General features: G+C 40.9%; 46 protein-coding genes and 2 pseudogenes (1 of these 48 running past the window's edge). 21 read left to right on the top strand and 27 right to left on the bottom strand.

Features of this window, described 5'->3' with window-relative positions:
• Positions 1-1,585, bottom strand: the 5' portion of a protein-coding gene (locus tag DP117_RS35960; RefSeq protein WP_248277527.1) for an NACHT domain-containing NTPase. The gene continues 860 nt to the left of window position 1, outside the view; the window shows 1,585 of its 2,445 coding nt (coding positions 1-1,585); the start codon lies at positions 1,583-1,585; the stop codon falls past the left edge of the window.
• A gap of 169 nt (positions 1,586-1,754) precedes the next feature.
• Between DP117_RS35960 and DP117_RS04975 the strand changes: the two genes are divergently transcribed.
• From DP117_RS04975 to DP117_RS04960, 4 genes are all read left to right on the top strand, one after another.
• Complete coding sequence (locus DP117_RS04975; protein WP_169217230.1) at positions 1,755-1,976, top strand: hypothetical protein; 222 nt, start codon at positions 1,755-1,757, stop codon at positions 1,974-1,976.
• 77 nt (positions 1,977-2,053) lie between these two features.
• Positions 2,054-3,151 carry a hybrid sensor histidine kinase/response regulator gene (locus DP117_RS04970; protein ID WP_169217229.1) on the top strand — a complete coding sequence of 366 codons (1,098 nt, stop codon included), beginning with the start codon at positions 2,054-2,056 and terminating at the stop codon, positions 3,149-3,151.
• A gap of 50 nt (positions 3,152-3,201) precedes the next feature.
• Positions 3,202-4,581: an aldehyde dehydrogenase gene (locus DP117_RS04965; protein ID WP_169217228.1), complete on the top strand. Its 1,380-nt coding sequence runs from the start codon at positions 3,202-3,204 to the stop codon at positions 4,579-4,581.
• A gap of 185 nt (positions 4,582-4,766) precedes the next feature.
• Positions 4,767-5,468, top strand: a complete 702-nt coding sequence (locus tag DP117_RS04960) for a hypothetical protein (RefSeq protein WP_169217227.1) — start codon at positions 4,767-4,769, stop codon at positions 5,466-5,468.
• Positions 5,469-5,500: 32 nt separating this feature from the next.
• Here DP117_RS04960 and DP117_RS04955 read toward each other — a convergent pair whose 3' ends face one another.
• A complete protein-coding gene (locus DP117_RS04955; protein ID WP_169217226.1) occupies positions 5,501-6,094 on the bottom strand; it encodes a sulfite oxidase-like oxidoreductase in 594 nt (197 codons plus the stop codon).
• A gap of 163 nt (positions 6,095-6,257) precedes the next feature.
• Complete coding sequence (rpmF, locus tag DP117_RS04950; protein WP_169217225.1) at positions 6,258-6,434, bottom strand: 50S ribosomal protein L32; 177 nt, start codon at positions 6,432-6,434, stop codon at positions 6,258-6,260.
• A gap of 321 nt (positions 6,435-6,755) precedes the next feature.
• On the opposite strand from rpmF, the gene DP117_RS04945 reads away from it, so the two are divergent.
• Complete coding sequence (locus DP117_RS04945; RefSeq protein ID WP_169217224.1) at positions 6,756-8,474, top strand: caspase family protein; 1,719 nt, start codon at positions 6,756-6,758, stop codon at positions 8,472-8,474.
• 149 nt (positions 8,475-8,623) lie between these two features.
• On the opposite strand, the gene DP117_RS04940 is transcribed toward DP117_RS04945, so the two are convergent.
• A complete protein-coding gene (locus DP117_RS04940) occupies positions 8,624-8,998 on the bottom strand; it encodes a Mo-dependent nitrogenase C-terminal domain-containing protein (RefSeq protein ID WP_169217223.1) in 375 nt (124 codons plus the stop codon).
• A 649-nt stretch (positions 8,999-9,647) separates the two neighbouring features.
• Between DP117_RS04940 and DP117_RS04935 the strand changes: the two genes are divergently transcribed.
• The gene (locus DP117_RS04935; protein WP_169217262.1) at positions 9,648-10,844 is read left to right on the top strand and encodes an anion transporter; all 1,197 of its coding nucleotides are present in this window, start codon (positions 9,648-9,650) and stop codon (positions 10,842-10,844) included.
• Positions 10,845-11,102: 258 nt separating this feature from the next.
• On the opposite strand, the gene DP117_RS04930 is transcribed toward DP117_RS04935, so the two are convergent.
• Positions 11,103-11,681, bottom strand: a complete 579-nt coding sequence (locus DP117_RS04930) for a Uma2 family endonuclease (RefSeq protein WP_169217222.1) — start codon at positions 11,679-11,681, stop codon at positions 11,103-11,105.
• Between the two features lie 288 nt (positions 11,682-11,969).
• On the opposite strand from DP117_RS04930, the gene DP117_RS04925 reads away from it, so the two are divergent.
• A complete protein-coding gene (locus DP117_RS04925; protein ID WP_169217221.1) occupies positions 11,970-12,395 on the top strand; it encodes a hypothetical protein in 426 nt (141 codons plus the stop codon).
• 166 nt (positions 12,396-12,561) lie between these two features.
• On the opposite strand, the gene DP117_RS04920 is transcribed toward DP117_RS04925, so the two are convergent.
• The 3 genes from DP117_RS04920 to DP117_RS04910 all read right to left on the bottom strand — a co-directional run bounded on the left by DP117_RS04920 (position 12,562) and on the right by DP117_RS04910 (position 16,804).
• A complete protein-coding gene (locus DP117_RS04920; protein ID WP_169217220.1) occupies positions 12,562-14,334 on the bottom strand; it encodes a ribonuclease J in 1,773 nt (590 codons plus the stop codon).
• A gap of 307 nt (positions 14,335-14,641) precedes the next feature.
• A complete protein-coding gene (gene dapA, locus DP117_RS04915) occupies positions 14,642-15,526 on the bottom strand; it encodes a 4-hydroxy-tetrahydrodipicolinate synthase (protein WP_169217219.1) in 885 nt (294 codons plus the stop codon).
• A 237-nt stretch (positions 15,527-15,763) separates the two neighbouring features.
• Positions 15,764-16,804 (bottom strand): aspartate-semialdehyde dehydrogenase, encoded by a 1,041-nt coding sequence (locus DP117_RS04910; protein ID WP_169217218.1) that lies wholly within the window; start codon positions 16,802-16,804, stop codon positions 15,764-15,766.
• Between the two features lie 920 nt (positions 16,805-17,724).
• Here DP117_RS04910 and tig point away from each other — a divergent pair.
• From tig to DP117_RS04890, 4 genes are all read left to right on the top strand, one after another.
• The gene (gene tig / locus DP117_RS04905; protein WP_169217217.1) at positions 17,725-19,188 is read left to right on the top strand and encodes a trigger factor; all 1,464 of its coding nucleotides are present in this window, start codon (positions 17,725-17,727) and stop codon (positions 19,186-19,188) included.
• A 305-nt stretch (positions 19,189-19,493) separates the two neighbouring features.
• Positions 19,494-20,189 (top strand): ATP-dependent Clp endopeptidase proteolytic subunit ClpP, encoded by a 696-nt coding sequence (gene clpP, locus DP117_RS04900; protein ID WP_169217216.1) that lies wholly within the window; start codon positions 19,494-19,496, stop codon positions 20,187-20,189.
• A gap of 9 nt (positions 20,190-20,198) precedes the next feature.
• Positions 20,199-21,539, top strand: a complete 1,341-nt coding sequence (clpX, locus tag DP117_RS04895; RefSeq protein WP_169217215.1) for an ATP-dependent protease ATP-binding subunit ClpX — start codon at positions 20,199-20,201, stop codon at positions 21,537-21,539.
• 69 nt (positions 21,540-21,608) lie between these two features.
• On the top strand, positions 21,609-22,514 hold the full coding sequence (locus tag DP117_RS04890) for an alpha/beta hydrolase (protein WP_169217214.1): 906 nt from the start codon (positions 21,609-21,611) through the stop codon (positions 22,512-22,514).
• 269 nt (positions 22,515-22,783) lie between these two features.
• Here the strand turns inward: DP117_RS04890 and DP117_RS04885 are convergent, their stop codons facing one another.
• The gene (locus DP117_RS04885; RefSeq protein ID WP_169217213.1) at positions 22,784-26,338 is read right to left on the bottom strand and encodes an AAA-like domain-containing protein; all 3,555 of its coding nucleotides are present in this window, start codon (positions 26,336-26,338) and stop codon (positions 22,784-22,786) included.
• A 297-nt stretch (positions 26,339-26,635) separates the two neighbouring features.
• On the opposite strand from DP117_RS04885, the gene DP117_RS04880 reads away from it, so the two are divergent.
• From DP117_RS04880 to DP117_RS04865, 4 genes are all read left to right on the top strand, one after another.
• Positions 26,636-26,983, top strand: a complete 348-nt coding sequence (locus DP117_RS04880) for a hypothetical protein (protein ID WP_169217212.1) — start codon at positions 26,636-26,638, stop codon at positions 26,981-26,983.
• Between the two features lie 224 nt (positions 26,984-27,207).
• The gene (locus DP117_RS04875) at positions 27,208-27,600 is read left to right on the top strand and encodes a hypothetical protein (RefSeq protein ID WP_169217211.1); all 393 of its coding nucleotides are present in this window, start codon (positions 27,208-27,210) and stop codon (positions 27,598-27,600) included.
• 346 nt (positions 27,601-27,946) lie between these two features.
• Positions 27,947-28,285, top strand: a complete 339-nt coding sequence (locus tag DP117_RS04870) for a hypothetical protein (RefSeq protein WP_169217210.1) — start codon at positions 27,947-27,949, stop codon at positions 28,283-28,285.
• Between the two features lie 81 nt (positions 28,286-28,366).
• Positions 28,367-29,548 carry a serine hydrolase domain-containing protein gene (locus DP117_RS04865; protein ID WP_169217209.1) on the top strand — a complete coding sequence of 394 codons (1,182 nt, stop codon included), beginning with the start codon at positions 28,367-28,369 and terminating at the stop codon, positions 29,546-29,548.
• A 30-nt stretch (positions 29,549-29,578) separates the two neighbouring features.
• On the opposite strand, the gene DP117_RS04860 is transcribed toward DP117_RS04865, so the two are convergent.
• Together DP117_RS04860 and DP117_RS04855 are read right to left on the bottom strand one after the other, a co-directional pair.
• Positions 29,579-30,904, bottom strand: coding sequence for an AAA-like domain-containing protein (locus tag DP117_RS04860; RefSeq protein WP_169217208.1), 1,326 nt, complete (start codon positions 30,902-30,904; stop codon positions 29,579-29,581).
• A gap of 574 nt (positions 30,905-31,478) precedes the next feature.
• Positions 31,479-32,465 carry a GntR family transcriptional regulator gene (locus DP117_RS04855; RefSeq protein WP_169217207.1) on the bottom strand — a complete coding sequence of 329 codons (987 nt, stop codon included), beginning with the start codon at positions 32,463-32,465 and terminating at the stop codon, positions 31,479-31,481.
• 203 nt (positions 32,466-32,668) lie between these two features.
• On the opposite strand from DP117_RS04855, the gene DP117_RS04850 reads away from it, so the two are divergent.
• Entirely contained in the window at positions 32,669-33,406 is a 738-nt protein-coding gene (locus DP117_RS04850; protein ID WP_169217206.1) for a dienelactone hydrolase family protein, read from the top strand.
• Between the two features lie 311 nt (positions 33,407-33,717).
• The gene (locus DP117_RS04845; protein WP_169217205.1) at positions 33,718-34,620 is read left to right on the top strand and encodes a S1 RNA-binding domain-containing protein; all 903 of its coding nucleotides are present in this window, start codon (positions 33,718-33,720) and stop codon (positions 34,618-34,620) included.
• A gap of 154 nt (positions 34,621-34,774) precedes the next feature.
• On the opposite strand, the gene DP117_RS04840 is transcribed toward DP117_RS04845, so the two are convergent.
• The 12 genes and pseudogenes from DP117_RS04840 to DP117_RS04790 form a co-directional block, all read right to left on the bottom strand.
• Positions 34,775-36,205, bottom strand: coding sequence for a serine hydrolase (locus tag DP117_RS04840; RefSeq protein WP_169217204.1), 1,431 nt, complete (start codon positions 36,203-36,205; stop codon positions 34,775-34,777).
• A 325-nt stretch (positions 36,206-36,530) separates the two neighbouring features.
• A complete protein-coding gene (locus tag DP117_RS04835; RefSeq protein ID WP_169217203.1) occupies positions 36,531-37,844 on the bottom strand; it encodes an ABC transporter substrate-binding protein in 1,314 nt (437 codons plus the stop codon).
• A gap of 70 nt (positions 37,845-37,914) precedes the next feature.
• Complete coding sequence (locus tag DP117_RS04830; protein WP_169217202.1) at positions 37,915-38,790, bottom strand: class I SAM-dependent methyltransferase; 876 nt, start codon at positions 38,788-38,790, stop codon at positions 37,915-37,917.
• Positions 38,791-38,954: 164 nt separating this feature from the next.
• Positions 38,955-39,725, bottom strand: a complete 771-nt coding sequence (locus DP117_RS04825) for an FkbM family methyltransferase (RefSeq protein ID WP_169217201.1) — start codon at positions 39,723-39,725, stop codon at positions 38,955-38,957.
• A gap of 235 nt (positions 39,726-39,960) precedes the next feature.
• The gene (locus tag DP117_RS04820) at positions 39,961-40,395 is read right to left on the bottom strand and encodes a hypothetical protein (RefSeq protein ID WP_169217200.1); all 435 of its coding nucleotides are present in this window, start codon (positions 40,393-40,395) and stop codon (positions 39,961-39,963) included.
• A gap of 599 nt (positions 40,396-40,994) precedes the next feature.
• Positions 40,995-42,041, bottom strand: a complete 1,047-nt coding sequence (locus tag DP117_RS04815; protein WP_169217199.1) for a glycosyltransferase family 4 protein — start codon at positions 42,039-42,041, stop codon at positions 40,995-40,997.
• A gap of 8 nt (positions 42,042-42,049) precedes the next feature.
• A complete protein-coding gene (locus DP117_RS04810; protein WP_169217198.1) occupies positions 42,050-42,427 on the bottom strand; it encodes a 6-carboxytetrahydropterin synthase in 378 nt (125 codons plus the stop codon).
• Positions 42,428-42,432: 5 nt separating this feature from the next.
• A complete protein-coding gene (locus DP117_RS04805) occupies positions 42,433-43,440 on the bottom strand; it encodes a zinc-binding alcohol dehydrogenase (protein WP_169217197.1) in 1,008 nt (335 codons plus the stop codon).
• Between the two features lie 99 nt (positions 43,441-43,539).
• Positions 43,540-44,190 (bottom strand): annotated as a pseudogene (locus DP117_RS35955) (RibD family protein); the annotation flags it as partial.
• A 459-nt stretch (positions 44,191-44,649) separates the two neighbouring features.
• Positions 44,650-45,225: pseudogene (gene ribA, locus DP117_RS35950) on the bottom strand (GTP cyclohydrolase II); the annotation flags it as partial.
• A gap of 186 nt (positions 45,226-45,411) precedes the next feature.
• On the bottom strand, positions 45,412-45,729 hold the full coding sequence (locus tag DP117_RS04795) for a hypothetical protein (RefSeq protein WP_169217195.1): 318 nt from the start codon (positions 45,727-45,729) through the stop codon (positions 45,412-45,414).
• Positions 45,730-46,055: 326 nt separating this feature from the next.
• Entirely contained in the window at positions 46,056-48,242 is a 2,187-nt protein-coding gene (locus DP117_RS04790; protein WP_169217194.1) for an ATP-binding domain-containing protein, read from the bottom strand.
• Positions 48,243-48,449: 207 nt separating this feature from the next.
• Between DP117_RS04790 and DP117_RS04785 the strand changes: the two genes are divergently transcribed.
• Positions 48,450-48,803 carry a phenylpyruvate tautomerase MIF-related protein gene (locus DP117_RS04785; RefSeq protein ID WP_169217193.1) on the top strand — a complete coding sequence of 118 codons (354 nt, stop codon included), beginning with the start codon at positions 48,450-48,452 and terminating at the stop codon, positions 48,801-48,803.
• A gap of 111 nt (positions 48,804-48,914) precedes the next feature.
• Here the strand turns inward: DP117_RS04785 and DP117_RS04780 are convergent, their stop codons facing one another.
• Positions 48,915-50,672, bottom strand: a complete 1,758-nt coding sequence (locus DP117_RS04780) for a hypothetical protein (protein ID WP_169217192.1) — start codon at positions 50,670-50,672, stop codon at positions 48,915-48,917.
• Between the two features lie 142 nt (positions 50,673-50,814).
• On the opposite strand from DP117_RS04780, the gene DP117_RS04775 reads away from it, so the two are divergent.
• On the top strand, positions 50,815-51,237 hold the full coding sequence (locus DP117_RS04775) for an MGMT family protein (protein WP_169217191.1): 423 nt from the start codon (positions 50,815-50,817) through the stop codon (positions 51,235-51,237).
• Between the two features lie 27 nt (positions 51,238-51,264).
• Positions 51,265-52,362, top strand: a complete 1,098-nt coding sequence (gene rlmN / locus DP117_RS04770) for a 23S rRNA (adenine(2503)-C(2))-methyltransferase RlmN (RefSeq protein WP_211175919.1) — start codon at positions 51,265-51,267, stop codon at positions 52,360-52,362.
• Positions 52,363-52,446: 84 nt separating this feature from the next.
• Here rlmN and DP117_RS35945 read toward each other — a convergent pair whose 3' ends face one another.
• From DP117_RS35945 to DP117_RS04755, 3 genes are all read right to left on the bottom strand, one after another.
• Complete coding sequence (locus tag DP117_RS35945; RefSeq protein WP_169217190.1) at positions 52,447-52,626, bottom strand: replication restart DNA helicase PriA; 180 nt, start codon at positions 52,624-52,626, stop codon at positions 52,447-52,449.
• Positions 52,627-53,386: 760 nt separating this feature from the next.
• Positions 53,387-55,270, bottom strand: coding sequence for an excinuclease ABC subunit UvrC (uvrC, locus tag DP117_RS04760; RefSeq protein ID WP_169217189.1), 1,884 nt, complete (start codon positions 55,268-55,270; stop codon positions 53,387-53,389).
• Between the two features lie 65 nt (positions 55,271-55,335).
• The gene (locus DP117_RS04755; protein WP_169217188.1) at positions 55,336-55,758 is read right to left on the bottom strand and encodes a response regulator; all 423 of its coding nucleotides are present in this window, start codon (positions 55,756-55,758) and stop codon (positions 55,336-55,338) included.
• 867 nt (positions 55,759-56,625) lie between these two features.
• Here DP117_RS04755 and DP117_RS04750 point away from each other — a divergent pair.
• Entirely contained in the window at positions 56,626-57,648 is a 1,023-nt protein-coding gene (locus DP117_RS04750) for a TauD/TfdA family dioxygenase (RefSeq protein ID WP_169217187.1), read from the top strand.
• Positions 57,649-57,671 lie beyond the last annotated feature (23 nt).

Here is a 57,671-nt window from a genome sequence, read left to right as displayed (position 1 = left end):
CCAGTAGCCCATGCTGTCCTTCAATCGACCTCAAAACAGCTTCGCTGTCCAGTTCTAATTCCTTTGGCTCAGTACGAGCATCGCGTAAGTTGCGAATAAAATCAGCAATGTATGCTTCAACAGTTTTTTGCTTAAAGAAATAGTCCTTCTGCTCAAATGTAGTTAAGGCAATTTGACTTAGTAAGTCTTCCTTGCGTTGTAAAGACAGGTTTTTATAAACCTGATCTCGCTCTATGTTGCGTTTGGCATCCCATTTTTTCAGCAACACGTCCAAACCTTCTTTATAAAGTTCGGAACGATTGACCGGAAAATTTCCAGCTTCACCAAAGACCAAACAAAGTAAAGTCAGCAGCAAGGGATTAGTTGCTAGTTCTTGAATTGGCTTGTTATCCTTCAGTTTTTGAATGAACTTCTCTGCCTTGTCATTCTGAGCGGAACGCAGTGGAGTGTTAGCGAAGCGTGTCCGAAGGACATAGAATCCAGAATCTTTAGAATCTTCGAGATGCTTCACTCCGCTATCGCTCCATTCAGCATGACAATTATCGAAGTCTTTAGCTCTAAACCAGTTTTGAGCAAAGATAGCGATTTGCTCCTCATCAAAATCTGCCACTTCCACTTCGGTGAACCGTTCAAAGGTATATTCTTTGGAAGCAATACGACAGGTGATGACCAACTGATTTGTGTGAAACTGATCACAAACCTCCCGAATTTGCCGTAAAATCCGCTTTGTATCTTCTTCTCGAACTTCATCCAACCCATCGAGCAATATCAATGCTTTACCCTGTCTCAGTAGTTCCTCTACTTTGAGGTTAGCGTCACTCACCCCGCAAACCGACAACTGTTGAGCAATATATTCCAGAATATTTGGCTGTTTGGATTCTTCTGCAAAATTCTTGAGAGTGATAAACAAGGGAACTCGGTTTGTCTGAAACTGTTCCTGAATGCACTGCATCGCCAAATACTTCAAAAACGTGGTTTTTCCTGCTCCTGGTTTCCCCAACACTATCAGCTTACTGTACCGTTGTACCGCCTCCAGTCCTGGTACTCGTTTCTCACTCACGCGGCTAAGTCCAAAGCGCTCAAAATTTTCCACGTCACAGTTTTGCAGCAGTTCTGCAATTTCTTGTCGCCTGCGTCCTGTGATTTTCTCCAAAATATTGACGTTGGTATAAATACCCCGTTCTCCAGTCAACTCAATCGGTTGAGTCATGTCCAGCACGCGCATGGTTCCACAGCGTTCTTTGATGCTGGGTTTGACTTGTTCACGGATTTCTTGAACTAACGTATCTATATCATTATCTGAAATATCAATAGTTAAGTGACCAGAGGGTTGCTGCTGCGCGTATCTTTTGCTCAAGTACTCCCGCAGGCGGTTTTCTTTAATAGGACCACTACCACTAATGCTGAATTTCTTGTATATTCCTGTTAAGCAGCTACCGAGATTGCTATCGGAGATGTTAATCGCTTGAGTGACTTCGACTCGACTTTTGCCACGACCAAATATTTCCAGAAAAACTTCCTTTTCTCGTTGCGACAATTCACTATATTGCTCCAGTTGTGTCAGGAAGCTTTCTGGTAACGACATATACCTTGCCTGAAATCGCTCTCAAATTCAGTTTAGCCAAACTTTTCTGAAAAATTCTTGCAAATCAAGACATATCAGGATAAGTCAAGCTAAGTCACCGCAAGTCAAGTAAATAACTACAAAAGAAAATTGCGACAGTACACTCAGTCAAGCAACTGAGGCGATCGCAATGCTGGAAATAATCATTAATAAATCTATTGAAATTATTTTTGGTCTGTTACTAGAGAAGTTTGGGGAATGGCTGCTGAATGAGCGCAATCTCAAACGCCTCAACTTCTTGCTGAAAAAGCAGATTCTCTCACTTTACCTCTTTTGGGTTTTACTCAAAACACCGCGAGAATCTTTACCTGAACAACCACAAAGACATGATGATATCCAAATAAGTGGGTAGTATTGGTAAAGGAGAAAAGTAGCAAAGAGCTAAAGCTATTTTTCTTTTTTGTGAAATGAGCGTCTCTTCTATGCTATATGTCTAAATCTTCTAAGTCTGACAAGATTCTGGTTGTAGATGATTCTGCTGACAATGTATTTTTGGTCAAAACCATTTTAGAGGAAGAAGGCTACACGGTTAGCACGGCAGAGAATGGTGCTTCAGCATTGGCAAAACTCGAAATATCGACTTGTGATTTGGTATTACTAGATCTGATGATGCCGGGAATGGATGGTTATGAGGTTACTAAACGCATCAGGCAAAATATGACTTTGCCATTTATCCCAATTCTGCTTATTACCGCACATGACTCACCTAACATTGCTCATGGATTAGACTTGGGCGCGGACGATTTTATCCGTAAGCCTGTCACAGTCGGTGAATTGTTGGCACGGGTGCGATCGCTCCTCCGTCTCAAGCATAGTATAGATGAACGCGATGAAATCGCTCGTCAACGGCAAGATTTTGTCTCTCGCCTGACTCACGACTTACGTACACCCTTGGTTGCAGCGGATCGGATGTTGATGCTGTTTGCTGAGGGTGCTTTGGGACAGCTGTCATCGCAAATGCAGGAAGTCATAGATATTATGGCTCGCAGTAACAGTAACTTGCTGACTATGGTAAACACCTTACTGGAAGTTTATCGCTTTGAGGCAGGTCGCAAAAACTTAGCGTTTCAACCAGTCAACCTGAGTCAGTTACTACAAGAAGTCTCAGAAGAATTGAGTCCTTTAGCCGAGCAAAAACATCTTACAGTCAATTTAGATGTCGGTGAGGACTTAGGGATGAGTGCAGTTATGGGCGATCGCCTAGAACTCCACAGGTTATTCACCAATCTTATAGGTAATGCTGTCAAATTTACTGACACTGGTTCAGTCAGCATTCGCATCACTCCAGCGACCCCTTCAGATGATTGTATAACAGTTGAAGTCGCAGATACAGGTCCAGGAATTTCTCCTGAAGAACAAGTCACTTTATTTGAAAGATTTCGCCAAGGAAGTCATACGCGTTCTGGTAGTGGTTTAGGACTGTATCTTTCTCGCCGAATTGTCGAAGCACATCAAGGTACAATTTCCATGAATTCAGAAGTCGGTAAAGGGAGTGTATTTACAGTATGTTTGCCCATTAAACAGTAATTTTACGTGCTGAAGACTTGATGAAACTTAGCTAACTAGGACAAACAACAATGATTTCTCAAGAAGTCTCAATTGCCGATATCATACACAAACAACGTGCTTTTTTTAAAACTGGTAAGACCAAAGATATTAATTTCCGACTTGAACAACTCAAAACTTTAAAACAAGCAGTCACTGAGCATAAAGAAGCTATCATCAGCGCACTGAAAGCAGATTTAAATAAACCCGAATTTGAGAGTTATGCAACAGAAATTGGAGCAATCCAAGAAATTAACTATGCTATCAAGCATATCAAAACTTGGACTAAACCTCAGAAAACACCAGTTTCCCTGCAATTTTTTCCTGCATCCGCAAGCATTTATCCAGAACCGCTAGGAGTGGTTTTAATTATTGGTCCTTGGAACTATCCATTTAATTTAATCATCTCACCCTTAATCGGCGCTATTGCTGCAGGTAACTGTGCGATTCTCAAACCTTCAGAACTTGCACCAAACACTTCTCGTCTTCTCAGTGAGATCATAGAACAATCTTTCGAGCCAGCTTATATTACAGTTATCGAAGGAGGTGTGCAAACAAGTCAACAACTACTAGCAGAAAAGTTTGACCATATCTTTTTCACTGGTGGAACGGCTGTCGGCAAAATAGTGATGGAAGCAGCTGCTAAAAATCTGACACCCGTCACCCTAGAATTGGGTGGGAAAAGTCCTTGCATTGTAGATTCTGATATTAATATCAAACACACAGCAAGACGTATCACTTGGGGCAAATTTCTCAACGCCGGACAAACTTGTATCGCACCAGACTATCTTTTAGTAGATACAAAAATCAAAGAAAATTTATTAAATGAAATTCAGAAATGCTTGCAAGAATTTTATGGTGAGAATCCTGAAAGTAGTTCTGATTATGCAAGGATTATCAATCAAAAACATTTTGACAGGTTAACTCATTTCCTGAAAGAAGGCAAAGTTCGCATTGGTGGAGAAACCAACTCTTCAGAACTTTATATTGCTCCAACAGTGCTTGAAGATGTCTCCTTAACAGACTTAGTTATGCAGGAAGAAATTTTTGGTCCGATTCTTCCAGTGATAGAATACACGAACATAAGCGAAGCAATTGATTTAGTTAACTCTAAATCGAAACCCTTGGCTTTATATTTCTTTTCTAATAACAAAAATCTACAACAACAAGTCTTGCAAGAAACTTCATCTGGAGGAGTTTGTATTAACGATACAGTGATACAGGTTGCAGTTTCATCTTTACCATTTGGCGGTGTGGGTGACAGTGGAATTGGCAAGTACCACGGGAAATCTAGTTTTGACACCTTTTCACATTACAAAAGTGTCTTGCACAATTCCTTCTGGCTCGATTTAAAATTGCGATACGCTCCTTATAAAGACAAGTTATCTACACTGAAACGATTCATTGGTTAGCAATTTTAGCTGTTAAAGTAGGATTGTCTTCTTAACGTCCCAATACGGTTCGGTTAAGGGTATTTCGCGTGCTTATAAACCTGGTTTTGCAAAAGTTACCGGGTTTCTGTCCGGGTGCTTGTCCGAACCGTATTGCTTAACGTCCAGCAATAGACGCTTATTTGCACAAAAACAACTATTTCATAATGAGTGACAACTACATCAAACAGCAAAAACAAATTATCCAACAACTGAAAGATAATATTCAGCAAAGGCAAAGTCAATTAAGCATTGTTGAGATGCGAAGTGATTATGAAAACGATGACGCCATTGGTCTAGCATCACTTTCTTTTCCTCCAAAAGACATTACCCAAATAATTTCAAAAGAAATCATTGCTCAGTTACAAAGCGTAGATTCCCACCATTTCTATTATTCGAGTGAATGCCTACATATAACTATAAAAAATATACGATATGTAAACAATCCTCCGCTTTTTAAAAACGAAGATGTGGTGAAAGTGAATGAATTATTTACTCAAATAGTTCCAAAATTTCAATCATTCACTTTTCGTTTGGAGGGTTTAATTTTATTTCCAACGAGTGTTTCTCTTGTAGGGTATTGTGATGAAACGCTAAGAAAGTTAGTTCAAGCGTTAGATTTGGGCTTAAAACAAATAGGTGTACCGGATAATAAAAAATATATTTCTGATACAGTCTTTTTTGGAAATATGACTTTATGTAGATTTACACGTGAGCCTAGCTCATCATTTCAAAAGAAAGTCAAAGAATTGGAAAGTCTTTATATTGGAGAAATGCGGGTGACTGAAATTAGCCTTGTCATATGCAACGCTGTTTGTCATCCCAAAACAACAAAAGTTATAGGTACTTATAAATTAAGTATGAATTAAGCCAGTAGGGCATGACTCGCCCTACTAACCTTTTAATTGCTGTAACGTTCTTCAGCCCAGGGTTCACCACGACGGTGATAGCCGTTGCGTTCCCAAAAACCTAACTCTTCGCGTTCTAGGAACTCTAAACCATTAATCCACTTGGCACTTTTCCAAGCGTAGAGGTGAGGAACGACAAGCCGCAGTGGTCCCCCATGTTCTGCTGGTAACAGTTCTCCAAAGACTTTAAAAGCAAAGAAGTTTTCTTCTCGCACAAAGTCTTTCATTGAAATATTGGTAGTATAACCACCGTAGCAGTGTTCCATAACATGGTTTGCTTTGGCGCCTACCTCAATGAGTTTCATAAAATCTGTAACCTTGATACCAGTCCACTTGACATCAAGTTTCGACCAGCGCGTGACACAGTGGAAATCCGCTGTAAATTCGTGCTGCGGAAGCGCCATAAAGTCTGACCAGGTAAAGGTTGTAGGTTTTGCCAAACCCCATACCCGAAATTCCCATTCGTCTGTGCTGACTTGAGGAGTCGCACCATAAGTTAATACAGGGAATCCCTTAGTTAAGTACTGACCAGGAGGAACGCGATCGCTTTGTTCTTGTGCAGGCTTCTGAAAGAATTTTCTCACCATAATTGCAAAAAAATAAGTTTTCTGAAGACACTCTAATTTTTATATGGTGATAGAGTAATCAGTCATAAGTTATGGGTGATGGTAAACAGTTAGTAGTTAGTAGAAAAATCACTAACAACTAACATCAGGTCAACAACCAGCTACTAATTACCGAATAGCCGTCTTATGATTCCTCTTCTTCCTCTTGTTCAGCACTTGGATAGACAAAAGTAGAACGTCCAGTCAAAATAGACTTGCCAAGAGAAAGAGCTTTCTGAGCTTCAACTGCGGCTTTGTGCCTCCATGTTGCTCGACGTTTATCTCGTTTGGACTTGGATGTTTTCTTCTTAGGAACAGCCATAGTAACGGGTACTCTAGATGTAGACAGCCTTTCCATTCTAAGGCATAGAAACAAATGCGGTGAGTGCTTAGGTACAAATCGCTATCTTATGGTTTGCGTTGGTGATGCATAAGTCGAGTCCTGCTGTTTGGATTAACTAAAAACTGCAATTCCTCAACTTCCTTACCATTAGACAGACAACAAAGGGACGGCAGGTGCTATAAAAGTTGAACGAGAATCACCTAGACTATTAGACATAGGTTAGTAGACATAGGTTAGCCTTGTTTTTTGTAAAGCCAACCACTCTCGTGGGTCAGTAAACAACGAGTCAAAAAAATCGCGATGGCAAATAACTGGGCAATCGCAATTGGTATTAATCAATATCAGTTCTTTCAACCTTTAGACTGCGCTCAAGCAGATGCTGAGGCGGTCAAAAATTTTTTGGTGACAAATGGTGGTTTTTTGTCGCAACAGTGTCTGCTAATCACAGAGACTTCGCCACCATTTGGAGATAGATCTACCTATCCCACTAAAGAGAACATTTTACTGTTGCTTGAAGATTTTGCTGCTGCTTTCTGGCGTCCGCAAGACCGATTGTGGTTTTTCTTTAGCGGTTATGGCGTCAACTACAAGGGACAAGATTATTTAATCCCAGTGGAAGGCGATCCCAATAACGTTGAACAAACGGGTATAGAAGTACGAACCTTAATGCAAAGCCTGCAAGTGGCTAACCTCGATGCATTGCTATTGCTTGATATCAACCGCGCCTTCGGAACCTACGCAGATGCTTACATTGGGAAAGAAACAATAGAACTAGCTAAAGAACTACAAATTACTACTATTCTTTCTTGCCAACCAGAGCAATATTCTCACGAAAGTCGGGAATTAGGTCACGGGTTCTTTACAGCTGCGTTATTGGAAGCTCTGCGTTACAATCATGGCCGCAATTTGACGAATCTAGAAAAATATTTGAGTGTTCGCACGCCGGAACTTTGTCAACACTACTGGCGTCCCACACAAAACCCTGTCATTGTTCTTGTACCCAAGCCGCAGGTAACCTCGCCTCAATTGGAGGATAAAACTGAAGCAAAAGTAGAAAGTCAAGCCCAGCAAGTCATTTCTTCCCCGACTCCCCCAACTCCCCCAACTCCCTCATCTCCTCATACCCAGAAAAGATCGTCAAACAACCAATTTTTGCTGCAGCTTCTGGTGTGGAGCATAGCTACGATGCTTCTTCTATGCTTAATTGTGGTTATTTTGTTCCGCGATCGCGCAAGATTTAGGTTAGCGGAGATATTACCACCATCTTTGAGGACTACTAACAACAAAAAGATTGATCAGGTATCACCACAACCTGACTTCACACCATCACCAACCGTACTCACTCAACCAAAAACCCAATTAATCATCCCTCAAGTTACTTCTACTCCCCAAGTCACTCCTAGCCCCGACGAATCTAAACAACGAAATCAAGCACTGTTGGAATTGCGGAAAATGTCACTGAGTCAAAATCAAGCGAGTGATTTGAGACAAGCAATTGATACGGCTAGTAAAATTCAGCCTGGTGATTCCAACTACACACAAGCTCAGGAAAACATCAAGATTTGGAGCCGCATGATTTTAGATTTAGCCCAAAATCGTGCTCAGCAAAGACAATATGCTAATGCTATTTCCGCTGCACAGTTAGTCCCTAAAGAGCAACTTTTATACTCAGAAGCACAAACATCTATTCAGCAATGGCGGCTAGAAGCAAAGCAGTATGTGAGCAATACAACCCTTATCGATGCTGCTGTTGGCTTAATTCGGGATGGACAGGCTTCTACTTACAATCGCGCGATAGAAGTTGCTCAAAAAGTCCCACGAGATGAACCAGGTTTTGATATTGCTCAAAAATCTATCAACTCATGGAGCGAAAATATTTTGCATCTTGCCAAAAAACGAGCTACCCGAAAAGAATTTAAAGCTGCAATTGAAACCGCAGCTCTCGTTCCAGAGGGAACAGCCGCATACAAAGAAGCGCAAAATGCAATTGCACAATGGCGAAAAAACAGTCAGTCATGACTAGTTTTTGATCATGAGCAATTATTAAAACAGTATACAGTGACCAGTGACCAGTGACCAGTGACCAGTGATAACTGATACTGCGCTTCCTTGGTAACTGATAACTGGTCACTGACAAAATAATTCTCAACAACAACGGTACTGGCTTATTAGCAGTACTGTGTAACGTCTTCGCCGCATTCATCAGCTAGATAGCATAGTGCTCGAAAACGTAAGCTAACTAATTCTTCATAGACAGGATTGAGTTTGCACATTGGCGGAATATGAAACAGGGTTTTCCCAAGTAATTTCACATCGCGCTCAAACGGACACTGGGAAGGAATAAGCTTACACAAACGATGGGCGAGTTGGCGATCGCGAATTGGAACATTGTCTAACCATCGCCGTATGGATTGAAAAATATCAAAGTGAGGCTTGGCGGAAGGACGATGCATTTGAGATGCTGGAGCATTTTCCTGTGTTTGATTTATCGACACCCAGCTTGCCAGAAAAATTCTTTTTGTGGTATTATGGTATACCTTCATGGTTCACTCCTCTGTTCGATTGAGGCTTCTGAACTACCCGATGAACATCTACAACGTTGCCACGACTTGTCCCGGAAGAATCTTGTCCTGACTAAGATACAATCTGATGATTTGTTTGATCTGATGATTTAGTAGCTACTGACATCAGAGCCTGTTCTATATTACGTCAAGTTAAGCGCGATTTTCTTTTTGTCAAGGGTGCGATAGAAAAATCTTGTTTTTCGCTTGACTTAATTAAACTTTTAGTAAAGACATCTACTGTTAGATAGAAAAAAATGTCACGTTTACTAAAATTTTCTAACTACATTTTGACATCAGCATCTATGCTTAAGTATAAATACTGTTGTTTTGCATTCAGGTAGTTATTCGTCAATAGCAACGCTGCGTAAATTTCACGCTGATAGCAACTTTTAAATATTACAACCTTCCCAAAAAAAATACTTATATATAAAAGAGGCTAAGTAGGAGATAGAAAGAAGAAAAGCAAGAAAATTTATCGAAAATCAAGAATTACGATTTTTTCAAACCTATTTTTCTATGATTTTCCCCACATTCTCACTCGCAGTTTAAAAATGGTAATCTTACATTGGGATATGAGTAATTTTGCTGATAGCTATATCGTTGCTGACAATAGCTAAATAAATTTGTGATTCTTCTGCGACAACTTGCAATTTATGGCGTATTGGGGCTAACTTACCTAGGATTAGCACTGGGCTATCTTCCAGGTCTACGCATGAATCGTGCCACAATTGCTCTGGTAGGTTCTGCATTTCTGATTGCTTTAGGTGTTTTGAGTTTGCAAGAAGCATGGGATGCCATTGATGCCACTACCATCGTGTTTTTGTTAAGCATGATGGTTGTCAATGCTAATTTATCCTTTGCTGGTTTTTTTCAGCGGGCACTAGCAGTGCTGTTGAGTGTCACCCGCAGTCCCTTTGGCTTGTTAATCGCCTTGACTTTTGCCAGTGGTGTCCTCTCCGCTTTTTTTCTCAATGACACCATAGCGCTAATTTTCACACCATTAACCTTGAGTCTGACACAAGCGCTCAATTTGAATCCGCTCCCCTATTTACTTGCACTCGCTGGAGCAACTAACATTGGTTCTGTAGCCACTTTGAGCGGTAATCCCCAAAACATTCTCATTGCCTCTTTCTCTGGTATTAGCTACATAGATTTTCTGCGAACGTTAGCTCCTGTCGCCCTGATAGGCTTGGCAATTCAGGTAGGATTACTATGGCTACTTTACCCTGAAGTGCGCTCAACTCAACCCAGCGAACAATTACTCCTTGGAAAGGGGCGCATCTTCAAACCTCTTTATCAAAAAACCATTATCATCACCACTGGGTTGCTTATCGCTTTTGCTGTGGGTTTACCCCTTGCAGTGTCTGCTTTGGTGGCTGCTAGCCTTTTGCTCATGACTCGAAGGATTAAACCACAGCGGATTCTCAAAGAGGTAGACTGGAATTTGCTGGTGATGTTTTCCGGACTTTTCATATTAACAAAAGTCACACAAAAGTTGAACTTGTTAGAGCCATTCACTTATGCAGTCAACTCTTCCGTTGGTCTTTTGAGCGTAACAGCTATATTATCTAACCTAATTTCTAACGTTCCTGCTGTACTCCTACTACAACCCTTAATTCCTAAAGATGATCCCCAATCTTGGCTATTACTTGCAGCGAGCTCAACTTTAGCTGGAAATTTAACTTTGTTTGGTTCAGTCGCCAACTTAATCGTCGCGGAAGCTGCTGCTAAGTTAGGCTACAAATTGACTTTTTGGGAACATCTGCGCTTTGGGGTACCGCTGACACTTGTGACTTTGCTTCTAGTGTACCTGTTGATTCATTAGAATATCTTTAGCCCGAATTTCTCACCACGATTTTGCAAGATTCCCGACTTCTTCAAAAAGGCGGAAATCTGACTAACCAAAGTAAATAAGTTTGGCGCACTGTTTGATCAACAATAAAAAAATAAAGTACCTTAGAAAACATTTATTTAAGTAAAATTTATAAATGTCTTTGAAGATAAATTTTAGTTAATAAATATTGCAATAGGGGAGTTTTTAACTATGGTAGCGAAAAGTTTTAAGCAAGGTTTGTCAATCAATTCACCCTTCGCCTGCTGCCAAAACTTGCACTACAGTCAGTTTCAAATTAGGAAAAGTAGCTGAGACAATATCATTGCTTTCTTGAAACACCGCTTCTTCGTATAATCCATCTACCAGCGTCAACACTGTAACTCTTGCCTTAAGCGAATCAACAATCCAGTATTCAGGAATTCCCCGTGCGGCGTACTCTGATCGCTTGTAGCGGTAGTCCCGATCTTCGTTAACTTTGCCTGGTGAAACAACTTCAACTACCAGTACAGGAGATGGCATATCCTGAGTAATTGTAGCACGTCTGCCACCAATCGCCGCGAATAACTCCTCAGTTAATATCATCAAATCTGGTAGGCGCACGCGAGTGCGACTGCCCGTTACTACAATCTCGGTATCTTTGTGACAGATGAGGTGTAAAGGGACGAGCTTGAGAAATTCAGATAGCAGATAGAGAGCAATCCGGTTATTTCTATTAGTTTCTGGCGGCATTTCCACTAATTCTCCATCCACTAACTCATATTTCGTGTCTGTCCCATCGTCATAAGCGAGGTATTCTTCTAGGGTTAGTTTTTTTGTCGCTGTCGTCATGGCGATCGCACGTCCCTTGCCCTGTTGTTAGCACTACTTCAGGTATGCATCTGAATTATAGCCAAGGTTATGTTCCACTAGGAGGCACCCTCATCTGCCACGTCCGCCCCAATTTTTCATACTCCCGTGACGCCGCTTTCATCAAGTGCGCTATCCGAATCACTCCTCCATCACCCGCAGCATATAACGATAACTGCGTAAGTTGATTTCATTGAAATCTATTAAAAGTTACAAGGCATCAAAACGCCTTGTGTTCAACTTGACTCAAGTACACAAAGGAATTTACATATGACGTTTCCCAAAACTTTCAGTGAAGATCTATCGAGTGCCAAGCCTACTATTCCTGCTGATTTCGAGGATGTGGGATTTCTCGCTCCGAGTGTGGGGACTTTCATCGTCACTACCAAGAACGGTACAGCAAATTTTATTTGGCAGCATGGTATAGAGGATGTGGACTTTCACAGTGAAAGGCTGACGTTTAATGGTATTATCCCTATTGGCAGTCGCGAGTTTTACCACGCTACGATCTCAGTCGAGAAAAATGAAACCGGATCAGCGCAATCTCAGGTGAGTGTTCTCCTTTCTGTAGAACCAGGAGACGCTGATGAGGGGCATAGAATCTTGTATAAACGCGAGGGAGACAGTGACTACTACGTGTGGGCAACTGATGCTAAGAAGTTCGAGCTTCACACACCTGCTCTTGGTATTAGTTAGTAACGAGCAAAAGACCTGGCTATGCACTACCCTGAATTGGCAGCACCTAGCTTTGTGAACACTTTACGCTTGTAGAAGCGGGAGAAAATCGTTTCAAATCTCACGCCAAGGTGCAAATTTTTTCTTAGCTTCCTTGCACCTTGGTGTGAGTTTATCATCTATCCGCCTACGATGCAACTTGAGCCGCAGTACGAGTACGCCGCCTTCTGCCATCAGAAACTTTTACTGGTGGTTCGTCAGGAATTTGCATCAATAAAGTTACAGATGGTTGACAATGTAATTCCTTTCGCAAAGAGCGTGCTAATTCCCGCTCTAAATGTCCTTGCAATCCACCCCAGTCTACCTCTTGATTTTCACCATCAAAAGGTCGGGTAAATTCTGACCACCGAACACTAAGAATTTCTTCAATTCTCTGTTGTACCCATTTTTGCAGCAAAGAGCGCTCGATGCTCGTCACAACGCCTCGCAGGTGAATTTCTGGCTTTGCCATCAGCTTGCCATGCCAATCTACCGCCATTGCAATTGTCACAATACCTTCTTCTGCCATGCGTTGTCGTTCTTGCAAGACTTTTGCACTAACCATGCCACTACCAGAAGTATCTACCAGTTCCAGACCGGATGGTACTTTACCAGCAATACGGATGGATTCCTCAGTCAGTTCGACGATATTCCCATTTTGAATAATAACCATATTTTCTGCAGGAATACCCATACTCTGAGCGGTTTGAGAATGCTTGACCAACATTCGATGTTCTCCGTGGACAGGGAGAAAGAACTTGGGTCTAGTCAAAGCAATCATCAGCTTTTGGTCTTCCTGACATCCATGACCAGAGACGTGAATTCCTTTATCCCGACCATAAACGACGTTTGCTCCCTGCATCATCAACTTATCGATGACAGTGACCACAGCAATTGTATTTCCAGGAATCGGGTTAGCTGAAAATACGACTGTATCTCCTTGTCGAATTCTAATATGAGGATGTTCTTGATTGGCAATCCGCGTCATCGCTGACATTGGCTCACCTTGAGAACCAGTCGTCAAAATCAACACATTTTCATCTGGTTGATTGCGGACAGCATGCAACGGCTGAAGGAGATTATCATCACAGTTGATGTATCCTAAATTACGGGCATGGGCAATCAAATTCAGCATGGAACGACCGACTACGGTCACGACGCGCTTGTACTTTTGCGCTAGTTGCAAAACCATGTTAATGCGATGTACGCTAGAAGCAAAAGTTGTCACAAACAGTCGTCCAGTCGCTTGACTGAATATCTTGTCTAAATTTGGATATACCGAACGTTCTGAAGGTGTAAACCCTGGTACTTCTGAGTTTGTTGAGTCGCTCATCAAGCACAGTACGCCTTTTTCACCGTGTTCAGCGAGCCTTTGCAAGTCAAAACGCTCACCATCTACGGGCGTATGGTCAATTTTAAAATCTCCTGTATGGATGAGCACACCAACAGGTGTATGAATTGCTACGGTAAAGCTATCAGCGATGGAGTGGGTATTGCGAATATATTCTACAAAGAAATGTTTGCCAATTCTGACGACATCACGGGGAAGGACGCTTCTCAATTCGGTGCGATCGCGTACTCCTGCTTCTTCCAATTTTCCTTCTAGCATTGCCAGTGCTAGTCTAGGACCATAGAGCACAGGAATTTCAAATTGCTTAAGATGAAAAGCGATCCCACCAATATGGTCTTCATGACCATGAGTCACAATCATTCCTTTAATTTTATGACGATTTTCCCGTACATAGGTCATGTCTGGGAGAACAATATTGACTCCATGCATCCCGTCTGTGGGAAAAGCCAATCCTGCATCTAAGAGGATAATTTCGTCATCATACTCAAAAACACACGTATTTTTGCCAATTTCATGCAAACCGCCCAACGGAATAATTTTTAGGGCGGCTAAAGTTTCGTTTTTAGCCATTTTCTCCTGAGAGTGTTTTTTAGTTAATAAAAAAGTGAAATTTAGAGATTGTTCTTTGTCGGTAAAAATGTGGAATTTAACCTTGTTGTAAAACTGACAAGACAAGCAGTCTATTAAATCAGTCTGAAAACAGCTGATTTTTTATCAGATGTTCAATTGTTACTTGATTAATTGGGCTTTAAAAGCTCAAAATTCATGATATATTTATCCAGTCTTTGCACAGAATTTTTACTCAAAATCTCGTAAAAAAAGCAAATTCTTATAAAAATCTTCAGCAAATTAACCTGTCAGTTTTATTAAGTTCCTGCTAAATGAGACCAACTTTTTTGAGAACGACTTCTAAGTTTTGACTGATTTGTGAGTCAGCTTCGCACAACGGCGGACGAGTTGAACCAACTTCCCAACCTAAAAGATTTAGTGCTTTCTTGACTGGGATGGGGTTTGTGGTTGCAAATAAAGCTTTAAACAGAGGGAAGAGTTGGAGATGTATTTCCCTGGCTACTTGAATTTGACCCGACTCAAAGGCTTGAATCATCTTTTGTAGTTGGTTTCCTACCAGATGAGAAGCCACACTGACGACACCCTTTGCCCCTATTGCCAAAAGAGGCAAAGTCATGTGGTCATCACCAGAGTAAATCTGGAACTCTTTTGGCGTCAACCCACAAATTTCGCTTGCTTGGTCTATATTGCCAGTAGATTCCTTCAGCCCGACAATATTGTCAATTTCAGCTAACCGAGCAACTGTTTCTGGTTGAAGATTTTGACCAGTACGACTAGGGATATTGTACAACAGCAGTGGTAAGTCAGGCGTTGCTTGGGCGATCGCCTTAAAGTGCTGATAAAGCCCTGCTTGCGGGGGTTTATTGTAGTAAGGAACCACATGCAATGCGCCATGTACTCCTATTTTAACCGCCTTTTGAGTAGCCGCGATTGCTTCTTTGGTTGAATTGGAGCCACACCCTGCTATCACAAAAGCTTTTCCTGCTACCGCCTGCAACACCACAGAAAACAGCTGGTATTGTTCATCCCAACTCAGGGTTGGAGATTCTCCTGTGGTGCCACATACCACAATTGTATCCGTTCCGTTGCCAACTAGATGTGCTGCCAGTGATGCTACGACATCATAATTAACACTGCCGTCTTCTTTAAACGGCGTAATCATCGCGGTTAGAACTCTGCCAAAATCTACCACCCTATTTTCACTCCTAAATATTCTTTTTTGTTCTGCGTTTTTTGTGGGTCTTGGTGGTTTTATATTGTGATAACCGATCTGACTATGACTTTCAAGCGTAATTTACACATTATGCTTATGTCATTTGTGAGCTAGCGCACCCAAGTTGCTTTCCAACTGTCACAACAAATCGACGACTAGCAAACTCCAAGAGTCTTTTGTTTTGTGTTCATCACTAAATCACTCATGAGGTGAGAACTAATGAGTCGCAGCTACTGCTGGTTTTAGCAGATTTTTTTCTACCAATAACTCAGCAATTTGTATTGCATTCAAAGCTGCACCTTTGCGAACTTGATCACCACATAACCACAGTTCTAAGCCACACGGGTGAGAAATATCTTGACGAATTCTCCCTACCAATACATCATCTTGACCTGTAGCTTCTATTGGCATTGGGAAACGGTTTACTTTCCAATCTTCTACCAATTTCACACCAGGTGCTTGACTTAGAATTTCTCTCGCCTTATCTGGGCTAAATGGTACTTCAAATTCTAGGTTAATTGCTTCTGAATGGCTACGCAGTACGGGAACCCGTACACAAGTTGCAGTAATTCTTATATCTTGAGTCCCAAAAATTTTACGAGTCTCGTTAACCATTTTTATTTCTTCCTCACAGTACCCCAAATCGTTCAAGGGGGAGTTGTGCGGAAACACATTAAATGCTAATGGATGTGGAAAGACTTCAACAACAGGTTGCTTGCCTTGTAGAATGGCACTTGCTTGAGTTTTCACTTCTTCCATTGCCTTAGCACCTGCACCACTGGCTGATTGGTAAGTTGCAGCAACAAGGCGTTGCACTGGTGAAACTTTATGTAAGGGCCATACTGCGACTGTCATCAAAATCGTCGTGCAGTTGGGATTAGCAATGATACCTTTGTGCTTGGCCGCTGCTTCTGGATTAACTTCTGGAACCACCAAAGGAACATCCGGATTCATGCGAAATGCGCTGGAGTTATCAATCACTACAGCACCAGACGCAACAGCTTTTGGTGCCCAAGTTTTTGAGGTGGAACCACCTGCACTCGCCAGCACCAGATCTACGTTTTCAATCGCTTTTTCACTCACTGGCTCTACCGGGAAATTTTCCCCTTCAAAAGCCAGTGTTCGTCCTGCACTGCGTTCTGATGCCAATAACTTTAAATCAGAAACAGGAAAATGACGGCTTTCTAATAATTCCAACAACTCTTGACCAACGGCACCAGTTGCTCCCAAAATAGCTACCCTGTAGGATTTAGACAAATTGACTTCCTCCTTTACTAAACTTTACTTAATTTTTAGATATTCAAACACTGTTAAATGGCAATAGCAGACATTCAATAAACCTTCTGTTGTAAGAATCATTCGTCAGAACTGGTGGATCCCACCCACGCCTACGCTCAGAGGCTGAAGCAGACTCATGCCTACGCTCTGCCAAAAAGTTAGAATAGTTAAAAAGAATCAAGAAAATATTTGATGCATGAATATATTAATCATACTAGACTCCTTACAACTTCTGACGAATCACTCTTGAGTACAGCAATTTTTACCTTTTAATAGTTGAGTGTTTTGAAAAAATGATTGTAATTCTTAATGTAATACATTTCTTTTGTTAGCTATGCTGATTAATATAGCAGTTTACAGTTTATTACTAAACTTTCAATTTAAGTAAGACTCCTATTATACATCAGTTCATCTTTCAACTTCTGAATTGACCTGAACTTTTGCTGAATTCAAGACAGGTTTTTTGCCTGTGAGATGCGTTGTTAAGATGATTAGTGTACTATGATTCAATGGACTTAAACTGGCAAAGCTGTGTAAGCTGACCTCCCCGACACAGGAGCAAGGCACAAGCTGAGCTCAATTTCACATAGCGGTTTGTTCCAACGTTACAGCTTGGCTAAAGCAAACTGCTTGTTGAAAACCAGGATATCACGGTGTTAGCCCTTTGAGAAAGAACAATTTGGAGTTGAAACAAACAAACTAGTTTGCGCTAGAATGTCAAGGCTTTTGACAACGTTCAGCAAACACGATAACTGTCAGGCAGCCCTCTGTACTTGGAACAGGGCAACCGATGTAGGCACCTTTGCTCTCAGTCAGACAACTTCAACTTCAAAGATGTCATTTTTTGAATCCTCAGTACACAGTTAGTAAAAATAAATACTAAATAATAGAGACGAAGCATGAAAGTCACCCAGGAAAAACTTCCCGCCAGTCAAATTGGTCTGGAAATAGAGATTACGCCAGAAAAGACCAAGGAAACTTACGAAAAAGTTGTTAAAAACTTAGCGAGTACTGCAAATATTCCTGGGTTTCGCAAAGGCAAGGTACCTCGGCAAATATTGTTACAGCGTCTTGGCGTCACTCGAATTAAGGCAGCTGCGCTAGAAGAAGTCATTCAAGATGGCATTGAGCAAGCACTCTTACAGGAAAAAATCCAAGTGCTTGGTCAACCACAGCTACGCTCTCCATATGAGGAATTAATTAATAATTATGAACCAGGAAAACCCCTCATATTTTCTGCTGCTGTGGATGTGGAACCAGAAGCTCATTTGGGAGAATATACGGGCTTGCGATTTCAAGCCGAGGAAATCAAGTATAATCCAGAACAGGTAGACAAAGTTTTGGAAAAAGAACGCCAAGAAATGGCTACATTAATTCCTGTGGAAGGGCGAGCGGTACAAATCGGTGACGTCGCTGTGGTCGATTTTAAAGGTGTTTTGGTCAAAGGTGAAGGTGAAGACGAAACCGCCGAACCCGAACCAATACCCGGCGGGGAAGCCACTGATTTCCAATTGGAAATGCAGGAAGACAAATTTATTCCCGGCTTTGTCACAGGGATAGTAGGAATGAATCCTGGCGAAACTAGAGAAATCACAACTAGGTTTCCAGATCCTTATGTCAACGAAGATTTAGCTGGAAAACCTGCTGTTTTCACAGTTACCCTCAAAGAACTCAAGGAAAAAGAACTGCCTGAATTGAATGATGACTTTGCCCAAGAAGTTGGGGACTATGATAGTTTTGACGAATGGCGTAGATCTTTAGAAGAGCGCTTTCAAAAAGAGGCCCAACAGAAAACAAAATCGAATCAACAAGAAGCCCTGTTAGCTGAACTGCTCAAGCACATAGAAATTGACTTACCTGAAACAATGATTCAACAAGAAGTCAACGAGATGCTGACGCAAACAGCCATGCGGCTTTCTCAGCAGGGACTTGATGTCAGAAAGTTATTTACCCAAGATGTGATTCCTCAGTTACGGGAGCGTTCTCGTGGTGAAGCAGTTGAGCGCCTGAAACGTTCTCTGGCGCTGCAGGAAATTGGTAAACGCGAGTCCATTCAAGTGTCAGCAGATGAAATCGAAGCCAGAGTCAAAGAATTGATGGAGCAGTATTCCAACACAGATGTAGACAAGGAAAGACTGCGTGAAGTTGTAGAAAACGAATTGTTGACCGAAAAAATCATTGATTGGCTTCTAGAACGTTCAACAATTGAGTTGGTACCTGAAGGTTCTTTGAGTACTACAGAAACTGAGACTGAAGAAGTCACCGTAGGTGAACCAGTCGCAGCGACAGAAACTCCAGAACAACCTCTTGTGGAGAGTGCAGAAACTTCGTCTCAAGACACAGAGTCAACACAGGGACAATAAACGACAAGAGGACAAACCAATTCAAAGTTCAAAATTCAAAATAATAAAAATTTTTTTTGAACTTTGAATTTAAGCGACTGGAGACAACGGGACAAAGGTCAGTAGGCACCCCTAGCCTCCCATCTCCCTCTGAGGGGGGTAGAAGTTAGAGTGTACCTCACAGCCTTGCTTTAATACTGCTTTACACGATAAGAATTTATATAAGGCATAATGGTTAACACATAGCTACATCAAAAATTAGGTTCTTCAAAAAGGCAGCTGTTGCTGTCGAAATCATTGTTACACTTAGTGTCAAACGTTCTTTTATGCTTGTATCGCAGTCGGGAAACTACCAAGTTAATAGTTTGAGTCAGTTTACACTCTATTCCCTGAACAGTCCTAGCAACATCGTCCCGATGGTGGTAGAACAATCCGGCGTCGGAGAACGCGCTTTTGACATCTACTCTCGCTTGCTTCGGGAACGGATTATTTTTCTAGGGACACCAATCGACGATAACGTTGCCAACTCAATTATTGCCCAGTTGTTGTTTCTAGACGCTGAAGATTCAGAAAAGGACATTCAACTGTACATTAATTCTCCTGGTGGCTCTGTGACAGCAGGCATGGCAATTTATGATACCATTCAGCAAATTCGCCCTAATGTAGTCACCATATGTTTTGGATTAGCTGCGAGTATGGGGGCGTTTTTGTTAGCAGCAGGAACCGCTGGTAAACGGATGTCTCTTCTCGATTCCCGGATTATGATTCACCAACCACTCGGTGGTGCGCAAGGGCAAGCCGTTGATATCGAGATACAAGCTAGAGAAATTCTTTATCATAAGTCTAAGTTGAATCAGTTACTGGCGACTCATACTGGTCAACCGTTAGAAAGAGTTGAAGCCGATACTGAGCGCGATTTCTTCATGTCGGCCGAAGAAGCAAAAAACTACGGGTTGATTGATCAGGTTATCTCCAGGCAAAATCTTCCCTCACCAGGGGAAAACGTCACCATTCTGAAATAAGAGGCTGGTATGTCTAAGTACGACTCCCATTTAAAATGTTCGTTTTGCGGAAAGTCTCAGGAGCAGGTACGTAAATTAATCGCCGGACCGGGAGTCTACATCTGCGATGAATGCGTTGACTTGTGTAATGAAATTCTGGATGAGGAGTTACTCGACACAAATGGTGCAACAGCGTCGCAACCAGCACCTAAGTCAGAACCACCCCAGAAACGTCGTGCCCGCTCCTCTAATCTCTCGTTGAATCAAATACCTAAGCCACAAGAAATTAAAAAGTACTTAGATGAACACGTCATCGGTCAAGACGAAGCTAAAAAAGTACTTTCAGTCGCAGTTTACAATCATTACAAGCGGCTATCACTGATTCAGGCTAAAGGCAGTGGCAAAGGTTTGGATGATGCGGTAGAACTGCAAAAGTCTAACATTTTGCTTATTGGTCCCACAGGCTGTGGTAAAACTTTGCTAGCACAAACTCTAGCAAAAATTCTTGATGTCCCTTTTGCCGTTGCTGACGCCACAACTCTGACAGAAGCAGGGTACGTAGGGGAAGATGTGGAAAATATCTTGTTGCGACTGTTACAAGTTGCAGATTTGGATGTAGAAGAAGCGCAGCGGGGAATTATCTACATTGATGAAATAGATAAAATTGCTCGCAAGAGCGAGAACCCCTCAATTACGCGAGATGTCTCCGGCGAAGGCGTACAGCAAGCTTTGCTGAAAATGTTAGAAGGGACAGTCGCCAATGTACCACCCCAAGGAGGACGCAAGCACCCCTATCAAGACTGCATACAGATTGATACGAGCAATATCTTGTTTGTGTGCGGTGGTGCTTTCGTGGGTTTAGAAAAAGTTGTAGAGCAGAGAACTGGCAAAAAGTCAATAGGTTTCGTACAACCAGGAGAAGGTCAGACCAAAGACAAGCGTACAGCAGATACTCTGCGCTATTTAGAGCCAGATGATCTTGTGAAGTTTGGTATGATTCCAGAATTTATTGGGCGGGTGCCAATGGTAGCGGTCGTAGATCCGCTGGATGAAGAAGCGCTGATGGCAATTTTGACCCAACCACGTAGTGCGTTGGTGAAGCAGTACCAAAAACTGCTGAAGATGGATAACGTCCAGTTAGACTTTAAACCAGAAGCTCTGCGAGCGATCGCTCAAGAAGCATACCGGCGCAAAACAGGCGCAAGGGCACTGCGGGGTATTGTGGAAGAATTGATGCTGGATGTGATGTACGAGTTGCCTTCACGTAAAGATGTCACTCGTTGCACAGTCACACGGGAAATGGTAGAAAAGCGTTCCACTGCCGAACTCCTGATGCACCCGTCTACATTACCCAAACCAGAATCAGCTTAATAGTCATTAGTCATTAGTCATTAGTAAAATACTCTTAACTCTTGACTTTTCATATTTGACTTTTGACAAATGCCCTACATAAACGTCCGTGCTGTTGAGCATTACTACGAGTGGATAAAAAAGCCATCAGATACAGGGGGTAAGCCTGTGATGGTTTTTATCCACGGTTGGGCAGGTTCTTGTGGGTATTGGCAGGGTACTGCTCATGCTCTATCAGAACAATTTGATTGTTTACTTTACGATTTACGGGGGTTCGGGCGTTCCCGTGGAAAACCAACCGTAGCCAAAGCAAGTGAAGCTGTTGTTGAGTCTATTGAGTTGCAGTCGCCGTCAGCAGAATCTCTGGCAATTCAAGAGTTAACTTATGAGCTTGAGGAATATGCTGACGACTTGGCAGCTTTTCTCGATAAATTGCAGCTTCAACGCGTATATATTAATGCTCATTCTATGGGCGCATCCATTGCGACTTTGTTTATCAACCGCTACCCTCAAAGAGTGGAAAGAGCAATTTTGACTTGTAGCGGTATTTTTGAGTACGACGAAAAAGCATTCACAGCTTTTCATAAATTCGGTGGCTACGTAGTCAAATTTCGTCCAAAGTGGTTGGAGAAAATACCGTTTGTTGACAGGATGTTTATGGCACGATTTCTACGTCGTTCCATTCCAGCAGCAGAACGTCAGGCTTTCTTACAAGATTTTCTGATAGCAGACTATGATGCAGCTTTGGGCACAATTTTTACATCTGTTAGTAAAGCCGCAGCTGAATTGATGCCGGAGGAATTTGCTCAACTGAGTGTACCTACACTACTAGTAGCAGGTGAGTACGACAAAATTATTCCAGCCGAGATGGGTCGTCAGGCAGCCGCACTCAACGATAAAGTTGAGTTTGTCATGATTCCAAATACGGCTCATTTTCCAATGTTGGAAGATGCAGCTACTTACCTCATACGGGTGCGAGAGTTTTTGCAATATTAAAAACCGCAGAGGAAGCAGCGAAAAGTATGAGCGGAGGTTTCCTCCGTATGCGCTATGCCTACGGCACGGCTGCGCCTAATGCGCACGCCCAAAGGGCTAACGCGCAGCATCTGGTGAAGGAGAATCATACCTTTTCAAGAGAGAGAACGCAGAGGAGAAGGAGACAGAGAACATAGGTAATCTATAGCGGGATGGGAGTAATCCCGAATTTCTCACCACGATTTCGCAAGATTCCTAATAACTTCTGCGAAGTCGCGAATCTAACCAACCTAGGGTAGGCAAATTTCTCGTATTCCTTCTTCCTGCGGATGGGTCGTGAGGTAATCTTTCAGCCACAAGCAACTACGCTTGAGTAAATAATCCCCATCAAGATCCAAATTCCATATTCTCACGGTGTTATCAGAACTACCAGAAGCAAGAGTTTTACCATCTGGGGTAAAGCTAAGGCTGATAATCGCTCCGCGATGTCCTTTGAGGGTTTTTATTGGGCTACCATCTGGTATATTCCATAGTTTGATTGTCTTGTCATCACTTGCTGAAGCTAAAGTTTTGCCATCTGGACTAAATGTTACTCTTCTAACATGATCCAAGTGGGCTGTGATAGTATTGATGAGGCTGCCATCTGCAACTTTCCATAGCTTTACCGTACTGTCCGCACTGCCAGAAGCGAGAATTTTACCATCTGGACTAAAGCTGACGGTAGAAACATGACTACTGTGACCTTTGAGGTTTAAGACCACAGTTTCTGTTGTGACATCCCATAGTTGCAAATTACCATAAGAACAAGCAACAGCGAGGGTTTTCCCGTCAGGACTAAAATTGATACTCTTAACACCGCAGCGTTTGTCTGGTTTTTCTTTGAGGGTTTTTATCGGGGTACCATCCTCAACATTCCATAGTTTCACCCTTTTAGTACCTTGGGCTGCTAAGATTTTGCCGTCTGGACTAAATCTGACAATACTATATCTGTTCTTATCAGTAAGAGTTTTAAAGGGAGTGCCATCCTTAACATTCCACAAACGTACTGTTTTATCACTGCTAGCAGAAGCTAATAACTGACCATTGGGACTGAATCTGACACTGCGGATGGCTTTAGTATGTCCTTTGAGGGAAAAAAGTAGATTACCATTTTGCATATCCCGCAATTTAATTGTACTTTCGTTACCTGCGGATGCCAAAATTTTTCCATCTGGACTGAAGCTGACGCTGATGACATCCTTACGAGAAACATAGTAAGTTTGTGGTTCCCCGGCATTTAAACTCCACAACTTTACCGTTTTATCGACACTTCCAGATGCTAAAGTTTTGCCATCTGGACTAAAAACCACACTCCAGATTCTACCTTGATGTCCTCTGAGGGTTTGCGGCTCTGGTAAAGCATCATTGATATCATCTATATTCCATAATTTCACTGTGCTGTCAGAACTGGCAGAAGCTAGGGTTTTACCATCTGGGCTGAAAACAACACTCCAAACATCGCTACGATGCTCTGCAAGAGTTTTCAGTTCCTTGCCATTTTCTAGATTCCACAGTTTGATTGTGTTGTCTTCGCTACCGGAAGCCAAAGTTTTGCCATCTGGACTAAAGCTGACACTTCTGACAGTCTCACGATGACCTTTGAGAGTTTGCTCTACTGTACCGTTCTCTAAATTCCACAGTTTGATTGTTGTATCAGCACCAGCAGAAGCGAGAGTTTTACCATCTGGACTAAAACTTATATACGTAACCCAACCACGATGTCCTTTAAGGGTGTTTAATAAAGTTCCATTTTCGACATTCCACAGCTTGATTGTGCCATCAGAACTAGAAGAAGCCAAAATTTTACCATTCCGACTAAAGCTAACACTTCTAACCCATTCACGATGAGCAGCGATGGTTTTTAGTAAGAGACCATTTTGCACATTCCACAACTTTACCGTACCATCATCACTTGCAGAAGCCAAAATTTTACCATCTGGACTAAAGTTGACACTCCAAATATTGTCGTGATGACCTTTAAGGGTGAATAGCAAGCTACCATTTTTATCCCACAACTTTACTGTATCGTCTTCACTACCAGAAGCCAAAAATTTGCCATCTGGACTAAAACTAACGCTTCTAACAGCACCCTGATGACTCTGAAGACGATGACGTTCTCTGATACTATAAATGACCTGTTGAAGCGCAGATGTTACCTCTTTCTTTATCTCAGCTTTTACAGGTCTTGATGTTTCTAATTCCTTGAGTTTTTGCGCTGCTTTCACAGCTTTCAACATTGCTTCAAAGGGATTTTCAGCTAAGGTTGTTTGTGAAGATGAACTGAGAAGTAATACGTTGCTTTCTGCTAGTTCTCGCTCCCTTTTTTTAACTTGTAACAGAATGACGGCTGCTGTGACTAAGGAAATTGCTAAAATGACAGAACCAATGGCAGTAATCCTCCTTGCTTTGCGTTTTGCTTGAGTCAATTCTGCTGTAGCTTTTTGTTCTGCCAGAGTTAAGGTTTCATTGGCTTGAGCTAATATTCGACTTTCTTCTTCTTTGACAGCTAAACTCTGTTGAACTTCACGGTTTTCTAAATCTTGACTAGCAGCTAAAAATCGATAATCAAGAGTACTCAAACTTTGATGATTTGCCCATGACAGGGCATCTTGTAAAGCTTGACCTCGCAGAAGTCGTGATTCATCATGGAAATCAGAAATAACCCAAGCACGAAAATTTTGAGAGTAAGGGCGTAGTTTTTCTAATTGTTTATCAACCCAATTTTGATTAAAGACATTCAGATAAATCTGGTTATAAACTTTTAATTTTCCCTGCTGCTGAACAACTAAACCCGACAAACGCAACTCGGTTTGTTCCGAACTACCATCAGCCAAACATTCTCCATGTTGTAAGATTTCTTGATAGATTCCTAACAATCGTCCAGTTTTTTGTTCATTCCTGAGAATTCTGTCACGAATCGTCTTTAAATGTTCTGGTTCATCTTGGGTTTCCCAATTTTCAATCAGGCGTTTTTGCACTATCTCGCAAACAGAGTTAGCAGTGACTAGACTCCCATTCTGGGTATCTTGAAACACAAGTTGACATATTTTTTGTGTTAAAAACGGTTGTCCTCCCGTCCAATTCAATATCTCTTGAATCACCGCTTGGGGATACTCAACTTTTCCCTCTAATCCTTTTGCTAATGGTTGCGCTTCGTCAAGTTGGAAACCATGTAGTTCTATTGCTTTGCCAATATTGAAGGGGGTTTGGGTTTTATCGGTAATCAAATTACTGGGAGTTGCTACACCCAATAAAGCAAAAGTTAGACGTTGAAATGCTGTACTGTCAACTCTTTTATTATAGAAATACCGAATCAAAGCAAAAAAATCATCAAGAGAAAAATTCTGACTGAGAACTCGGTCAATCTCATCTACAAAAATAAAAACTCTTCGCTCAACCTCGACTAACAAAACTTCTTCAACAAACAAACTTAAACGCTGCACAGGGGAAAGTAAATCCTTCCTTTCTCGCCACCAATTGCGCCAGTTTATTTTTTGGCTTAACTGACAGTTACTCACAATAGATTGAACAATTCCAGCATACCATTTTTCTGCTGTGACATCTTCTTTACCAATTCCGGTTAAGTCAATAAAAGCACAGATAAATCCTTCGGCTTGCAGTTTTTGCATTGTCCGTACTCGCAAGCTGGATTTACCCATTTGCCGGGAATTTAATACATAGCAAAATTCGCCTGAGAGTAAACTTTTGTAAAGTTCTGTGTCAGCTTGTCGCGTGACATAACTGGGTGAATCAATGGGGAGACTTCCACCAACTTGATATTCATAGTTTGATGTTGATTCTGTCATGATTACAGAGTGTCAACTCTTTCTATGAGTATACTATTGCTGCTATAGATTGGTTCAGTTTCACCAAAGTACCTGATTTTTTCCTATTTTTTGCTTTACGTGCCTAATTTATACTGATTTTGTGAGCAAGCTTGTTTAAAAAATAAATTTTATAAACAATCAAGATACCTGATTTTATCCCCTGGTTACTTTCTAAACCCTATAACAAAATAATTAATATCAAGCAGTAAAACAAATTCTGATAAAACAGCTTGATAGGGTATTCAATTGATTCTATTTTTTCAAAAGGAGAAAATCATGCCTAGAATTGCAGACTACAGTGTCATTCAAGATGCTCCTTTCACGTTGAGAGTCGGTGGGGATATTGATAGACAGATCCCTTTTTCTCTTCCTAATGAGACTCATCTAGGTTCTCGCTCTATCCTTATTTTTAGAACATTGAATAATGCAACAGTTAGTTTCAGAGTTGAAGTCAACGGCTCCAACCAACTTAACTATACCTTTGGTACGAGTGAAGTAAAAACCTTCCATGAAGTTATTGATGCCAATGTTCTCCAACATGGCAATAACACTATTAACTTTGTGGTAACAAACGGTGAAATAACATTTGCAGATGTTATTTTGTTGACCCAATTCGATATATAGAAGACTGACATAGAACAACCAAAAACTAAGGCAAAGGTTTAAGGGATGGGGTAAAAGTAATCAGTTAACTTCTGATTCTTAGTTGAGTCAATAAATAATAGAACAGAGGAAACAAAGAAATTTGTAACTGGTTACTTTCCCATTTTCCATACTCAGTCTTTGGTTATAAAGCAAATTAGTTTGCTTATTCATACCAAAAAATCTAATTTTAAGAGGTCATGAATATGAAGCTTAAACTAGCTATATCTACAGCTTTATTGCTGGGTGTTGTCACTTTCTCACAATCGATAACTACAAATGAAGCTATTGCACAATCAGCTAATCAAAAGCCTTATTGCACATCAGCGTCAAATCAAGGTGTTAGTTGGATGAGATGGGGAAGTAGTACGGTAGAAGAAGCTTGTTTTGAGGTTTTTACTAAACTTTTGAATGCTGGTAAAAGTGTAGATAGAGGAGAATGGGGATACTATAAAACCAATGCTCAGAATACAGGACAGCTTTCCTGTATTCAAGGAAAGAAAAAAGTCACAGGAAACGGAAGTGACATTTTTACACAAGCTATGAATATGCGCCAAACTTTAGGTTGGAGTGGCTGTACTGTAAAAATTACAAATTAATTGTAGTCACACCAAAGTCACTCGCTAGAGCGCCGGTACATTAGTCAAGCAGGAGCGATTAAAAACCCGGTTTCTGTCGTCGAAAAGACTAATTTTTCGTTGAGCCACCTTAAAGAAACCGGGTTTTTGGGATTACTGTACTGATGCTCTAGCTCCGCTTTCTTGCGCTGCGCAAACGCTCAAATTCGCTCATTCGCTCATTCAAAAAAGGTCAGCCTGCTAATTCTCTGTGTAGCGTGCTTCTAGTATAGTGCGATGCTCCGCTCCAGAGGAGCCAGCGCGATCGCACAAAAACCTAATTTTTCACTAATGTCATACTTCCGCATATTTTTTAGGAGTTCATGTGATGTTGAAACATAAATTATTAACTTCTTTCATGGTCGTAAATGCTTTAGTTACACTCTCAATATCAAGCGTGACTTTTGCATCTACACCACATCCTCAACCAGGTTGTCCCGATGGTTGGGTTCCTGCACCTAATCCCAAAATTGGTTGTATTCCTAATAAGATAAGGACGAAACAACCTGTACAAGAGAACAGGAGAATTAGAAATACGACTCCGTCAAGTCGCGTCAAATTTCCCCCAGAAATACCTCAAGAGTTTCGTATTAATAAATGTAAACAGGGTGTCATTGATCCAGTAGATTGTCCTGAAAACAACCCAATCCCTGTACCAAGAGATTAAAGGAAGTCGGCGGGATTCCCGCCGATTTAGTACACGTCACTGTAAAAATGACTCATTTATTTAGTATCAGGATAATTTCATATGGCTAAAAACACTCGGTTTTTATTAGCAAAAACTGCAATTTCACTTGCTGTTTCCTTTTCTTTTATAAGTCCCATTGCTCTTCATCCTACACCAACACTATCTCAGGTTCAACGAGCGAAACAATGGAGTTTGACAAATCAAGCAGATGAGGCAATTGAAAAATACAGAAATGAAAATAATATTCCCGGTATGTCTGTTGCTATCTGTAAAAATGCTAATTTTATTTACGCAAAAGGGTTTGGTTTGAGCAATGTAGAAAAGAAAATTAAAGCTTCTCAAAACACCCGCTATCGATTGGCATCTGTCAGTAAAGCTGTAACAGGAATTCTAGCAATGGAATTACGGGATAAAGGTAAACTAAAACTCAATAGTAATATTCGCAATATCCTATCTGGATTGCCATCACAACATAATTACACTCTCGCTCAACTACTGTCTCACCAATCTGGCGTTCGTCATTACAAAAAAGGCAATGACCCAACTAAAAATCCAAACCAATACTACTCTACCGCTCAAGATGCCTTGAAATTGTTTATCAACGACCAGTTAGTTATCGAACCGGGAAGTAATTACAAATACAGCACTCATGGATATACTGTCCTGGCTGCTGCAATGGAAAAAATGACAAACAAAAGCTTTGGGGAGTATGCTTCGCAGCGGTTTTCTGCTTGGGGATTAAAGAGTCTCGAACCAGAAAATTTACAAGTTCAAGACGCAAATCACACACAAATTTACAATACAAATAACCAACTCATAAAACGTGATGATTTGAGTTGGAAATATGCTGGTGGTGGTTATCAATCCTCTGTGGTTGATTTGTGTCAATTGGGGATGAAAGTCGTTAAAGGTGAAATTCTGAATCAGGAATCACGAGACTTAATGTGGACTAGACAGAAGTCCCAAGCTGGACTCACTGGCTATGGTTTTGGCTGGAATGTGGGAAAAGATAATGTCAGTAATCAAAAAGTCGTAGCACACTCTGGTAGTTGGACTGGTGCAAGATCTTACTGGAGAATTTATCCTGATGACGGTGTGGTTGTGGTTGTTCTTTCCAATCGACGCAATCATGAACCAAGGACATTAGGTGCATACCTGGGTAATATGGCTGTGCTTGGTACAACTCAATTTGGTAAACCCATCAACGATACAATCAAACCGGATCAGCCAGACGATGAATAACTCATATTCAAACGTTTAGTTGGATGAATTTTAGATCAAAACTCGCTGAAAATACTCCCGATATAAATGACACCGAGGCGTAACATGATTATCATGCCTTTGTACCAATCCCATACTATGCAATTTATAAATTTGCATGGGATCTAATTCCACTGGTTCAGGTGAAGTGACAACCTGTTTTAACGCCTGAGCTAAATCTGGAACTTGTTGCAGTATCTTCAAATATCGTCGCAAATGGTTGCTGTAAATTCCTGCTTCTGTGGAAGCCTCTTGCAAAAGCTGCTTTAGCATCACTTTAAGAGAACTAACGTAATACATTGCCAACCGCACCAGATAAGGATGTCCTCCAACCATTTTCATTAATTCGTCTACTTGGGTATCATTCCAATTCAAGCCATGAAGACAAGATAAATCTTTTATGTGTTTGGCATCAAACTCTCCCAATTCCACTGGTATTCCTGCATTAAATGGAGATTGATTCATGTCCAAGGGAATATAAATTTCGGTGGAATGTGCTATGACTAACCGCAGTTGTTCCCAAATCTTAAAAATTTTCCCCTTCTCATGCCAGCTTCGCAGCATTCCGAAAAAATCTTCAACCACTTCAGTATAGGGAAAAATCCTATCCACTTCATCCAATCCTAAAACAACTGGACTGTTTATTTCTGTCAATAAATATTCCTCGAAATAGACTGTACAGTTATCATTGCTGCCTAAAATTTCTATATCCCAATAATCATTTAACCTGTTTTCTAAATTTAACTGCCGACCAACCATGCAGCAAAGCCAGCGAAGGAATTTCTCTAAATGAGTTAAAATTTCTTTGTCTACACTTTTTAAATCCAAATACACTATTTGATAATTATGTTTAGCAGCATAGTTTAAAATCCTGTTCATTAAAGAGGTTTTACCCATTAGCTCTGGTGCTTTAATTCTAATTAAAGCACCAGGTTTCATAACTGTTTCATTGCATAGAGATTCAATGTCAGAACGCTTGACATAAAAAGGAGAGTTTTTTGCCACTGACCCTTCAGGAAAGGGTATTTTTGTGGTGTTAAATGATGTATATATTTGTTGATTCCATGCTCTTCTTAATGCTTCCTTAAAATTTTTCTTGGTAACTCTTTCTCCTAAGTATTCTGAAAGTTTGTGCCATAATTTATTCCCAACATCTTTATTTAAATACTCAACGCTATAGCCATAAATTCTTGCTATGTCATCATAAGTTTTTCCCTCCCAAGCGCCTTGAATAACCATTATTTCAATATCGCTCAGATGCTTACCTGTATTGTACAATACAGCCTGATCAACAAAATCTTTGGCAATTATCCATGAAAATTCTGATTCTGAGTTCATAAGCGTACACCATTACTGAGATACGATTCATAAAATTATTCAACTATGGAGCAATAAGTTCAGGAGTTAATTTGTAAAAATACACTTAAATAAAAACACAAGCCACACACAGTATTCCTGAATTTAGTGTTGCTGAATCAGAGTATGAAGAATTGTCATTCTGTGGTGTATTCTGTCACCGTTGCTTGTCAACTACTTTATCTGTAGTTCTTAGCTGCTAAATATTTATCTGGGTTAAGTCTTATTTTTATGCATACAAGTACTACCGACACTCAACCCAAAAGACTTTTTTTCAAAGCAGCACTAGTTTTTGCAACACAATCCCTTGGTTCAGGTTAAGGTATGGAGAAACTCAGATCTTGCATGAAGTGAAAAACCGGGTTTCTTGACAATGCTTGCTTTTATAAACCTTAATTTCTGGTTCAGAAACCCGCTTGTTTGGGTCTTGTTGAGAATGCTGCAAGATATCAGGAAAAGAAAAAGATTGGTTTTGAACGGAGAGTAGGCACGAAAAAATAAGGCGTCCTTGTTTGAAACCCTTCGACTGCCGCTGCCTCCAGTATAGCTGCCTTCTTCATCCCAACCCTAGCTCCCGTTTGAGCAAGTTAATCGAGTTACTACCGATAAAATTTTCACCACATATCAGCTTGGGTGGACGAATAATATCTTCATGAACAACTTGCATAGCTTCTTGCACCGCAGTCAAACTCGGTTTATCGGTGCAAAAAATTACCTGTGCCCGCCTCACCATCGCCTGAAGTTTGTGGCTATCTTTTGGTTGCGAAGTCATCACCAGTATTTCATCACCCCGTAAACCGTGGATGATAACTTCTGCGGCTCTCAGCCAGCCAGGGCTGAGGCTGACGATCGCAAGACAACTGTCTTTTGGTAGATTTTTAAACTGGTTGTACTCTTTGGCATAGTCTTGTATGTCAAGAGGAATGACGCGCACAGCTTTCGGCGCTGCTAGAGCCTCCACTTCCCCGATAAAATACCGATGTGTCACCACTGTCGCTGAGGAAGTTTGATCTAGCACAGCAGCTAATTGTTCCATAGCGACTAACTGCACTGGGATTTTAAGGGCTTCTTCCAATTCATGCACCATCAATTCCCCAGCACCAATGTCTTGCTTTGGTGCTGTCACCAGCACTCTCGCACTACAACGCAAACGCCAATCAATTTCAGCTAAAAATATCTCACGCGCTTGATTAAGCGAGCAACCTTGAGAGAGCAGTTCGTCAACTGCTTGCTGGACAACTTTGTACGCTTGAGGATATTGTTTGAGAATTGGCGATTGCAGTTTACTACCGCCCTCATGTCCTTGAGCGCGAACATAAATTCCTGATCCAGCAAGACTTTCTACAAATCCCTCTTCTTCCAACTGGCGGTAAACCTTGCTGATCGTGTTGCGGTGTAACCCCGTTTGCATTGCCAACGCCCGCGTACTCGGCAGTTTGTAAGCGGGGGGATATTGCCCAGAGGCGATCGCAAACTGGATTTGATTAAACAGCTGGGTTGATGCCGGGATTTCACTGTCTGGCTGAATACGAAATTGAATCATCACCAAATCTCCTGCGTGATAGTGGCTGCATGTAACCAGCTGTGACTACTAACCGTCAAATATTTTACTTATATATTGAATTTCTCTATTGGAAAATTCTGGTGTGGTTGTTACTTATAGTTAATAATTTGATTGAACATTGCCTTAAGCGATGAGCACAGCTATATCTTTATAGTCGTCACACAGCACTGGTAAAAACTATTATGGCAGAGCGAGCAATAGACAGCATAAGAGTTAATCTTTCGCAAGATGATTTGCAAATCGACGCATATCTAGCAAAGCCTTCTGAAGAAGGTGCTTACCCAGGAGTTGTGGTTTTGCAAGAGATTTTTGGAGTCAACTCCCACATTCGGAACATCACAGAACGTATCGCCAAGGAAGGTTATGTGACAATTGCACTCGCGCTCTTCCAAAGAGTTGCCCCTGGATTTGAAACTGGCTACACTGCAGAAGATATAGAAGTGGGTAGACAATACGCATACCAAACAAAAGCGTCAGAACTATTGAGCGACATTCAAAAAGCCATTGACTATCTGAAAACTTTACCAAATGTAAAGCAAGATGGTTTCGGTTCCATCGGCTTTTGTTTTGGTGGTCATGTCGCCTATCTTGCCGCTACTTTACCAGATATCAAAGCCACTGCTTCATTTTACGGTGCTGGTATCCCTACTCGGACATTTGGAGGTGGAAATTCCACCATTACACGTACCCCAGACATTAAAGGCATCATCTACACCTTTTTTGGTATGGAAGACGCTAGCATTCCAGTGGAACAGGTAGACCAAATTGAGGCAGAGTTAGAAAAATACAACATTCCTCATCGTGTGTTTCGCTACGATGGAGCTGACCACGGATTTTTCTGCGACCAACGTGCCAGTTATAATTCTATAGCCGCAGCCGATGCTTGGGAGCAGGTAAAACAACTGTTTAAACAACTCTAGCTATTCAATTGATTAAATTTTTGATTGCTTTAAGCTCGTTCCTAGTCATTAGTCTTTCATAATGGCAAATGACTAAGGAACATGGATTTGATCAAAGACAAACAAAACCTCACCCACCAAGTGCAGCACCCTTATGGGAACTCACACCAATAGGGGTGAGGTTACATCGCAACAAGAAAAATTGCATGTTATTTGCTCCACGTTCCTAAGGACAGTCTTTATAAGCAATCATAGTCACTCGAATAGTGTTGTTTGGTGTTGAATAAAACTCCAGTGGCATCAGCTAGAATAACAATTTATCTTTAAGAGTCATGGATTCCGAAGCAAAGTTTTCTCAAAAAGCCGATTCGCCATTTACAATGGACGACTTTGCCAAAGCACTGGAAAAACACGATTACCAGTTTCAAAAAGGACAGGTGGTAAACGGAAGAGTATTCCAACTTGATCCAGATGGGGCATATGTCGATATTGGTGGCAAGTCGTCAGCATTTGTCCCCCGCGATGAAGCTTCTTTGAGAGCAGTCACTGATTTGTCGGAGGTGCTGCCACTAAATGAGAGTTTAGAGTTCATCATCATCAGAGATCAAGATGCCGAAGGTCAAATTACCCTTTCGCGACGGCAGTTAGAAATCAATCACATTTGGGAACGACTGGCGCAAATGCAAGAAAATTCTCAAACAACACAAGTGCGTGTGATCAATATGAATAAGGGCGGTGTCACCGTAAATGTGCAGGGTTTACGGGGATTTATCCCGCGATCGCACTTGGTTGAGCGAGATAATTTAGAAGCACTTAAAGGTCAATCACTGACTGCTGGCTTTTTAGAAGTTAACCGCAGTAACAATAAACTTATTCTTTCGCAACGCATAGCAACTCGTTCTGCTACTTTCAGTATATTGGAAGTTGGTCAGCTAGTAGAAGGGAAAGTAAGTGCCATTAAACCCTTCGGCGTATTTGTGGATTTAGATGGCACAGGCGCTTTGCTTCATATTAAGCAAGTGAGCCAGAAATTTATCGAAAATCTCGAAAAGGTGTTTCAAATCGGTCAGCCGATAAAAGCTGTCATAATAGACATAGATGAAGGTAAAGGTCGAGTTGCTCTTTCCACGAGAATTTTGGAAAATTTTGCTGGTGAGATGCTAGAAAATATGGATGAAGTGATGGCATCAGCCCAGGCGCGTGCAGAACGAGCAAGGAACAAGCCTTCGGAATAGGTATTGTTAGTTGAGAAGATTGCTAAGGGTGCGATTCGCTCTTTGGGGCGATCGCTCCTGGATTGGAAACTCAGCATGTAGTATTTGATAGTAGCTAACAGATAGTTGCCTTGGTGACGACGTATCAGGGTATGTCTCTACGCTGCTACCTGGATTAACGAGAGTTGCTTTCAGGTATGCGGGTAAATAAAATCTCCTTCACAGTCGGTTCTAGGGGAACGGTCAGGCTACTAATATTGCCTTTGGTATCAGTTAAGAAAGATATAAGTTTTGGTTGATCAAACAACTCATATTCAACAAAAATATCATAGTGGTAGTGTTCTAATTTATAAATATTTGAATTATGAGTTGCTATTAAACGATTATCATCAATTTCAACTGATAAGATTCCGTATGCTGGATGCTCAAAATCACCTGTGTAATCTTCTAGAAGATGAGAAGGCTGAGTTGGAGTTTTACGGGTTGAGACTATTTGCTCTTTGGCTTTTGCAGTAGCTTCTTTAGCTTGAGCATATTTTTTATTCATTCGTTCATTCCAAGGAGCTTCGTCTAGACCGAGCAAACGGTCACATACATAATAAGTCACAATATGTATGACTGGATTGTCATCCATATTAGTCAGAACTACTATACCAATATTGTCTTGAGGCAGCAAAGTTGTCCGCGCAGAAAATCCATTAATATTACCGCCATGCTGAATTAAATTATGACCTCGGTAAGAGGTCATCGCCCATCCCAAACCATAAAAATAATAAAAAAGTTCATGATATTCCAGTGTTTGAGTCATCACGATTTGTGGAGAGTGCATCTGTTGCAGATGACTTGGTGAAATAATTTGTTTATCGCCATACTTACCCTGATTAAGATGGAGTAAAAGCCAGTTAGCCATATCAACAACATTGGAATTTATCGAACCTGCTGGACCACTAACATCGACATTACAAAAGGGGATTTTCTCAACTTTGTCGTCTTTTTCTGCATAAGGAAGTGCAAAATCAGCAGCTTTTTGGGATTTCTCTACAGAGAAATTACTATCTCTCATTTCTAAAGGATTAAAAATTTCCTGTTGCACAAATTCTTCCCAGCTACTCTGTGCAATTTCACCAACCAAATAGCCAGCGCTCATGTACATCAAATTTTGATATTGAAAAACAGTACGCAATTCGTGAGTGGGTTCGAGATATTGTAAGCGGTCGATTATTTCTTGACGGGTGAAGGGACTTTGAGACCACATAGCATCATGACGGGGTAAGCCAGACCGATGAGTCACGAGGTCACGGGGTGTGATATGTTCAGTTGCATAAGAGTCATAAAGTTTAAAAGTAGGTAAATAATTTCTGACAGGTTTATCCCAGTCTAAGAGACCTCTTTCTACCAGGATACTCATCGCCATTGTGGTAAAGGGTTTTGTACAAGAACCAATTGCAAAGAGAGTTTGTGGTGTAACAATTAAATTTTGTTCTACATCTCGCAATCCATTGCCTTCAGAAAAAATGATTTGGCTATCTTTAACGATGGCGATAGCCAGCCCTGGTACTTTCCACTCTTGCATCGTCTTGTTGATAAATTCACTCAAACCTTGCATGGTGACTGTTCACACCTCCCAATAAAAAAGCATCTTCAATTCAGTCAAACGACTTTTAGGTTTAAGTTATTTAACGAGTCGCGATACAGTAGACCTCTTGCAAAAATGCTTGAATTGTCATGTTGAGCGGAGCGAAACATCTCTGAGATTCCTCGCTACACTGCGTTTCGCTCAGAATGACATTCACGATTTTTGACTTTTGCAAGAGGTCTAGTCCAGAAAAATATAATCCTGCCGCTCTGCTAATGCAGCGATCGCCCCAAGTTGAAGACTATACTTAAGCAATTCAATAGTCATTGTAGAGACTTACAAATTCTCTACATTATTAGCTTTTAGTCCTTAGTAATAGCCTGGTTTCACTAGCAGCCGCTTGCATCGCGCGCTCAGGAGTCATGCGATTTGTCAGTGCAGCACTCAGATAACGTTGCAAAATATCTGATGCTTGAGCATATTGGCCAATGGACGGACGTAAAATGCTTTTATCAGCTATCTTGAGTAACTCAGGATAATGAGGATATTTGCTGACAACTTGTGGGTCTGTAAACAGTGAACGTTGGCTTGGTACAAAACCCGATTTAAAAATAAATTGGCGCTGTGTTTCTTTACTGGTAAAGAATTGAATTGCCTTCCAAGCTTCTTGAGGATGTTTTGAAGATTTGCTAATTCCTAAACCAAAACCACCTAAACACGCTCCTGGACTGTTGCCTGGGGTAGCAACCATTGGTTTCATGGCTATTTTATCTTTTACAGGGGAATCTTCAGCATTAGCTAGAGGCCAAACATAAGGCCAACTCCGTAAAAATGCTGCTTGACCGCTTTGAAATATGCGTCTTGTATCTTCTTCAATATATGTTGTGACTCCAGGCGGAGAAATTCCTTGTTGAATTGTATCTTTGAGAAAAGCGATCGCCTTTAATGTCTCAGGTTTATCTAGCCCTACTTCTAAATTATCAGGATTAATCCAAAATCCACCGAAACCTTGCAAAACTTCCATAAACATGGCAACTAGTCCTTCGGACTGGCGACCTTGCCAAAGGTAACCCCACTTAACTTTTCCTTGCTCTTGTAATGACTTAGAAATTCTGAGTAGATCTGCGAATGTTTCTGGTGGTTGAAAACCTGCGCCTTTGAGCAAGTCTTTACGGTAGTAGAGAACTCCAGCACTAGCATACATGGGAATTCTGTAGAGCTTACCTTCGTAACGTCCTGCTTCTACATGTGCCGGAAAAAAATCAGCTAACTCTTCTTTTGTTATGCGATCGCTCAAATCTAACAACCATCCAGCAGCAGCAAACTTGGGTGTCCAAATGACATCCATCATTACCATGTCATAAGGAGAATCTCCCAAGATATATGCTGAAGTCAGCAGGTCTTCCTGTAAATTAGGCATACCTGGACCTTCGATAAGATTGATACGAATGCCCGGATTTTTTGCTTCAAAGTCTTTGATAATGCTTTGCTTCCAAAGTGCAGCATCAGTAGCATTCAACATCATATTCAGGACGACTAGTTCCTGTGATATGGCTTGCGGGATGGAAAGCAAGATGATGACCAATACAATAGCAAAAAATATTCCTGTACGCCATTTGAGTTTTTGTAATATTTTCTGCTGTTGTTTTGTTTTTTTGATTGTAGACATTTTTCGCAAAATATCTTTTTTATATATAAGATTTTGTTCTTAAGTATTTTTCTTGATACTTAAATTATAGCTACTCCCAGTAACCCCAAAAATCTTGATGCGTAACGTTACAACTAAGTTTTTTTTGAGCAATCATCTGTTGTTTTTTAAGCAACCAAGTGTTTAGCTTATCCTGTAAAGTTATTTCCTCAAGAATTTCTGGAATTGATTCTTCCATAAACCTTAACATTAACTGAAGAAAGACAGAATCGTTGCTACTAATTTCCCACGGACTTTCTCCTTGTAATACCTTCATGTTAATATGCTTCATTGCTTCCCACATATAGGAACCGCAGTCAGGTCCCATCCCCCTGCCGAAGTCTTGCTGGCGCTGCATATGCTGATTGTAGTATTTAATAAAGTAAGAATCGTCCTCAGTTTGAGGAAGAAAATTTGTGCCAGTATAGTTAATAGTAGCTAGAAGCGGCAATTGGTACTTTTTTAAACATTCCAGGAATGTTTGAAACTGCTTTTCGCTAAATAGATCGAACACTGCATTGGCGACAGCTAAATCGAAAGTATTTAAGTCTATTAGATTCTCCAGATCCAAAATAGAGCCGACAATTCTGTGGATAGTAATTTTATAGACTTGATTTTTCAAGACCAATGTTGAGTTTTGCAATTGTGAATCATATCGATTTTCCTGCGCCCACATGATTAACCTATTGAGGGCGATTTCTAAAAGTTCTTGATTTTGTTCGACTAAAAACCACTCCTGATCCTGAGAAATCTTGCTAAGGTAGTAGCGACAGTTAGCACCCGTACCAGCTCCTAAATCAACGATTTTAAGGCTTTTGCGCTTTTTCAGGTATTCTTGGCAGCTTGCTTCCACAATTGAGTTACGTCCCTTGGCATCATAGGGAATGCGCAATTCCAGCCATTCGGCTAATTTCTGATTTTTATTCATTGGACTTCTTGCAAAGAAAAGAATTCTGGTTCTTAAAGAAAATATTCCCGCAAAAGCAGCTCAAATGCTTGCTGAATTTTAGCAACCATTCAATCAAGCCTTAAAATTATTTATTGAGATAAAATTTAACTGGGATGAATGAGTCTGTTGGAATAAAAATTGCTTCATAGGCTATCGAGAGTCAGCAGAGAACGTGCATAGACATCACCAGAGTTTGCATTAATAGGTATGCTTTTGAGTAGAGTGATCATTTCGTGAGAATTCAGCCAGTTAGCTGACTGCAATTGATACGATTCACCGAACTTTGCCGGTTTCCAGTTGAACTCATAAGGTCCCAAATGGTTCAATTGTTCAATGCAAGCCAGAGCAATGTTTATTGCACTCGGAGTGTATTCAAACGAAAGAGCACGGATAGGTTGCGACAAACCACGTAAAACTTCGAGTTCGTGACCCTCAACGTCAATCTTGCAAAAAGCTGGCTTACCATACTGAGTGATGAGGCTATCAAGGGTTGTTACCGAAACAGACACAGTTGTATCCCAGCGCACATGAGCAAAAGAGTCAACCTGTTGAACAGCTTGCATCCAATCACGGGAGAGAGTGGTTACAGTTGGAGTACGTCGGCTCACCAACAAGGTTTGCGTTCCAGGAGCTACGCCAACAGCCTGTTCAATAAGTGTAATCTGGGAATGATCACCGTACCAGCGTTTCAAGAGTTGCATACATTGAGGTTGAGGCTCGATGCCGACAACGTGGGCACCAAGACGAGACAAGGCAAGAAGATGATTGCCAACATGGGCACCGATATCAAAACAAAGATCGCCTGGTTGAACAAACAGTGAATAAAAGCGTGATAACTGACGGATGCGAAAGGGAATACCATAGTACATTAATAATGAGCGAAGAATCCCTACCTGCTGCCAGAAAGATGACATATTAATTGTTTCCTGCTGATTTTTAGTACTGTTCTCATTGCTATGAACTTATTTCACAAATCATCAATTTGGTAAACGGGATTCGCCAACAAAGTCATGTATTCGCGAACAACTTTTTTTGTCCAAAGTCCAATACCATAGAAAAGTTTAAAAATTTAATTTGTGAACTAATTCCTTCTAATCTTTTCTAATTCCCTGTCAACGACCCACCCCTACCTGAATCCTTACAAATTATCTATCTTTTAAGTTCTATAACAGCTAATCCATTAGCACAACTATAAGGAGAATCATAACAAACATTTTTTAGCTCATCTTGATTTGTCTGTATCCAAATTTGATAAGGATTATCAGTTTCTACTTCTGAAGCAATACGTCTGAAGTAACTTACTTGAATGGCTCTTTCAGGCAATTTGTATTTTTTTATAAGCAATTCTAAATAATCTTGGTTAAATTGAATATACCAAATCCCATCAGTGAATTTCCCAAAAGGGACGGTAATAATAGCTTTTCCAGCAATATTCAACAGACTGTAAATTTTAACAATAGCTTTAAGAGGAGCTTCTAAATCTCGCTCTATAGAACTTTCAAAATTAGCCCAGTTTTGTCCTATATGCTCAACTGTTGATATGCTTACTATCAGATCATATTTTTCCACAGCAGAGACATCCATTAAGTCTATGTTTAGAACACCTGTAGCTATTTCATATTTGTCAACTACTGTGCGAGATATTTTATTGTATTAGTTCTCATAGTTACAAAGTACATTTCCTACTTCAAGTAATTTATCTTCTACCTTACCATTAGTAGATAGAAAATTTAGTACAATTGGTATTTCAATCGAGCGCTCCGCAGTATTATTATAAGGAATTCGATTGTATGGTAAAGATTTTCCGTTCCAAGTAAAAGTTTCTTCCCATTTCATTATCAACCCCGATCAAATCATAACTTAGATGTTATTATATCTGTCTAGTACAACGCGGCGGAAATAAAGCAACCCTATGGCTAACGCCACGCCTTACGGCTATCGGGGAAGACCTCCGGTCTCGCTACGCTAACACCAGTCGCCTACGGAGGGAAACCCTCCTGCAGCGCTGGATTCACCATTTGAAACAGCCAAAAGTCTTGATATATACTACTTTTGACCGCAACGCTATCGCTCAAGGGCATGCTTTTGACCCTTCGCTAGCCCCGTTCGGGGGCGCTGCGCAAACGCTGCCTACGGCACGCTGCGCTAACAAGGGCATGCTTTTGACTTCCAAGGCAGCGGTACTAGTCATTTGTAAATGCTTGTAAAAAATCTCTATAAGTTTGATTCCAATCGTTAAAGGATAAGTTTACAGTACGATTTAAAGCTTCTTTCCGTAACTGATTAAGTTCACTACGATCTGTAAGTAACCTTTTGAGTGCCATGAAAAATTCTTCTTGCTGACCTAGCTCAATCAGTATCCCATTGACTCCATCCTCAATCCAGTCAGCAATTGCTCCAGTTGCATAAGCTAATACTGGTAACCCATGAGCAACTGCTTCAGCTGTGGCCATACCATAACTCTCATAGGTAGCTGGGGAGATATAAAGATCGGACTGGGACAACAACTCCAACATAGTCTTCTGAGGAACAAGCCCATGAACAATGACGGCATCTTGTAGTCCCGCACGCTTGATTAACGCCAGAGTCTTCTGTTTGTAGTCTTCTTCTTCGCACTCACCAATCAAATGCAGCCTAAAATTCTTTGTTTCCATCTGGGCTAACATTTCCACTAATTCAAGTTGGCCTTTGCGTCGATAGAAGGTTCCTATGGTAATTAGAGTTATCTGCTCATTTTCCGAGCGGTCTTTAAGATTAGGCAAATGGCAAGCTTGAGCCTTATCGATACCAGGTGATGCTACCACGATTTTATCTGTTTCGATGCCACCACTTAACATATAATTCCGCAGTTGGAAACTAGGAACGATAATACCCTTCATAGCTTTTAACCACCGCGCTTCATCACTCCAGAGCGCTTTCTTTTCCTGAGTCGAGTAGTAGGTATTCAATGACTCAAGATGGTGGAGCATCAAGTAAGTCCGTTGAGCATAGGGAAGAAATTCCTTTAAGGAAGCATTGAACTCAGGAATTGTCAAGTAGAGTGCGTCAATCACAAGGATACAATTAGACGGCAAAGTACTCAAATGTTCAAGAAGCCCAGAAACAGATCCATTTAAGGGATAAAAAAAATTCTCTCCTTTGCCTTCCTCCTCCAAGCGCTTGACAATTTCTAAATTGTAGAGCGACCCTCCTGATGTGAAATTTAGTTTAGGCTGAATAAAATAGATCATATTTCAGTTCATACCTCTGCTTCATAGCTTCCCCAAGCTATATGGCTTTCCTCCAGGGTGATTTTGAGAGAGCCTTTAAAAAAAGAGCCGACCTTTTTGCTAATTTGTTGGTGGATATAATAACCCATGTATTCCGTTGTTGTATTGATACCCTTAAATTGTTCAAGAGTATCTAGATTTTGGTAATTTAACGGTTCTAGAACTTCTTTGAGAATTGCGATCGCCTGACCGATATCAATCACTAAGCCATCTTTATCCAACTGAGCTACTTTAAATTCAGCTGTGATTATATAGGTTGCTCCGTGCAGCTTTTGAGCGGGTCCAAAAATTTCTCCTTGGAAGCTATGGGCAATCATGATATGGTCTTTTACTGCAACAGAAAACATAATTTTTAATACTCAACTAACGGCGAAACTGGATGCACTTGACGCTGATATAACTGTGACATAAATTGTGGCAAGTCTCTAAAAGAAATCACAGGTTCCAGGAGAATATCTACGGCTGCATCTGCGAGCAAGCTCAAAACTTGTTCTTTACGCTGGCGATAGTCAATTAGCTTTCGCATGGGTTTGGCGATCGCGGAAACTTGAGAAGCGATAATTTGTTTGCGCTGGTAATGAAAGGAACCACCCAATTGCAAGGAAACTGATTGTGTTCCGTACCAACTCAGTTCAATACAGCGACCTTCAAAAGTTAGTGCATTAATTGCACTCTGAAGTCCAGAAGCAGAAGCGCTGGTATGGAAAACGATATTGTAATTGCCTTCTTTATAGTCGGTTGCTAAGCGAGAATTTTGTAGCCAAGGTAGTTGTTTTAGATATTGAATTCGCTGCTGATCCTGTTCTAAAAAGTCTGCCCCAATGCCATACTCTTTGCTGAGGACAAAGCTAATGAGAATACCTACAATACCTGCACCAACAATTAAGATGCGATCTGCGCAAAGCGCAGCAGCGAAGCTATCTTTCTGACTCACTTCGGCATCCCAGACAGCATTCAGGGCTGTTTCCGTGTTGGGAATTAAAGTTGCCCGCTTGCTAGGTAACCAATCTGGCAATTCTAAAGCATCAGAACTCTCCACTACGACTCTCGATTGGTGGGGATGCATGACAAAAAATCGTTTACCCTGATTGAAACCTTCATAAGCTTGACCGACAAGACTATAACCATACTTTAAAGGTAAGGCAAAACTGCCTTCCATATACCAACAGCGCATCGTTTCCCAGCATTCTTCGGGGACTTTTGCTTGACCTACCAGCCGTTCTGTACCCGGACTAATACCACTGTATAGCGTTTCCAAAAACAGAGGTTCTCTAAGCAAGGGTGTTAGTGAGGTTTCTCTAATTTCACCAACGCTTGGAGAGACTAACCAGTAGGCATAAGCGGCAGAATTTGTAGACATCTTTTGTACATCTCAATTGCGTAGTCTTAAGCGAGAGCAAAAACGGTTAATTTCTCTCCTCAACGTATCTGTTCAGCCTTAACGAGCAAATCAAATGGGTCAGTTCTTATTGAGATGCGAAAGTTCTATCAAAATTTCTCCATCAAGATCGAAGTATTTCATTTGAAAACGGAGTCCTTTATTGATGGAGTCTATAACTGGAAGGGTAAAACTCGACCGTCCAGAACCCAAAATCAAAGGAGAAAAATGGAGATGCAATACCTCTATGCAATCAGCTTGCAAGAAATAGGATACGGTTTGTCCTCCACCCTCCAAAAAAATACTAGAAATGCCATTTTCGTATAAAACGTTTAATATTTCTGAAGGAGCCAAAACGCTATTTTTTTGAGAGTCTGTTTTGGGAGAAATAGGAATCTCTAAAATTTTGTCTTTGACTGCTTTTGGTATGACTCGATCTTGCTTTCCTTGAGGATACAACACAATAACTTTTTCATGGACTGCCATCATCTGCAAATCATCCAGCTTCAAATCGCTTTGTCCTTCAATAATGACAGGAATTGGATGCTTACCTGTTACTAAACGAACGGTTAGTTTAGGGTTGTCGAGTGTTGCTGTTAGTGCCCCTACCATAACGGCATCATGAAGAGCACGCAGACGATGAGCATGTTTCAAGTTAGCCTCGTTGCTAAGCCATTGAGAATGTCCATTGATTGCTGCAATTCTGCCGTCCAGAGATTGTGCCAAGTGAGCCATCAGAAATGGACGCTTTTCTAGGTAAGCTTCTCGTTGAGCAACTAAAAGCCTTATATATAAGGAAAATATTTGCCATCCATCGCTGCTCCACATTCCTTTAAAACACTGAGCATCTTGCACGAAATCAGTTTTCAAAGGGAAGCCGCTTTTGAATACAATGGCAGAGTGTACTTGAGAAAATACCTGATTGGCAAAATTCAAGTTTTGACAAAAATCATTTGTCAAATCGACGATAATCAAGAAATCACTTTCCGGAATCTTGGGTACCTTTTTGTTAGAAACTTTTTGGAAACTCCACGGACTTTCAGCATTCCCAAAAAAAGCCCAATACTCATTCTTTTGGGGAGATTCATTTTTCATTGCCTCTTTACATTCCAGCAATGCCGACCAAATATCGTCTAAATGATCATCAATTTTAAACGCATTTATTGCTAGAGATTGTCGGGTTTTTAATTCGAGAAGATGCCCCAGCTTCGTGGTTTTAGTCGTCAAATAATTGAAATTGTAGTCATTGGGTTCAATCGCTAAGGGAATTCGTTCGACTACCTCAATACCGTAGTTTTGCAAACGAGCTATTTTGCGAGGATTATTAGTAATCAAGCGAATTTGATTCACCCCTAAATCCCTAAGTATTTGCGCCGCCATGCTGTAGTCCCGGAGGTCAGCAGAGAATCCCAAACGTTCATTTGCTTCTACTGTATCCAGTCCCAAATCTTGCAAAGAATAGGCTTTCACCTTATTCAACAAACCAATCCCTCTCCCCTCTTGCGCCAAATAAATTATCACCCCTTGACCTGCTTTTTCAATCATCCTCAGTGCTGTTTGCAACTGCATTCCACAATCACAGCGCAGAGAACCCAAGGCATCCCCCGTTAGGCATTCCGAGTGTATTCTTACCATTAACGGGTTGTCGAACTTTTCCACTTCTCCCTTGATGATGGCAAGGTTTTCTGAATTGTCCAGAGTATTACGGTAACCATAAATTTTGAACTGACCAAATTCGCTGGGTAATTTGGCGATCGCTACAGTTTCTGCAAATGCACTTTCTGTAATTGGTTTTTGGTTGCTCATAATTTATGAGAATTTTCTCAATTCTTTACTTGTGCTTAAATAGCTTCTACTAAGAGAGATTACAGATTCTTTAAACTTTTTGAAATACTCAAAACCTATATTAAACTATTTTTTTGCTGAAACTCTTTTGAAGAGCATCGCTATCTACTAAAGCCTGAATATAGTTAGCTCAACGCCTACACCATAAATATTTCCTAAAGCTTCTACAATCTCTATTAGATAGAGACGGTTGCCGCATCCACCATCTAATATTTTCAGATGAAAATTATTTTTTAGTGTCTTTTGACAATATTCGTGGATTGTATTTAACAACCACTGCCTTCTAATTTTTGAATGATAACTTAAAGTTTCATTATCCCATTTATTTGAGCAATAAGCAAAACTTTGACGTAGTTTTTCTTCGTAAACTGTATCAGCAAGGTGCGATTTATAGTTATATTCGCCCTTGGGTGATAGCAACGTCATATTTCTAGCCTTTAATTGATTACACCTTTGTGGAAATTACACTCAAATCCTAAATCCAAGTGATAAAAGGGTTTTGGACTAATTTTTGGATAGATTTATTATCCTGGTTTGCTTGAGAATGGCACAATAGATAATTTTATCCCACATTCCGCCCTTTGAAGTGTCACATGGAAAATTTCTGACAAAAGCTATGTGGGATACAGGGTAAGAAATGAGGAATGGAGAGGAGATTGAGGTACAAACTCGATTGGGGCGATCGCCCCAATCAAAGTGATATTGTCACGATCTAAGGGCGTTTTCCGCTACATCTGTGACAGCATCCGTTCCTAGACTGCTTCCCCATCACCAATATCACGTTTCGATGGACGCTTATAAGTGAACGTGAAAGTATCACCACTAGCAACGACTTGCCGCATTTCATCATACATCGGATAATGACCGACACCACTCAGATTTGCCCAACCCCGCGCTCTAGTTAAAGCAACAAACAATTGGTTACGGCAATTGACATCATCTTCATTACGAGCGACATTATCAAAGCCCACCACATAAACCATATCAGCTTCATGTCCCTTAGCGCGATTGATGCGAGACACTGTAACCCCACCCTCATGCCAGAATTTATCTGGGTCGTTGTTGGGCCATTGAGGAACCAAATCATTTAAAGTCAAAGCTGTGGGGATATAAACATCAATATTTTGGTCCATTAAAAAACCCGCAACTTCAGTTTCTAAATCCATCGCCTCGGAAGGAGAACCTAAAATCACGACTAAGATATCACGGCTAGGATTAAGACCATCATGAACAATATTATGCATAATGTTCTGGGCCAGTACTGTCATTTCTTCTTCGCGAGAACTGTAAGTTTGAAATTCCAAAACAGGTTTGCCCCAAAGTTCAGGAATTGGGTTGGGTGAAGATTGTGGGAGTCGATGTATAGTTATCGGCTTACCAACACGTCGGAAGTCTCCCTTAACTTCATAACCAATTTTGTTCCAATCATCTTTGTTAGTGATACCTGCAAGCATCCCCTCTGAACGTAGCAAACCCATACCAATTGCATGAGCTGCTGTGAGAATTGGTCCCGGAGTGCGGTAACATCGACGCATCACCTCAGAACGTTTAATACCACCATGATATTGTGGTTGCTTACTCAAAAGATTGCTTAAGTTCTCGCCAAATACCTCTTTTGCTTTTGGGACTGCTATACTATCGAGACTTTGTGCTTCATCATAAGCCCAAATTAAGCGCCTCTCCTCTAGTGTTTCTTCACTCACAGGTCGTAACGCTTGATAAGCTAACCAATAAATTGCTTGTTTATCTTGATATTTTAAATCATCTTCAGCCACTAAATCCTGACCTTCATCAATCAGGATGGCATCGAACATCGGTTCAATTTTTATCTCTTCGAGTAGACGTTTACATAAGTCTGCCAAACCTCGGTTAGGTTGTCCTTCTTTGGTATCTACAACCGTTCCGCGTCTTTTACCGTGGTAGTCGCAAATTGTGCTGTACAAACCAGGATGTTCCTTTGCTCCCCAAGCATGCAGTACTCGCAGCTTAAGATTAGTTTTCGGGTCATACTGCAACTCGCCACCACTAAAACGCCGTATCCATTGATCTAGTAACCCAATCATTAAATCATAAAGAGAGCGGGTAAAAAATACCAAGGCAATATCCCAATCTGGATGCTTGAGGTGCATCATCGCCGCTTTTTGGCACAGCAACACTGTTTTACCTGAACCAGCAATACCGCGAATTCGCTGAGGTCCTGGGGGAATTTCTTTACCAATATGTTCTTGTTGTAAATCTATTTCGTATAGTCTTTGCCGTAAACTGTCCATTATAGTGGCGCGGGTTATGCCTGTCGTCGAAACTGTCGCACGAGGAGGTTTGCGAAGTACGGGTGTTCCACTGATAACTGACAGTAGCAATTCCCAGTCTTTATCTTCCAGATTTTCTCCTGGAATTATGGCAGGAGTTTGTTGAATGCGTTCGGTTAAACCAACTTTACCTAATTGATCTTGGAATATCACAACAGGACACTCAGGTAATTGATCAAAACCTTTTTGTTGCCATTGTTCTTGGGTGATCAGAGGTAATACAGCGATCGCTCGTCCGGTGACTTTACGCCAAATAGCAGATTCGCGATCTGTATAGGCAATCAACGCTCGCAGTTGATGTTGTGCTCGTTGATTAGGGTTAGCTTCTGTGGTGTGATAGTTTTGCAACTGCCAAATATCACCATTAATAGCAACAACTTGGTCAATAACGACTGGTAAGACCTCGATAACCACTAAACCGAATTCTTTATCAACAATCAGAATATCAGGTTCTTTACGGATTTCTCCAACCTTCGAGAAAATTGGATAGCGCCAGTATCCGATACAGTTTCTATCAGAAAAAGCACTCTTTACAGCATCCCAAACTTTCTGCTCACCTGCTTCAGTGCTAACTTTTAATGGCTCAGTAGTGATAAATTTGCTACTTTGCTCTTCATGACTAGAATCCATTTTATCCCTGCCTATAGTAGTTAAATGTATGACACAACAGGACTTTGAGTCATGGTGCCAAGCTAGCACTGGCAATAGAATACTTACCAGTGCGAATACACTGAACTACGTAGCTAGATAATTTAAAGTTGCCTCATGTGGTTCGATAAAATAAACAGGGGAATTGATACTATCAAGATTGATAATTTTGAATATTGAATTGTTACAATGCCTTTAATTAAAGTACAAACTTCCGTATCTGCTCCTCTTGGAGAAGAAGTTGAAGCACTACTCAAAAGCCTATCAGCTAAATTAGCCAAGTATACGGGAAAACCAGAATCCTACGTGATGACAGCTTTTGAAGCAGGAGTTCCGATGACATTTGCTGGCACGACTGACTCAGTATGTTACATCGAGGTTAAAAGTGTTGGTACAATGAAGCCAGACCAAACCCAGGCGATGAGCCAAGACTTTTGCCAGGAGATTAACAAAGCACTCAAGGTACCTCAAAATCGCATTTACATAGAGTTTGCTGACGCTAGGGGTATGATGTGGGGCTGGAATGGTACAACTTTCGGTTAATTTTTTTGTACAAATGCTGCCAGTTTTTCTTTGACATCCTCATATACTACCAACCCTTACGGGTTTGAAAACTGGATTTGGTATCAGTATGACAATGGCAATAATTAGTAGTTATTGCTGTAGTGCATGAGTAATACAGTCTGTTCCCAGCACAACCATACCCTTAGTCTCAAACACAGAACAGCGTTTTGTTAGCATTACTAATGCCGGAACTGTTCCCTGTTCCAAGCTGGTTAAAGCCTCTGTAAACGCTGGCTGAAAACTTCTAAGCCAGCTTTTGCCGCTCAAATAATCAGGTGTAAACGCTACGCGATCCAACAGCCAGAAAGTTATCCCATACTTCTGAATCAACTGTCGTGCTGCTGATAAGTCCTGACTGTATTGAGCATGAATCAAATCAATGCTTCGTTGGTGAATCTGGCGGTAGTAGCCTAGATGGAAGGGAAGTGCATATTCTTTACCAACTAAAATAGATCGTTGGGCAAACGTCGGGATATTATTTGCTTCATCAGATAGGGTAGCAATAAGAATGTTTTTCGGTTGGCTCTGAAAAAATTTATACAAAGCTGATTCATTAGACACTCTATAATTCGTTCTTGGAAAGCCATTGGATAAATTAGGAAACAGCAAGAGCGTCGCTCCTAATGTTAGCATTAATACTAAAATCCCGAACCTTTTTCTTCGGAGACTGGATTCTGTCATTTGCTCACAAGCCCGAAAGAGTGCATCCAGTATTAGGGTCAACATTATTCCAGCAGCAAGCGCCATGACAACTCGCAAAGTATGACCTGTATATCGGGTAGGAAAAAACAGTTTTAGTAGCAAAGCATGAGATGCAAAAAATAGACACAAGGATACCAACACGGTTTGAGATAAAACTATAACCTCGCTTTTGATCTGCTTAACCAATGGGAAGTAAGACATATTTTGCAGCACTATTGGCAACAATAACCCAACCCAAATCAAAGGAGGTAATAACGGCGGCACAATACCACTATGTTGTCCAATTAGCCAAAACCTCCAAAAGTTGTCGTCAAAAAAAGGATGTCGTCCTCCCGACCAAAACTCCGGCATTGCTCTGGCTTGTGTAGCGGTGACAAGTGGACTAAACTCAGAGGAAGCTAAGGCATAAGGGAGCATTGCGAGAAAGCCTAGCCCCAAAGCAGCCACACACAACAATAAGCTACTGTGCTTTTGCTTAAGCTGGGGTGACCAATACTTCCAGTCCCATAACCGTAAGAACAAAATTCCTTCTGAAATAAATGTAAGTATAGGATAAATAAGCGCTTGCAGAACGAGTATTACGGACACGACTAGCCAAGATGTACGTAGCGTATAGTACAAAAATGCTAAAAACAATGGATATACAAAAGATCTAGGTGTAGCAGAAACCAAATCATCCTGGAACCAAAGACTTTGATTTAGGAGGAATGTAGTAATAAATCCAGCCATAGGCACTGGAAAAATCTGGAGGCAAACGCCAAAACAGTAGGCGGTAGCAATCAAGCTCAATACGATTGGTAAGATTTTACTGAGTAAAAGTGGATTAATACCTAGACTTGCCATCAACTGGTAAACAGTAGCAAATCCAGGTGGTGTGATGGATTTAAAGTAATCTGCAATCAAATCATCAGGCAGTAATTCTGGATCTATAAACCGCTGCATCCAAAACACATACTCCCGCGCATCATCCTGGACAACGTATTCATTTCTGACAGCTTTCAGAAGCCCTAAAATACCATAAAAAAATGCAAACGATAGGCTCAGACCAAACCAAAATATAACTGATGTAGAGGTTCTAAAGTGTTCACAAGTAGATGATTTGTCTATCGGAGCAGTAAAAAATTTATGCAGACGTGAGACTAGCATTATTTGTTGCTTATCGTTTCAAGAGGTATTTTAGCAAAAGCACAATCTCCTCAATAGTATCCAATTGACACTCCTCTAGCTACGTGAATATCAAAGGCTTAATTTATGCAGCGTCATCACGCGAGAAATAAAAATTGTAATAATGTCTTGGAACTCTATTGAATTAGCGCCAGTGTCTACTTACAATGTCATCTATCAAATAGTGCGTCAAATTCCCAAGGGGAAAGTAGCAACCTATGGACAGGTAGCAGATTTAGCAAACTTGTATGGGAAAGCGCGTCTGGTAGGTTATGCTCTCTACCGTGTGGATATAAGCTTATCCGACGTCCCGTGGCATCGAGTTATTAATGCCAAAGGCGAGATATCCCAATCTCCTTCACGATACGGAGCAGATAATTTACAGCTATCGCTCCTTGAGCAAGAAGGCATAAAATTTAACCCAGAAGGAAAAATTAACTTGCGAGAATATCTGTGGCAGCCCTCCTTAAGTTTAGATGACTCAGGAGAAGTGTTGGAAACTGCAATCACAAACCCAGACAATAAGAACAGCGATCGCCTAACATAGAGATTCAAGGCGAATTTTTTAACTACCATGTCTGCTAAGTCTGTCCCTGTACTCCCTTCCCCCAAAACTAGTAATATTGCGCAACAGGCAAACTTCTCTATTCCACCGCTTGTCGGAGCAGGTTTAGAGGAGTTAACCGCTTGGGTATATAATCAGGGACAACCTGCTTACAGAGGAAAGCAACTGCACGAATGGATTTATCAAAAGGGAGTGCGATCGCTCTCGGATATTTCTGTCTTTCCTAAACAATGGCGTGCTGAAGTTGCAGAAATTCCAATTGGACGCTCAAACATACATTACCGCTCTGTCGCCTCTGATGGCACTGTCAAATATCTTTTGCAACTTGCAGATAATCAAATTATTGAATGTGTCGGTATCCCCGCAGAAAAGCGCCTGACTGTTTGCGTTTCAACTCAAGTCGGTTGTCCGATGGCGTGTGATTTCTGTGCGACTGGTAAAGAAGGTTATAAACGCAATTTAGCACGTCATGAAATCGTTGATCAGGTGCTGACAGTTCAGGAGGATTTTCAACAACGAGTCAGCCATGTGGTATTTATGGGTATGGGTGAACCGTTGTTGAATACAGATCATGTTATAGGAGCTATCAAATCTTTAAATCAAGATGTGGGTATTGGACAGCGTAACTTGACTGTCTCTACTGTTGGAATACGCGATCGCATTCGCTCCTTTGCTCAACATCAGTTGCAAGTCACTCTTGCTGTGAGTCTTCATGCTCCCAACCAAGCACTGCGGGAACAACTCATTCCCAGCGCTCGTTCTTATCCTATAGAAGATTTGCTTGCTGAATGTCGGGAGTATGTAAAAATGACTGGGCGTCGTGTGAGTTTTGAATATATTCTCCTTGCTGGCGTGAACGATTTGCCAGAACATGCACTAGAATTAACACGACACCTGCGAGGATTTCAGAGTCACGTTAATTTGATTCCATACAATCCCATCACAGAAGCAGACTACAAACGCCCCAACCAAAATCGAATTCAAGCTTTTGTTAAAGTCCTCAAGCAGCAACAAATAGCAGTTAGTGTTCGCTACTCCCGTGGTTTAGAAGCTGATGCTGCTTGTGGACAGTTGCGAGTCAAAAAGGTTCCAAGTTCTGAATCCTGAAGTTATTTCCTCTCAGTACTCGATACTCAACAGTTATCAGTTGTTTACTGATAACTGATAACTGTCTACTGATTTAACCCTCAATTAACATTGTGCAAGAATACCTGGGGCATAAGCTTCAATCACTTTGCCTGTACGTGTACAACTAATCATTAAGTAGTCACAACTTGGGCATTGTGTTCGAGTCAGTTGACTCTCTGATAAATAGTGCCTTTCACCTTCACTACCGCAATTGGGACAGCGAATTTTTTGTACTATCTGCATTTTGAAACCCTTATATGTCATGCTCTTTTGAAAAAACGTAAATTCAACCTGTAAATCTAAAAGATTTACGAAACTCAACAACAAACAACAAACGATAAATTATATATCGTCTAAAATAACACAAAATTAGCTGTTATTTTTTTATTTGTATTGTTTAATTATGTTTATTTTGAAACGAAATGTTATCCAACTGTAGATATATAAATCATCTCAAGCCATTCAACCTTCATAATGAATTTTCTGATCCCAATGACTAAGACGTTGAGACTCACCTTTTTTTAGTCAGATCTACTTTATCTTTCTTAACGATGAGCAATGCAAGTTTTTTTTTGAAGCGGTATTTACAGGAAACAGTTAAAAACTCCAGAATAGTCGAAGAATAGCAATCATCACCTACTTTTTCTCAACCTCAAGTTCTCAAACTGCCTTATGTGGGGAAGAAGGGGTGTAGGGGTGTAAGGAAGAAAGAAAGAAAGAAAGAAAGAAAGTAGTCGTTAAAAACTAAATATATCTTGATGATGAGTAACAAAATGTTAATTCTTCGCTTTTATTAAGCTTTGTTTAGTATTGATATTGTGAGCAAAAATTTAATAAAAAATTCCAATGATGGAGATTAATATGGTGACTTATGTTTGCTAATCTGGTTATTAGTAATGGGTAATGGGTAATGGGTAATGGGTAATGAGTCATGGGTTTTTCCCAAATTTCAATTACCCATCATTTTTTTTTGTTTTGGTGACAAAAACAGTATTGAGTGATACTAATTTGAAGAAGGATGGAAATAATTGTAAATTTCTTGAGCCAAGCGATCGCCAATACCCGGAACTTCAGCAATCTGTGCAGGTGTTGCTTGTCGAATATAATCAACTGAGCGAAAATGTCCTAAAAGCTGCTTTTGTCGATGATGTCCTAAACCGGGAATTTCATCTAGACGCGATCGCTTTAATTTATCACTACGCTGCTGTCGATGAAAACTGACGGCGAATCGATGCGCTTCATCTCGTAAACGCCGCAACAGTTGTACTCCCGCTTGTTCTGCGTCAGTTTCCAGCGGTTGTGACTCTCCTGGTAAAAAGATTTCTTCTCGCCGTTTTGCTAAACTGACGACTCGTAAATCTTCCAATAAATTCATTTCTTGTAAGACAGCAACGACAGATGACAACTGACCTTTACCACCGTCTATCATGATAAGATTTGGCCAATCAGGATTTCCCATTCTCTGTAGCTGCGGATCTTCGATATACTTACGAAAGCGACGCTGAATGACTTCGGCAAGACTCGCAAAATCGTCTGAGTGTCCCGTTGTCACAGTAGGATTTTTGATTTTGTAATGGCGATAGTGCTGTTTGGCGGGTAAACCGTCAACAAACACGACTTGAGAAGCAACGGCGTTTGAACCTTGGATATGGGAAATGTCGTAACCCTCGATGCGGTGAGGTACATCAGGTAAATCGAGAATGGTAGCTAAATCTTGCATTGCTTCGTGATTGCGTTCGCTGAATTTTTGCGTTCTTTGCAATTCATATTGAGCATTTCGCTCTACCATCTCAATCAATTCTGCCTTAACTTGTCGCTGTGGATTTAAAATCGTGACTTTTCTTCCCTTGCGCTCTGTTAAGACATCCGCTAATATCTCCCCATCTGGCAATTCGTGTTGTACCAAAATTTCTGTGGGAATTTCTACTGAGTCAGCTGTTTGATAATGCTCTTCCAACACTCTTTGTAAGATAGCACCCGGTTCAGCATGAGCATCCGCAACAAAAGCTAAGCGTCCCACCAATTGCCCAGCACGAATCTGGAATAATTGAATACAGGCGAGTTTCTCGTCTGAAAAGAGCGCAATCGCATCCCGAGAAACTGTATCATCTGGTAGAGAGACTTTTTGATCAGCGCTCAGTGACTTTAACCCAATAATCTGATCGCGAATCCGTGCTGCTGACTCAAAGTTCTCAGCCTCAGCTGCTTTGTGCATTTGCTCGGTTAAGATATCAATGAGTTCTTGACTTCGACCTTGGAAAACCATCGCTACTTTTTGTACTGTTTTGCGGTATTCTTCTGGTGAAACCAGCAGCTGACACACACCTGGACAGCGTCCTAAATCATAATTTAAGCAAGGACGGTCTTTAAATAGTGGCTGAGGACGTTGTCGCAAAGGAAAAATCCGCTTACACAAGCGCAATATTTCCCGCAATATGCGAGAATCTGTATAAGGACCGTAGAATTTATCTTTTTGTTTACCTATTTGGCGTTTACGAGTGATAAAAATACGCGGATAATCTTCTGACCACGTAATACAGACGTAAGGATATTTTTTATCATCCTTGAGTAATACGTTGAAATAGGGTTGGTGCTGTTTGATAAGGTTGGCTTCCAGCGCCAAAGCTTCAGTTTCGGTATCGGTGACAATGAATTCAATTTCTGTCACCTGCTTAACCATTGTCGCGATGCGATCGCTTAGTTTTTGTGAATCTCGGAAATAAGAACGAACACGCGATCGCAACTTCCGCGATTTTCCTATATAGATGATGCGATCGCTTCCATCTCGCATCAAATAAACTCCCGGTTCTAGCGGAATTTCTTGTAGTCGCCACTCCAGGCGTTCAGGTTCTTTGACGAGTGATACTGTTTGAGCAGATGTTGTCACAACAAGTGTTTGGTAATTCTACAAATTTACCTATATCTATTTTAAGTAAATTTTCAGATAAAAGTTTACGTGCGAAGACTAGTCAACTCTTCTTCAATTGCCATCATCAGAACTGTAAGATTGACAGGTTTCACAAAGTAGCGACGAGCCCCTAATCTCAAGGCTTTTTCTTGATCTGATTTGAATGCAAAAGCTGAAACTATGAACACGGGTATCTTTGAAAGCTCTGGGTTTTGCTGGAGTTGTTTGAGCAACGAGTAACCATCAATATCTGGTAACTTTATATCTAATAATATTAGTTCTGGTTGAAACTCATCTATAGTTGCAAAAAAATGAGAAGCTTGTGCTAAGCTTTGAACATGATATTTAGAGTAACTCAGATAATCATGCAGTAACATTCTATTGATATCATTATCTTCAATGAGCAAAATTCGTTTCGCTTGTTGTGAATGGAATTGTTTCTCTAAATTCAATAATTGTGCCGTCATTTTTACCTAAATTTTTGCTCAAAACTTAACGATGATCCCTAGCTTATAGAAGGATTTGTCATGTTTTTTCTGAAAACTGTTAAAAGACTATAAAATTTAATCGTTTTTACTTCTTAACACATGCAACGTCAATATAGACTAATAATATTAATCCATACAATAAGCTTTATCAAAATTTAAACATCGCTTGAAAATAGCTTTGAATATTTGCAATTGAATTCCAACTTGTAATAATTTTTTACAGTCTGATTCTGACTAAAAATTCTGTGAAATCTTTAGATGAATTTCTTTACAACTCCTAATTTCGCGAAAAGTCGGGAATCTTGTTGTTCATGAATAGACCTCTTGCAAAAGTCCCTGTTAGAGTAAAATGAGGACTTGTAAGAAGCGAGTACGCTAACCAGGTACAGGTGAGCGAGTCTAACACGAAAAAAATGGGCAGAGCTAATACGATAGTCGTCTTGTCCCTAGGATTAATCATGGGGCTAGTCCCTAAGAGGGACGCTGCGCTAACAAGCCCTGACGGGGTTGCGACTGGGAAAAAGAGCCAGCCTTATAAAAACGAATACTCGACTACGCCCACAGATCAACAAACATTTGCGTAGCGCCCCCTGCTGGGGCTAGGCTGGCTCTTTTTCTTCGCCCAAGTGCGACGCCCATTTTTTAGGGGACAAATTGGTGAGCAATCTCCCAAAAAAATAAGTATTGCTGATGAGATACGAGCAAGTTAAAGCTCTCAAAACAGAGGAGTTTAAACGGTTGTGTGGTGTAAAATCAGAGATATTAGAGCGATTTTAGCATGTCTGTTATTTTTACATACCTAGACAATATTCCTAACAAATATTCAATTCACAGAGAAAATAATTCATGATTCAGTTTGAACAAGGCTTTCTAGGAGATCATTCTCTACCGTTAGTGTGGCAGATTACCAAGGACAACGATGCTAGTCTTGACAAGATTTGTGCTTGGCTGAGCGAATACAAACCTAAAATAGATGGACTTCTCGACAAATATGGTGCTATTTTGCTGCGTGGGTTCTATAACATTGCTACTGGTTGTGACTTCGAGCGAGTGATCACTACAATTGCACCGAACTTGATGGATTACATTGGTGGCACTTCCCCGCGTAAAGTGGTCTATGGTAAAGTTATGAGCGCAACTGAACTGCCTGGTAACTATTCGATTCCGCTTCATCAAGAAATGGCTTATACCCTCTATCCTCCAGAGCGTATTGCCTTCTTTTGTCAAGTACCACCCACTAGCGGCGGTGACACAACAATCGGTGATATGCGTACCATCACCCAACGCATTGATCCAACAGTTCGCGATCGCTTTAAACAAAAGAAAAACCTTCAATTGCGCCGTAACCTTCCAAGCAAGGAAAATGTTGATCACAAACCAGGCGTCCCCAAGTCATGGACTGAGGTTTTCAATACCATTGACCGTGCAGAAGTCGAACGCATTGTCGTGAAGCGTGGTTGGAAAGTTGAGTGGCTACCAGATGAATCGATGTATCTATGGCAGGAAGTTCACCCTGCCATGCGAACGCACCCTAGAACTAACGATGAAGTCTGGTGCAATCAGATACATTTGTTTACCCCTACAGCTTCTTTAAAATGGGCACTCAGAGATGGGCGGCATGATTCTGTTCAGCAGATGGAAACTACATTAAGCAAAAATCCGGATTTATTAGATCAAATGTTTTATAGTGATGGTACAGCAGTAGATGAGAATGACATACTGCACATTTGCGATCTGCTCGAGGATGCAGCAGTACCAGTACGCTGGCAACGCTCTGATGTACTAATACTAGATAACATTCTGGCAGCACATGGTAGAACTGCCTTCAACGGTCAACGGGTGATTCTGACGGCACTGATTCGTGAGTAAACTACCCACACTGATTCGGAGTA

Source organism: Brasilonema sp. UFV-L1 (genome assembly GCF_012912105.1).
Lineage (GTDB): Bacteria > Cyanobacteriota > Cyanobacteriia > Cyanobacteriales > Nostocaceae > Brasilonema.
Note: the sequence above shows the minus strand (reverse complement) of the source record. Positions and strands in the feature narration are given on the sequence as shown.

Bases quoted from the DNA above. Each gene is read 5' to 3' on its own strand.
- DP117_RS04975 (WP_169217230.1), top strand. From the start codon at position 1,755: ATGCTGGAAATAATCATTAATAAATCTATTGAAATTATTTTTGGTCTG.
- DP117_RS04970 (WP_169217229.1), top strand. From the start codon at position 2,054: ATGTCTAAATCTTCTAAGTCTGACAAGATTCTGGTTGTAGATGATTCT.
- DP117_RS04965 (WP_169217228.1), top strand. From the start codon at position 3,202: ATGATTTCTCAAGAAGTCTCAATTGCCGATATCATACACAAACAACGT.
- DP117_RS04960 (WP_169217227.1), top strand. From the start codon at position 4,767: ATGAGTGACAACTACATCAAACAGCAAAAACAAATTATCCAACAACTG.
- DP117_RS04955 (WP_169217226.1), bottom strand. From the start codon at position 6,094: ATGGTGAGAAAATTCTTTCAGAAGCCTGCACAAGAACAAAGCGATCGC.
- rpmF (WP_169217225.1), bottom strand. From the start codon at position 6,434: ATGGCTGTTCCTAAGAAGAAAACATCCAAGTCCAAACGAGATAAACGT.
- DP117_RS04945 (WP_169217224.1), top strand. From the start codon at position 6,756: ATGGCAAATAACTGGGCAATCGCAATTGGTATTAATCAATATCAGTTC.
- DP117_RS04940 (WP_169217223.1), bottom strand. From the start codon at position 8,998: ATGAAGGTATACCATAATACCACAAAAAGAATTTTTCTGGCAAGCTGG.
- DP117_RS04930 (WP_169217222.1), bottom strand. From the start codon at position 11,681: ATGACGACAGCGACAAAAAAACTAACCCTAGAAGAATACCTCGCTTAT.
- DP117_RS04925 (WP_169217221.1), top strand. From the start codon at position 11,970: ATGACGTTTCCCAAAACTTTCAGTGAAGATCTATCGAGTGCCAAGCCT.
- DP117_RS04920 (WP_169217220.1), bottom strand. From the start codon at position 14,334: ATGGCTAAAAACGAAACTTTAGCCGCCCTAAAAATTATTCCGTTGGGC.
- tig (WP_169217217.1), top strand. From the start codon at position 17,725: ATGAAAGTCACCCAGGAAAAACTTCCCGCCAGTCAAATTGGTCTGGAA.
- clpP (WP_169217216.1), top strand. From the start codon at position 19,494: ATGCTTGTATCGCAGTCGGGAAACTACCAAGTTAATAGTTTGAGTCAG.
- clpX (WP_169217215.1), top strand. From the start codon at position 20,199: ATGTCTAAGTACGACTCCCATTTAAAATGTTCGTTTTGCGGAAAGTCT.
- DP117_RS04890 (WP_169217214.1), top strand. From the start codon at position 21,609: ATGCCCTACATAAACGTCCGTGCTGTTGAGCATTACTACGAGTGGATA.
- DP117_RS04885 (WP_169217213.1), bottom strand. From the start codon at position 26,338: ATGACAGAATCAACATCAAACTATGAATATCAAGTTGGTGGAAGTCTC.
- DP117_RS04880 (WP_169217212.1), top strand. From the start codon at position 26,636: ATGCCTAGAATTGCAGACTACAGTGTCATTCAAGATGCTCCTTTCACG.
- DP117_RS04875 (WP_169217211.1), top strand. From the start codon at position 27,208: ATGAAGCTTAAACTAGCTATATCTACAGCTTTATTGCTGGGTGTTGTC.
- DP117_RS04870 (WP_169217210.1), top strand. From the start codon at position 27,947: ATGTTGAAACATAAATTATTAACTTCTTTCATGGTCGTAAATGCTTTA.
- DP117_RS04865 (WP_169217209.1), top strand. From the start codon at position 28,367: ATGGCTAAAAACACTCGGTTTTTATTAGCAAAAACTGCAATTTCACTT.
- DP117_RS04860 (WP_169217208.1), bottom strand. From the start codon at position 30,904: ATGAACTCAGAATCAGAATTTTCATGGATAATTGCCAAAGATTTTGTT.
- DP117_RS04855 (WP_169217207.1), bottom strand. From the start codon at position 32,465: ATGATTCAATTTCGTATTCAGCCAGACAGTGAAATCCCGGCATCAACC.
- DP117_RS04850 (WP_169217206.1), top strand. From the start codon at position 32,669: ATGGCAGAGCGAGCAATAGACAGCATAAGAGTTAATCTTTCGCAAGAT.
- DP117_RS04845 (WP_169217205.1), top strand. From the start codon at position 33,718: ATGGATTCCGAAGCAAAGTTTTCTCAAAAAGCCGATTCGCCATTTACA.
- DP117_RS04840 (WP_169217204.1), bottom strand. From the start codon at position 36,205: ATGCAAGGTTTGAGTGAATTTATCAACAAGACGATGCAAGAGTGGAAA.
- DP117_RS04835 (WP_169217203.1), bottom strand. From the start codon at position 37,844: ATGTCTACAATCAAAAAAACAAAACAACAGCAGAAAATATTACAAAAA.
- DP117_RS04830 (WP_169217202.1), bottom strand. From the start codon at position 38,790: ATGAATAAAAATCAGAAATTAGCCGAATGGCTGGAATTGCGCATTCCC.
- DP117_RS04825 (WP_169217201.1), bottom strand. From the start codon at position 39,725: ATGTCATCTTTCTGGCAGCAGGTAGGGATTCTTCGCTCATTATTAATG.
- DP117_RS04820 (WP_169217200.1), bottom strand. From the start codon at position 40,395: ATGGATGTCTCTGCTGTGGAAAAATATGATCTGATAGTAAGCATATCA.
- DP117_RS04815 (WP_169217199.1), bottom strand. From the start codon at position 42,041: ATGATCTATTTTATTCAGCCTAAACTAAATTTCACATCAGGAGGGTCG.
- DP117_RS04810 (WP_169217198.1), bottom strand. From the start codon at position 42,427: ATGTTTTCTGTTGCAGTAAAAGACCATATCATGATTGCCCATAGCTTC.
- DP117_RS04805 (WP_169217197.1), bottom strand. From the start codon at position 43,440: ATGTCTACAAATTCTGCCGCTTATGCCTACTGGTTAGTCTCTCCAAGC.
- DP117_RS04795 (WP_169217195.1), bottom strand. From the start codon at position 45,729: ATGACGTTGCTATCACCCAAGGGCGAATATAACTATAAATCGCACCTT.
- DP117_RS04790 (WP_169217194.1), bottom strand. From the start codon at position 48,242: ATGGATTCTAGTCATGAAGAGCAAAGTAGCAAATTTATCACTACTGAG.
- DP117_RS04785 (WP_169217193.1), top strand. From the start codon at position 48,450: ATGCCTTTAATTAAAGTACAAACTTCCGTATCTGCTCCTCTTGGAGAA.
- DP117_RS04780 (WP_169217192.1), bottom strand. From the start codon at position 50,672: ATGCTAGTCTCACGTCTGCATAAATTTTTTACTGCTCCGATAGACAAA.
- DP117_RS04775 (WP_169217191.1), top strand. From the start codon at position 50,815: ATGTCTTGGAACTCTATTGAATTAGCGCCAGTGTCTACTTACAATGTC.
- rlmN (WP_211175919.1), top strand. From the start codon at position 51,265: ATGTCTGCTAAGTCTGTCCCTGTACTCCCTTCCCCCAAAACTAGTAAT.
- DP117_RS35945 (WP_169217190.1), bottom strand. From the start codon at position 52,626: ATGCAGATAGTACAAAAAATTCGCTGTCCCAATTGCGGTAGTGAAGGT.
- DP117_RS04755 (WP_169217188.1), bottom strand. From the start codon at position 55,758: ATGACGGCACAATTATTGAATTTAGAGAAACAATTCCATTCACAACAA.
- DP117_RS04750 (WP_169217187.1), top strand. From the start codon at position 56,626: ATGATTCAGTTTGAACAAGGCTTTCTAGGAGATCATTCTCTACCGTTA.